This is a genomic window from Georgenia alba (assembly GCF_042665525.1).
Taxonomy (GTDB): Bacteria; Actinomycetota; Actinomycetes; order Actinomycetales; family Actinomycetaceae; genus Allobogoriella; species Allobogoriella alba.
Map to the genome: position 1 here is coordinate 368,092 of NZ_JBHTCQ010000001.1, position 55,266 is coordinate 423,357.

General features: G+C 70.3%; 55 protein-coding genes, 2 pseudogenes and 1 riboswitch. Of the genes and pseudogenes, 29 read left to right on the forward strand and 28 right to left on the reverse strand.

Features of this window, described 5'->3' with window-relative positions; translation table 11 throughout:
- A partial coding sequence (locus ACFQQL_RS01810; protein ID WP_382390661.1) for an LPXTG cell wall anchor domain-containing protein occupies window positions 1-720 on the forward strand: 720 nt, incomplete at its 5' end.
- A 100-nt stretch (window positions 721-820) separates the two neighbouring features.
- Here the strand turns inward: ACFQQL_RS01810 and ACFQQL_RS01815 are convergent.
- Window positions 821-1,501 (reverse strand): alpha/beta fold hydrolase, encoded by a 681-nt coding sequence (locus tag ACFQQL_RS01815; protein ID WP_382390663.1) that lies wholly within the window; start codon window positions 1,499-1,501, stop codon window positions 821-823.
- Window positions 1,502-1,636: 135 nt separating this feature from the next.
- Here ACFQQL_RS01815 and ACFQQL_RS01820 point away from each other — a divergent pair, with 135 nt between their 5' ends.
- Together ACFQQL_RS01820 and ACFQQL_RS01825 are read left to right on the forward strand one after the other, a co-directional pair.
- On the forward strand, window positions 1,637-2,869 hold the full coding sequence (locus tag ACFQQL_RS01820) for an MFS transporter (protein WP_382390665.1): 1,233 nt from the start codon (window positions 1,637-1,639) through the stop codon (window positions 2,867-2,869).
- 4 nt (window positions 2,870-2,873) lie between these two features.
- Entirely contained in the window at window positions 2,874-3,878 is a 1,005-nt protein-coding gene (locus tag ACFQQL_RS01825; protein ID WP_382390667.1) for a helix-turn-helix transcriptional regulator, read from the forward strand.
- On the opposite strand, the gene ACFQQL_RS01830 is transcribed toward ACFQQL_RS01825, so the two are convergent.
- The 5 genes from ACFQQL_RS01830 to ACFQQL_RS01850 form a co-directional block, all read right to left on the reverse strand.
- Window positions 3,847-4,839 carry an aldo/keto reductase gene (locus ACFQQL_RS01830; protein ID WP_382390669.1) on the reverse strand — a complete coding sequence of 331 codons (993 nt, stop codon included), beginning with the start codon at window positions 4,837-4,839 and terminating at the stop codon, window positions 3,847-3,849. The genes ACFQQL_RS01825 and ACFQQL_RS01830 overlap by 32 nt on opposite strands.
- Window positions 4,836-5,735 (reverse strand): 4-hydroxy-tetrahydrodipicolinate synthase, encoded by a 900-nt coding sequence (dapA, locus tag ACFQQL_RS01835; RefSeq protein ID WP_382390671.1) that lies wholly within the window; start codon window positions 5,733-5,735, stop codon window positions 4,836-4,838. The genes ACFQQL_RS01830 and dapA overlap by 4 nt, the downstream gene beginning before the upstream one ends.
- Window positions 5,736-5,785: 50 nt before the next feature.
- Window positions 5,786-6,544, reverse strand: coding sequence for a DeoR/GlpR family DNA-binding transcription regulator (locus ACFQQL_RS01840; RefSeq protein WP_382390673.1), 759 nt, complete (start codon window positions 6,542-6,544; stop codon window positions 5,786-5,788).
- A gap of 97 nt (window positions 6,545-6,641) precedes the next feature.
- A complete protein-coding gene (locus tag ACFQQL_RS01845; RefSeq protein WP_382390675.1) occupies window positions 6,642-8,060 on the reverse strand; it encodes an SLC13 family permease in 1,419 nt (472 codons plus the stop codon).
- A gap of 82 nt (window positions 8,061-8,142) precedes the next feature.
- A complete protein-coding gene (locus ACFQQL_RS01850) occupies window positions 8,143-9,354 on the reverse strand; it encodes a sialidase family protein (protein ID WP_382390677.1) in 1,212 nt (403 codons plus the stop codon).
- Between the two features lie 51 nt (window positions 9,355-9,405).
- Here ACFQQL_RS01850 and ACFQQL_RS01855 point away from each other — a divergent pair, with 51 nt between their 5' ends.
- Window positions 9,406-10,785: a four-carbon acid sugar kinase family protein gene (locus ACFQQL_RS01855; protein WP_382390679.1), complete on the forward strand. Its 1,380-nt coding sequence runs from the start codon at window positions 9,406-9,408 to the stop codon at window positions 10,783-10,785.
- A complete protein-coding gene (gene pdxA, locus ACFQQL_RS01860; RefSeq protein ID WP_382390681.1) occupies window positions 10,782-11,810 on the forward strand; it encodes a 4-hydroxythreonine-4-phosphate dehydrogenase PdxA in 1,029 nt (342 codons plus the stop codon). Before ACFQQL_RS01855 ends, pdxA begins: the two co-directional genes overlap by 4 nt.
- Before the next feature lie 29 nt (window positions 11,811-11,839).
- On the opposite strand, the gene ACFQQL_RS01865 is transcribed toward pdxA, so the two are convergent.
- Both ACFQQL_RS01865 and ACFQQL_RS01870 read right to left on the reverse strand, forming a co-directional pair.
- The gene (locus ACFQQL_RS01865) at window positions 11,840-12,490 is read right to left on the reverse strand and encodes a hypothetical protein (protein ID WP_382390683.1); all 651 of its coding nucleotides are present in this window, start codon (window positions 12,488-12,490) and stop codon (window positions 11,840-11,842) included.
- Complete coding sequence (locus ACFQQL_RS01870; RefSeq protein WP_382390685.1) at window positions 12,487-13,056, reverse strand: RNA polymerase sigma factor; 570 nt, start codon at window positions 13,054-13,056, stop codon at window positions 12,487-12,489. Before ACFQQL_RS01870 ends, ACFQQL_RS01865 begins: the two co-directional genes overlap by 4 nt.
- Window positions 13,057-13,438: 382 nt before the next feature.
- Between ACFQQL_RS01870 and ACFQQL_RS01875 the strand changes: the two genes are divergently transcribed.
- From ACFQQL_RS01875 to ACFQQL_RS01900, 6 genes are all read left to right on the forward strand, one after another.
- Window positions 13,439-14,785: a DEAD/DEAH box helicase gene (locus ACFQQL_RS01875; protein ID WP_382390687.1), complete on the forward strand. Its 1,347-nt coding sequence runs from the start codon at window positions 13,439-13,441 to the stop codon at window positions 14,783-14,785.
- 140 nt (window positions 14,786-14,925) lie between these two features.
- The gene (locus ACFQQL_RS01880) at window positions 14,926-15,840 is read left to right on the forward strand and encodes a phosphate/phosphite/phosphonate ABC transporter substrate-binding protein (protein ID WP_382390689.1); all 915 of its coding nucleotides are present in this window, start codon (window positions 14,926-14,928) and stop codon (window positions 15,838-15,840) included.
- An 86-nt stretch (window positions 15,841-15,926) separates the two neighbouring features.
- On the forward strand, window positions 15,927-16,742 hold the full coding sequence (locus ACFQQL_RS01885) for a phosphonate ABC transporter ATP-binding protein (protein WP_382390691.1): 816 nt from the start codon (window positions 15,927-15,929) through the stop codon (window positions 16,740-16,742).
- Window positions 16,726-17,580, forward strand: coding sequence for a phosphonate ABC transporter, permease protein PhnE (gene phnE, locus ACFQQL_RS01890; protein WP_382390693.1), 855 nt, complete (start codon window positions 16,726-16,728; stop codon window positions 17,578-17,580). The genes ACFQQL_RS01885 and phnE overlap by 17 nt, the downstream gene beginning before the upstream one ends.
- Complete coding sequence (locus ACFQQL_RS01895; RefSeq protein WP_382390695.1) at window positions 17,577-18,338, forward strand: tyrosine-protein phosphatase; 762 nt, start codon at window positions 17,577-17,579, stop codon at window positions 18,336-18,338. Before phnE ends, ACFQQL_RS01895 begins: the two co-directional genes overlap by 4 nt.
- Complete coding sequence (locus ACFQQL_RS01900; protein ID WP_382390697.1) at window positions 18,335-18,952, forward strand: TetR/AcrR family transcriptional regulator; 618 nt, start codon at window positions 18,335-18,337, stop codon at window positions 18,950-18,952. Before ACFQQL_RS01895 ends, ACFQQL_RS01900 begins: the two co-directional genes overlap by 4 nt.
- 1 nt (window position 18,953) lies before the next feature.
- Here ACFQQL_RS01900 and ACFQQL_RS01905 read toward each other — a convergent pair whose 3' ends face one another.
- Entirely contained in the window at window positions 18,954-19,901 is a 948-nt protein-coding gene (locus tag ACFQQL_RS01905; protein WP_382390699.1) for a mechanosensitive ion channel family protein, read from the reverse strand.
- 159 nt (window positions 19,902-20,060) lie between these two features.
- Complete coding sequence (locus ACFQQL_RS01910; RefSeq protein ID WP_382390701.1) at window positions 20,061-20,783, reverse strand: C40 family peptidase; 723 nt, start codon at window positions 20,781-20,783, stop codon at window positions 20,061-20,063.
- Between the two features lie 259 nt (window positions 20,784-21,042).
- Between ACFQQL_RS01910 and ACFQQL_RS01915 the strand changes: the two genes are divergently transcribed.
- Entirely contained in the window at window positions 21,043-22,248 is a 1,206-nt protein-coding gene (locus ACFQQL_RS01915) for an NAD(P)/FAD-dependent oxidoreductase (protein ID WP_382390703.1), read from the forward strand.
- Between the two features lie 8 nt (window positions 22,249-22,256).
- Here the strand turns inward: ACFQQL_RS01915 and ACFQQL_RS01920 are convergent, their stop codons facing one another.
- From ACFQQL_RS01920 to ACFQQL_RS01945, 6 genes are all read right to left on the reverse strand, one after another.
- Window positions 22,257-23,531, reverse strand: a complete 1,275-nt coding sequence (locus tag ACFQQL_RS01920; RefSeq protein WP_382390705.1) for an MFS transporter — start codon at window positions 23,529-23,531, stop codon at window positions 22,257-22,259.
- Between the two features lie 30 nt (window positions 23,532-23,561).
- Window positions 23,562-24,746 carry a glycerate kinase family protein gene (locus ACFQQL_RS01925; RefSeq protein ID WP_465253985.1) on the reverse strand — a complete coding sequence of 395 codons (1,185 nt, stop codon included), beginning with the start codon at window positions 24,744-24,746 and terminating at the stop codon, window positions 23,562-23,564.
- A 38-nt stretch (window positions 24,747-24,784) separates the two neighbouring features.
- On the reverse strand, window positions 24,785-26,341 hold the full coding sequence (locus tag ACFQQL_RS01930; RefSeq protein ID WP_382390709.1) for an SLC13 family permease: 1,557 nt from the start codon (window positions 26,339-26,341) through the stop codon (window positions 24,785-24,787).
- Entirely contained in the window at window positions 26,338-27,813 is a 1,476-nt protein-coding gene (locus tag ACFQQL_RS01935; RefSeq protein ID WP_382390711.1) for a sensor histidine kinase, read from the reverse strand. Before ACFQQL_RS01935 ends, ACFQQL_RS01930 begins: the two co-directional genes overlap by 4 nt.
- A gap of 1 nt (window position 27,814) precedes the next feature.
- The gene (locus ACFQQL_RS01940; RefSeq protein WP_382390713.1) at window positions 27,815-28,276 is read right to left on the reverse strand and encodes a hypothetical protein; all 462 of its coding nucleotides are present in this window, start codon (window positions 28,274-28,276) and stop codon (window positions 27,815-27,817) included.
- 89 nt (window positions 28,277-28,365) lie between these two features.
- Window positions 28,366-29,550, reverse strand: a complete 1,185-nt coding sequence (locus ACFQQL_RS01945; protein ID WP_382390715.1) for an MFS transporter — start codon at window positions 29,548-29,550, stop codon at window positions 28,366-28,368.
- An 88-nt stretch (window positions 29,551-29,638) separates the two neighbouring features.
- Here ACFQQL_RS01945 and ACFQQL_RS01950 point away from each other — a divergent pair, with 88 nt between their 5' ends.
- Together ACFQQL_RS01950 and ACFQQL_RS01955 are read left to right on the forward strand one after the other, a co-directional pair.
- Entirely contained in the window at window positions 29,639-30,532 is an 894-nt protein-coding gene (locus ACFQQL_RS01950) for a LysR family transcriptional regulator (RefSeq protein WP_382390717.1), read from the forward strand.
- A 419-nt stretch (window positions 30,533-30,951) separates the two neighbouring features.
- On the forward strand, window positions 30,952-32,754 hold the full coding sequence (locus ACFQQL_RS01955; RefSeq protein ID WP_382390719.1) for a hypothetical protein: 1,803 nt from the start codon (window positions 30,952-30,954) through the stop codon (window positions 32,752-32,754).
- 14 nt (window positions 32,755-32,768) lie between these two features.
- Here the strand turns inward: ACFQQL_RS01955 and ACFQQL_RS19155 are convergent.
- From ACFQQL_RS19155 to ACFQQL_RS01975, 3 genes and pseudogenes are all read right to left on the reverse strand, one after another.
- A pseudogene (locus tag ACFQQL_RS19155) lies at window positions 32,769-33,678 on the reverse strand (aminoglycoside phosphotransferase family protein).
- Window positions 33,679-33,699: 21 nt separating this feature from the next.
- Window positions 33,700-34,062, reverse strand: a complete 363-nt coding sequence (locus ACFQQL_RS01970) for a fluoride efflux transporter FluC (RefSeq protein WP_382390723.1) — start codon at window positions 34,060-34,062, stop codon at window positions 33,700-33,702.
- Window positions 34,059-34,538 (reverse strand): FluC/FEX family fluoride channel, encoded by a 480-nt coding sequence (locus tag ACFQQL_RS01975; protein WP_382390725.1) that lies wholly within the window; start codon window positions 34,536-34,538, stop codon window positions 34,059-34,061. Before ACFQQL_RS01975 ends, ACFQQL_RS01970 begins: the two co-directional genes overlap by 4 nt.
- Before the next feature lie 112 nt (window positions 34,539-34,650).
- Window positions 34,651-34,727: riboswitch (Fluoride riboswitch) on the reverse strand.
- Window positions 34,728-34,876: 149 nt separating this feature from the next.
- Here ACFQQL_RS01975 and ACFQQL_RS01980 point away from each other — a divergent pair.
- Window positions 34,877-35,809, forward strand: coding sequence for a hypothetical protein (locus tag ACFQQL_RS01980; RefSeq protein ID WP_382390727.1), 933 nt, complete (start codon window positions 34,877-34,879; stop codon window positions 35,807-35,809).
- A gap of 13 nt (window positions 35,810-35,822) precedes the next feature.
- Entirely contained in the window at window positions 35,823-36,464 is a 642-nt protein-coding gene (locus ACFQQL_RS01985) for a class I SAM-dependent methyltransferase (protein ID WP_382390729.1), read from the forward strand.
- 4 nt (window positions 36,465-36,468) lie between these two features.
- Here ACFQQL_RS01985 and ACFQQL_RS01990 read toward each other — a convergent pair whose 3' ends face one another.
- Both ACFQQL_RS01990 and ACFQQL_RS01995 read right to left on the reverse strand, forming a co-directional pair.
- Complete coding sequence (locus ACFQQL_RS01990; protein ID WP_382390731.1) at window positions 36,469-37,887, reverse strand: YfcC family protein; 1,419 nt, start codon at window positions 37,885-37,887, stop codon at window positions 36,469-36,471.
- Between the two features lie 109 nt (window positions 37,888-37,996).
- Complete coding sequence (locus ACFQQL_RS01995; RefSeq protein ID WP_382390733.1) at window positions 37,997-38,437, reverse strand: VOC family protein; 441 nt, start codon at window positions 38,435-38,437, stop codon at window positions 37,997-37,999.
- Between the two features lie 191 nt (window positions 38,438-38,628).
- Between ACFQQL_RS01995 and ACFQQL_RS02000 the strand changes: the two genes are divergently transcribed.
- Together ACFQQL_RS02000 and ACFQQL_RS02005 are read left to right on the forward strand one after the other, a co-directional pair.
- A complete protein-coding gene (locus tag ACFQQL_RS02000) occupies window positions 38,629-39,084 on the forward strand; it encodes a hypothetical protein (protein WP_382390735.1) in 456 nt (151 codons plus the stop codon).
- A 63-nt stretch (window positions 39,085-39,147) separates the two neighbouring features.
- Window positions 39,148-39,711: a DinB family protein gene (locus ACFQQL_RS02005; RefSeq protein ID WP_382390737.1), complete on the forward strand. Its 564-nt coding sequence runs from the start codon at window positions 39,148-39,150 to the stop codon at window positions 39,709-39,711.
- A 22-nt stretch (window positions 39,712-39,733) separates the two neighbouring features.
- Here ACFQQL_RS02005 and ACFQQL_RS02010 read toward each other — a convergent pair whose 3' ends face one another.
- Window positions 39,734-40,276, reverse strand: a complete 543-nt coding sequence (locus ACFQQL_RS02010; protein WP_382390739.1) for a nitroreductase family protein — start codon at window positions 40,274-40,276, stop codon at window positions 39,734-39,736.
- A gap of 210 nt (window positions 40,277-40,486) precedes the next feature.
- Between ACFQQL_RS02010 and ACFQQL_RS02015 the strand changes: the two genes are divergently transcribed.
- Complete coding sequence (locus ACFQQL_RS02015; RefSeq protein ID WP_382390741.1) at window positions 40,487-40,759, forward strand: antibiotic biosynthesis monooxygenase; 273 nt, start codon at window positions 40,487-40,489, stop codon at window positions 40,757-40,759.
- Between the two features lie 168 nt (window positions 40,760-40,927).
- On the opposite strand, the pseudogene ACFQQL_RS02020 reads toward ACFQQL_RS02015, so the two are convergent.
- Window positions 40,928-42,557 (reverse strand): annotated as a pseudogene (locus tag ACFQQL_RS02020) (GMC family oxidoreductase).
- Window positions 42,558-42,668: 111 nt separating this feature from the next.
- Between ACFQQL_RS02020 and ACFQQL_RS02030 the strand changes: the two are divergent.
- The 4 genes from ACFQQL_RS02030 to ACFQQL_RS02045 all read left to right on the forward strand — a co-directional run bounded on the left by ACFQQL_RS02030 (window position 42,669) and on the right by ACFQQL_RS02045 (window position 46,315).
- On the forward strand, window positions 42,669-43,334 hold the full coding sequence (locus ACFQQL_RS02030; RefSeq protein WP_382390745.1) for a TetR/AcrR family transcriptional regulator: 666 nt from the start codon (window positions 42,669-42,671) through the stop codon (window positions 43,332-43,334).
- 241 nt (window positions 43,335-43,575) lie between these two features.
- Window positions 43,576-45,069, forward strand: a complete 1,494-nt coding sequence (locus ACFQQL_RS02035) for an MDR family MFS transporter (protein ID WP_382390747.1) — start codon at window positions 43,576-43,578, stop codon at window positions 45,067-45,069.
- A 66-nt stretch (window positions 45,070-45,135) separates the two neighbouring features.
- Entirely contained in the window at window positions 45,136-45,645 is a 510-nt protein-coding gene (locus ACFQQL_RS02040; protein ID WP_382390749.1) for a hypothetical protein, read from the forward strand.
- 61 nt (window positions 45,646-45,706) lie between these two features.
- The gene (locus ACFQQL_RS02045; RefSeq protein WP_382390751.1) at window positions 45,707-46,315 is read left to right on the forward strand and encodes a hypothetical protein; all 609 of its coding nucleotides are present in this window, start codon (window positions 45,707-45,709) and stop codon (window positions 46,313-46,315) included.
- A 293-nt stretch (window positions 46,316-46,608) separates the two neighbouring features.
- Here ACFQQL_RS02045 and ACFQQL_RS02050 read toward each other — a convergent pair whose 3' ends face one another.
- Complete coding sequence (locus tag ACFQQL_RS02050; protein WP_382390753.1) at window positions 46,609-47,292, reverse strand: FMN-dependent NADH-azoreductase; 684 nt, start codon at window positions 47,290-47,292, stop codon at window positions 46,609-46,611.
- A 70-nt stretch (window positions 47,293-47,362) separates the two neighbouring features.
- On the opposite strand from ACFQQL_RS02050, the gene ACFQQL_RS02055 reads away from it, so the two are divergent.
- Window positions 47,363-47,782, forward strand: coding sequence for a winged helix-turn-helix transcriptional regulator (locus ACFQQL_RS02055; RefSeq protein ID WP_382390755.1), 420 nt, complete (start codon window positions 47,363-47,365; stop codon window positions 47,780-47,782).
- 170 nt (window positions 47,783-47,952) lie between these two features.
- Here the strand turns inward: ACFQQL_RS02055 and ACFQQL_RS02060 are convergent, their stop codons facing one another.
- The 3 genes from ACFQQL_RS02060 to ACFQQL_RS02070 all read right to left on the reverse strand — a co-directional run bounded on the left by ACFQQL_RS02060 (window position 47,953) and on the right by ACFQQL_RS02070 (window position 49,958).
- Entirely contained in the window at window positions 47,953-48,639 is a 687-nt protein-coding gene (locus tag ACFQQL_RS02060) for a DsbA family oxidoreductase (RefSeq protein WP_382390756.1), read from the reverse strand.
- 126 nt (window positions 48,640-48,765) lie between these two features.
- Window positions 48,766-49,389, reverse strand: a complete 624-nt coding sequence (locus ACFQQL_RS02065) for a mycothiol-dependent nitroreductase Rv2466c family protein (RefSeq protein WP_382390758.1) — start codon at window positions 49,387-49,389, stop codon at window positions 48,766-48,768.
- A complete protein-coding gene (locus ACFQQL_RS02070) occupies window positions 49,386-49,958 on the reverse strand; it encodes a TetR/AcrR family transcriptional regulator (RefSeq protein ID WP_382390760.1) in 573 nt (190 codons plus the stop codon). Before ACFQQL_RS02070 ends, ACFQQL_RS02065 begins: the two co-directional genes overlap by 4 nt.
- Window positions 49,959-50,091: 133 nt before the next feature.
- Between ACFQQL_RS02070 and ACFQQL_RS02075 the strand changes: the two genes are divergently transcribed.
- Together ACFQQL_RS02075 and ACFQQL_RS02080 are read left to right on the forward strand one after the other, a co-directional pair.
- Complete coding sequence (locus ACFQQL_RS02075) at window positions 50,092-50,817, forward strand: MerR family transcriptional regulator (RefSeq protein ID WP_382390762.1); 726 nt, start codon at window positions 50,092-50,094, stop codon at window positions 50,815-50,817.
- The gene (locus tag ACFQQL_RS02080; RefSeq protein WP_382390764.1) at window positions 50,814-51,149 is read left to right on the forward strand and encodes a YnfA family protein; all 336 of its coding nucleotides are present in this window, start codon (window positions 50,814-50,816) and stop codon (window positions 51,147-51,149) included. Before ACFQQL_RS02075 ends, ACFQQL_RS02080 begins: the two co-directional genes overlap by 4 nt.
- A 27-nt stretch (window positions 51,150-51,176) precedes the next feature.
- Here the strand turns inward: ACFQQL_RS02080 and ACFQQL_RS02085 are convergent, their stop codons facing one another.
- Window positions 51,177-52,247 carry a DUF4037 domain-containing protein gene (locus tag ACFQQL_RS02085; protein WP_382390766.1) on the reverse strand — a complete coding sequence of 357 codons (1,071 nt, stop codon included), beginning with the start codon at window positions 52,245-52,247 and terminating at the stop codon, window positions 51,177-51,179.
- 323 nt (window positions 52,248-52,570) lie between these two features.
- On the opposite strand from ACFQQL_RS02085, the gene ACFQQL_RS02090 reads away from it, so the two are divergent.
- From ACFQQL_RS02090 to ACFQQL_RS02100, 3 genes are all read left to right on the forward strand, one after another.
- Window positions 52,571-53,191 carry a MarR family winged helix-turn-helix transcriptional regulator gene (locus ACFQQL_RS02090; protein WP_382390768.1) on the forward strand — a complete coding sequence of 207 codons (621 nt, stop codon included), beginning with the start codon at window positions 52,571-52,573 and terminating at the stop codon, window positions 53,189-53,191.
- A gap of 53 nt (window positions 53,192-53,244) precedes the next feature.
- Complete coding sequence (locus ACFQQL_RS02095; protein ID WP_382393754.1) at window positions 53,245-54,411, forward strand: YbfB/YjiJ family MFS transporter; 1,167 nt, start codon at window positions 53,245-53,247, stop codon at window positions 54,409-54,411.
- Between the two features lie 581 nt (window positions 54,412-54,992).
- Window positions 54,993-55,232, forward strand: a complete 240-nt coding sequence (locus ACFQQL_RS02100; protein WP_382393756.1) for a hypothetical protein — start codon at window positions 54,993-54,995, stop codon at window positions 55,230-55,232.
- Window positions 55,233-55,266 lie beyond the last annotated feature (34 nt).

Here is a 55,266-nt window from a genome sequence, read left to right on the forward strand (position 1 = left end):
GACCCCTTCGTCCTGTCCGGAGACGGCTACACCCCCGACTCCACCATCCAGGGCCAGACCCTCGCCGAGGACGGCACCGTCCTGAACGAGTTCACCGCCGACGCCGACGACAACGGCGCCTTCTCCCAAGACCTCGAGGTCCCCGCCGACCTCGAACCCGGCACCTACGGCGTCCGCATGACCGACACCACCGGCGCCACCGCCGAGACCACCGCCACCGTCATCGACACCACCGTCGACCCGACCGTGACCATCGAGCCGAACCAGCTCGCCCCCGGCGACCCCTTCGTCCTGTCCGGAGACGGCTACACCCCCGACTCCACCATCCAGGGCCAGACCCTCGCCGAGGACGGCACCGTCCTGAACGAGTTCACCGCCGACGCCGACCAGAACGGCGCCTTCTCCCAGGACCTCGAGGTCCCCGCCGACCTCGAACCCGGCACCTACGGCGTCCGCATGACCGACACCACCGGCGCCACCGCCGAGACCACCGCCACCGTCATCGAGACGGGTGGGGACGACGGCGGGCAGAACCCGGGCGAGGGCAACGAGGGCGGCTCGGGTGACGACGGCACTGGCGAGGACGGCACCGGCGAGAGCGGTTCGCTCCCCGAGACGGGCACCGAGACCGCCGTGCTCGGGGCCGTGGCGCTGGCACTCATCGTCGCCGGCGGACTCATGGTCCGCGCGCACCGGCGCAGCCGCATCGAGCAGGCCTGATCCCGGCACCCTCCGCCGGCAGGCCTGTGCGGGCCAGCCCCGCACGACGACGCAGGGCCGCTCTCGTGGAACCACGAGGGCGGCCCTGCCTCATGCTCGGCTACTGCGTGAGACCGGCGAGGATCCGCGCCAGCTCCGCCGGAGCGGTGAGCATCGGCCAGTGCCCCGAGTCGATGTCGGCGTAGGTGAGCTGCTTGGCCCCGGACAGTTCCGGGATGTGGCCCGCCTCGAGCCACTCCTGGGCCTGGGCCGGCGTGTACTCGGGGCACACCATGACCACCGGGACGTCGTAGCGGCGCTCGTCCGTCAGGCTGACGGTGCCGCGCGCGACGCCCTCCGGCACCGGGATCGCCCGCTCCGCGAACGCCTCCCGCGCCGCGGTGTCCAGGTCTGCGATGTCGGAGTCGTCGAACGGCTCCCAGCCCGGGAACGGCATCAGGCCGTCGGCGATCGGGAAGAAGTCGGCGTACCGCTCGCCGTCCGGTGTCGGCATCCCACCCACGAGCGCGACCGCGGCGACCTTCTCCGGTCGTGCGTCGGCCGCCAACCAGGCCAGTGACGACGCGGCCGAGTGCCCGACGACGAGCGGCTTGCCCTCGGCTGCGTCGACCGCGGCGACGACGGTCGCCACCTGGTCCGCAAGGGTCGCCGTCGTGTCGCCGTCACCCTGTCCCGGCAGGGTGATCGGTACGGCACGGTGACCGTGTTCCTCGAGGTGCCGTGCGACGTCGTCCCACACCGTCGCGTCCAGCCAGAGCCCGCCGATCAGCAGAATGTCCATGGTTCATGCTCCTTCGTCTTGATGTTCGTCTGCACCTGCTCACGCACGGTAGGGCTCATTCAGGACGATCGGCTGCCGGTTCGCGTCGTCACGGTGTGACGATCGCACCTGACGTGCGGCCCGTACGATCGATGGGTGGCTCCCCTGCGACGCCGTCGCCTCTCGCTGTTCGCGCTGACGCTGCTCGTCGGGCTCGGCCTCTCCTCCTGGGTGACGCGCACCCCCGCGGTACGGGACGCGCTCGAGGCCTCCACCGCGCAGATGGGGCTGATCCTCTTCGGTCTGTCCATCGGTTCGATGACCGGCGTGATCTCCGCCGGTTCCCTGGTACGTCGATGGGGCGCCCGGCCGGTGGTGGTCGCCGGGACGGTCGCGATCCTCGCAGGGACCGCGCTCGTCGGGGCGTCGGCGGCGTGGACCACCGCGCTGGGCGTGTTCGCGGGGCTCGTCGCCTTCGGGCTCGGCGGTGGCCTCGGTGAGATCGGCCTGAACATCGAGGGCGCCGCGCTCGAACGCGAGACCGGCCGGCCGGTTCTGCCGATGCTGCACGGCAGCTTCAGCCTGGGCACCGTGGTCGGCGCGCTGGTCGGCATCTGGCTGACCCGCATCCAGTTCCCGCCGTCCTGGCACCTGCTGATCGGGGCGCTGGTCATGACCGGTCTGGCCGCGTGGGCGCTGCCCGGGCTCCCGGCGGAGACCGGCCGCACCGGACTCGCCGAAGGCTCGAGGCGCCGCATGCGGGCACCGGGCCCGTCAGTCTGGCGTGACCGGAGGCTCATCCTCATCGGCGCAGTGGTGCTCGCCATGGCGTTCGCGGAGGGCGCCGCCAACGACTGGTTGCCGTTGCTCATGGTCGACGGCCACGGCGTCTCCGCGACCACTGGCTCCCTGGTCTATGCCGGCTTCGCCGCCGCCATGACGATCGGGCGATTCGCCGGTGGCCCCGTCTTGCTGAGGTTCGGCCGAGCCGGTGTCCTGCGGACGAGCGCGGTGCTCGCGATCGTGGGCGTCGCCACGGTGATCTTCTCCCCGAACGCCGTCGTCGCGGGTGTGGCCGTGGCGTTGTGGGGTCTGGGTGCGGCGCTGGGTTTCCCGGTCGCGATCTCGGCCGCGGGTGATGATCCCGAGCGTGCCTCGGAGCGCGTCAGCGCGGTCGCCACCAGCGGCTACCTCGCGTTCCTCGTCGGGCCGCCCCTCCTCGGCTTCATCGGCGAGGAGGTCGGCCTGCGCGAAGCGATGCTCGTCGTGGTCGTCCTCCTCGTCGTCGCAGCGTTCGCCGCCGGAGCCGCCCGGCCCCGGCACGACGTCGGAGCACTCCTGGCGTCCGAACCGTCCGAACCGTCCCAGCCGTCCGATCGCCCGCGGTGAGATCGTGGGATCGGACCTGAGCCCGACCGCACGGGCGCTGCGGACCCTCGAGCTGCTCCAGGAACGGCCCGGGATCACCGCCGACCGGCTGGCCGAACGGCTCGGCGTCACCGAGCGTGCGGCCCGCCGCTACGTCGCGATCCTTCGCGAGGCGGACGTGCCCGTGACCTCGACCCGCGGACGGTACGGGGGCTACCGGCTGGGCCGGGGCGTCCGGCTTCCACCGCTGGTCTTCAGCCCGACCGAGGCGCTCGGACTCGTCATGGCCGTGCTGGACGGCAGCCATGCCGCATCCGATGACGGCGAACCGGTCGGGGCCGCGCTCGGCAAGCTGATCCGCGCCCTCCCGGACGGCATCGGCCGCCCGGCCGCCACCATGCGGCGGCACGCGTCCGCCGCCCCCGACCGGCGTTCCGCAAGGCCGGACCCGGAGACCACGAGCGTGCTCGTCACGTCCGTCGCGGCCGCGCGCCGCGTGCAGGTCGGGTACCGAGGTGCGTCCGGGAAGCCGTGGGAGGAGACGGTGGACCCGTGGGCCGTCGTCGTGCGGCACGGCCTGTGGTACCTGCTGTGCTACTCCCACCGGGCCGGGGCGGTTCGGACCTACCGGGTCGACCGGGTCCGGTCGGTCACGCTCACCGACGAGTCGTTCGACCCACCGGAGGACTTCGATCCGGTGGCGCGGCTCGAGCAGCACCTCGGCACCGGGTGGCCGTACGAGACGCGGGTCGTCTTCGAGGCGCCGCTCGCCGACGTCGCCCGGTACGTCACCCCGGCGATGGGTGCGCTCGAGCCGCTCGACGGCGGAGCGCGCTGCGTGCTCGTCGGCACCACCAACAACCCGGCCATGTACGCCGGCGAGTGGCTCGCCGGATTCCCGTTCACGTTCCACGTCGACGGCGGACCCGAGCTACGGGACGCCGTCGCCGAGCTCGCGGAGCGGTTGGCTGCGGCGGTGTCGCGAATAATCACCGCCCCTAGCGGTTGTAAGGCGGCATCACGCCCTTGAGCGGTTCGCTGATCTCCTGGCAGGCGGCGAGCACGTCCTGGGGAAGCGGGCCCTTCAGCAACGACTCGAGGTTGGCGGCGAGATGCTCGGTGCGGCCACCACCCACCAGCACCGCACCGGCTCCGGGCTGGCTGACGAGCCACCGCAACGCCAGCTCCGGCATGGAGAGCCCGGCGTCCGCGGCCACCGTGGCAAGCTCGGAGACCGCTGCGAGGAGCTCGGGCGTCCAATAGCGCTTCTTGTACATCTCGGCGAGGCTGGAGGCCGAGAAGCGGCTGGGCGTACTGCCGTCGCGGGGCACCTGGGCGAGAAGACCGCCTGCCAGCGGGTTGTAGCACAGCGTGAGCAGCCCGTACGTCTCCGCGAACTCGACCCACTCGTCCTCGACCCGGCGGGCCAGGAGGTTGTAGACGTTCTGACTGACGACGGGAGCGGGACCGCCGAGCTCGTTGGCGGTCCGGATGATCTCGAGGGTCTGCCAGGAGGAATAGTTGGAGACCCCGAGTGCCCGGATCTTGCCCGCTTCATGGAGACCGGCGATCGTCTCGACGGTCTCGGCGACCGGCGTGCTGCGGTCCGGCTGATGCAGGTAGAACAGGTCGATGCGCTCCACGCCGAGGCGCCGCAGCGACCCCTCGACGCTGGCGGTGAGGCCGGCTCTGGACAGTGGCGCGTGGTCGCCCGCGTCCGGGTGCGGCATGCCCGCCTTCGTCGCCAGCACGATCTCCTCACGGTGCCGCTGCACGAACGGAGCGATCAGGGACTCGGTCGTACCGCGGCCGTAGCCGTTCGCGCAGTCGATCCCGGTGATGCCCGCTTCGATAGCCGCCTCGAACATCGCTTCGGACGCGGCGGCGTCCACGGTGTCGCCCATGGACATCGTGCCCAGCACGATCCGCGTGAGCGGCGTCGCGACGCCGGCGAGGGTCACGGACGGGATCTTGGCCCGAGTCGTACTCATCGCAACCCCCGGGCGTGGTCCGCGGCAACGGTGGCGTCGATGTCGGCGAGCGCCTGCTCACCGAGGTGGTTGAACGGGGCGCGGCACGGGCCCACCGGTTCGCCGGCAGCGTTGGTGGCGGCTTTGACGACGGTGTTGGGGTTGCCGTGGCGAAAGAGGTCGCGCACGGCGCGGATGCTGGCCTGCGCGGACCGCGCAGCATCCAGGTCCCCCGCCCGCCACTGCTCGTAGATCTCCACCATGGTGTGCGGGTAGATGTTCGCGATGGCGGTGATGCCGCCGGCTCCGCCGGCCTGCAAGGTCGACAGGATCAACGAGTCGGTGCCCGAGAGGACGGCGAATGCGTCACGGTCGGTGACGTCGAGGTACTGCAGGATGGTGTCGAAGTTCCCCGAGGAGTCCTTGATGCCGACGATGTTCTCGATCGTGGCGAGCCTGGCCACGGTCGACGGGTTCAGGTTCGCGTTCGTTCGTGCGGGGATGTTGTAGAGCAGGATCGGCACGTCGACGCTGTCCGCGACCGCGGCGAAGTGCCGGTAGAGCTCCTCCTGTGACGCGGCGGCGAAGTACGGCGTGATCACGGACAGCACGTCCGCGCCAGCGGTGACGAGCCGACGCGCGAGGGTGATGGTGTCCCGCGTGCCGACAGTCCCCGCGCCCGCGTAGACGGGGACGCGTCCGTCCGCCGCCTCCCGGACGGCTTCGAGGACGGCCACCCGCTCGTCCGCGGTCAGCTGGAAGAACTCTCCGTTCGTCCCCAGGCAGAAGACCCCGTGAGCGCCGGCGTCGATCGCGCGCCCGGTGTGGCGCTTCATCTGCTCGAGGTTCAGCGACTCGTCGTCGTGGAACGGCGTTACCAGTGCGGGAATGATGCCTCGGATCGGAGTGCTCTCCATGGGTCCCTTTCGGTTCTCGAGCTCGTGGGCGACGAAGGCCCGGGAAGGTGCTACTCAGCCACGACGGTGGCGATGCCGCGGCGGTGGAAAGGCTCGAGCTGCTCCGCGGTCGCTCCCGCGTCCGTGACGAGAGTCCACTCCCCCGGCAGGTGCACCCAGGCGTTGAACGGCGTCGCGCCGAGCTTGGCCGCGTGGGCCAGGACGAAGACCCGGGCGCCGGCACGGGCCATCAGCTCCTTGAGCCTCGTCTGGGCGGGCGCGGCCTCGCAGATGCCGCGCTCCGCCGTCACCGCGTCGGCGCCGAGGAAGGCGCGATCGAACGACCAGCGGTCGAGCGCCGCCTCGGTGAGCGGGCCGACGAAGCTCTGGGAGACCTCGCGGTACTCGCCGCCCAGCAGGATGCGGTCCACCCGGGGATCGAGCTCGAAGAACGGCGTCAGGCCGCTGGTCACCACGGTGAGGGGGGACACGCCATGGAGGTGCGCCGCGACCCGCGCGGTCGTCGTCCCGGCGTCCAGGAGGACGGTCTGTCCCGGTTCGACCTGTCCGGCAGCCCATCGGCCGATCGCGTCCTTGGCATCGTGGCTCTCGGCCGCCCGCTCCTGGAGGCTCGCCTCGTGGTGCGGTGAACGGACGGCGATCACGCCGCCGTAGGTTCGAGCGAGCTGGTTCGACTTGTCGAGCGTGGCCAGGTCCCGCCGGATCGTCGACTGGGTGACTCCGAACACCTCGGCGAGGTGTTCGACGCTGGCCAGTCCGTTGGCCCGGGCCATCCGTACGATCTCCTCGCGCCGTTGGGGTGCCCTCATGCGGCTCTCCTCCGAGGCGGTATCTCTGGTGGGCTCTCTCGGCAGCGTAACGCGCGAAACGCGCAACTCGATGCGCGGGAGCTGAGGGCACCGGCCGTCACACCGGGAAGAGCACGAGGGCGCCCGCGCATAGGACCACGATCCGAACGAGGTACATGGGGATGGTGAACTTCCAGAACTCCGTCAGCTTGTACTTGCCCATCCCGAAGATCATCGCGGGCATGCCGTCGATGGGCATGTAGTGCCCGTTCCAACCGGCTACGGCAACAGCACATGCGGCGGCCACGGGGTTGAGTCCGAGGCTCATGAACGTGGCGATGGCGATCGGGGCGAAGATCGCCACCGAGCCCAGGTTGGAGCCCGTGAAGGCGGCAGCGGTGCTGGTGAGCAGGGCGAACACCAAAATGAGCACGAACGGTGAGACGGACGTGCCCACCAGGTCTGCCACGGAGTTGCCGACCAGCGGGGTGAGGCCGGAGTTGGCGAGGGCATCGGCCACGCCGATCACGCCGGCCATCATGAGGATGACGGGCGCGAACAGATTCTCGCGGAACTCCTTGAAGTCGACCATGCGGATGAAGAGCAGGAGGAATGCCCCCAGTCCAGGAACGACATAAGCCAGTTCGCCCAGCACGTTCAGCAGCATCATGGCGACGACGCTCACGACGAACACGCCGCCGGTGATGTACTCCTTCCAGGTGGGCAGCTCCGCCTCATCGGCCTCGCGCACCGCGACCATCGTGCTCGTCCCGCTCGTCGAGGGAGCGTCCGACCTGGGCTCGTCGGCATCAGGCGGGTTCACGGGCCGGGTGCCACCTGCGGACGCCCCTGACCCACCAGCCGGTCCCGCTGACTCGACCGCCGAATCAGCCCCCGACTCGGCCCCCGACTCGGCGATGGGGTGGTCCGGCAGGAGTCGGTACGCCACGAGCGACCAGGCCAGGAAGCCGGCGCTGACGACCAGGTTGACCAGGGCGAAGGTGACCATCGAGACACCTTGCGTGTAGCCGGCGGTCTCGAGCGCCGTGACCATGACGCCGTAGATCAGCGCCACGTTGACGGGAGCGAGCGGATGGTTGGTCGCGAACCCCAGCGGCATCATGAGCTTCGATGTCGGGAGCTTCTTGGTGTAGGGGATGGTGGACACCAGGGCGATGATCAGCACGTAGTAGCCCGTCGCGCCGGTGCCCGCGAGGCTGGCCCCGAGCATGACGACCACGATCAGCAGGGCGTAGCTCTTGTAGCCGCCCTTCTCCACGAGCTCGCCCATGGCTTTCCTCACCCGGCTGATGAGTCGTGTCTTCTGCATGGCCGCGAGCGGGACCATGAAGAACGCGATCATGAGGACGTTCGCGTTGACGAAGCCCGCGAAAGCCTCGGGAACGGTCGCAACGCCGACCACCACAAGGAGCAGGCAGGCCAGCAGCGGCGGCGCTCCGAACGGAAGCGCGTCCGTCATGATCAGGACGATCATGACGACCAGCACCCCGAGCGCCAGAACCATCTCCAACGTCATCTGAAGGTCACACACCTTTCACGTCGTGCTGCTGACATCTGCGTCGATGCAGCTTCAGCGGAGGGCTCGATCGCCCGCGGTGCTACAGGTCTTCGCCCCGATCGGGACCGGCGGAGATGGGCCGTTCGGCCCTGATGCGCGCCATCGTGTCGGCGTCCAGGTGCACGTGCTTGATCGTCTTGCGATGCCACGTGTAGGCCACGTGGACGCCACCGTCGGGCTCGTGGATGATCGAGGGGTACGACAGCTCGCGGTTGAGCCCGTCGCGACTGTTGTTCGACATGCAGTAGCCGTCGCCGTTCTCGATGTCGTATGAGATCGGCCAGGTGCGCCCGTCGTTCTCCGAGAGCGACAGTGTCATCGGTGCGCGCGGGGAACCCCAGAAGGCGGTGCGTGTCCCGCCGTCGATCGTCGGTTCGGCGAGCACCGGGCCGCCGGTGTCCTTGACGCCTTCGTCGTCGATCTCGTCGTACAGGGAAACCCTCCGGGCGGTCGCGTCGGCCTGGCTGGCATAGTTCATGACCATCGCCATCCGGGCGTCGCCGAGCGCGCGGGCCTGGATGGAGGAGTTGTTGTTCGGCAGCGCCGTCGGCCGGCACGGCGTCCAGGTCAGTCCACCGTCGGTGGACTCCGACTCGTAGACGTGGTCGGCCCACCGCGAGCGGAAGCAGGCCCACAGCGTGCCGTCAGAACGCGGAACGATGTTCATGTGGACGCAACCTTCCGAGCTGGGGACCGGGCTCTCTGTCCACGTCTCGCCCTTGTCGTCGGAGTACCAGACCGACGCGGTGTCGTGGTTGCCGACCCACTTCTCGCCGGGCACGGCTACGCAGTTGAAGGTCGGCAGCAGGATGCGGCCGGTGCTCAGCGCCAACGGCACCTGGCGGACGAACACGCCGGTCGGGGCGTCGGCGCCGAGGAGTGCGGTCGGCTCCTCCCACGTTCGGCCGCCGTCGTGCGAGACGCGGCGGCGCACCTCCGCGGTGTCCTGGTTGCCGGCGATCTGGGCGGTATAGAGCAGCCAGACGTCGCCCTCGGGAGTGACGAAGAGGATGGGGTTCTGCTCGGAACGGCCCGAGTCGAAGCTGAGCTGGACCGGTTCGAGCCAGCGGTCCGCACCGGCGGGAAGCCGGGACAGGTGCACGGAGATGTCGGAGACACCCTCCTGGGTCCCGCCGAACCAGACGCAGGCAAGGTCGCCGTCGGGCAGGTAGGCGAGGTTGGCGGCGTGACACTGCGCGGTGGGCGTGGGGAGGAATGCCTCGGTCCCGCCTTCGGCGCGGGGTCGAAGCAAGCCGTCGAACGTCGTCAAGATTGCTCCCAGCTTCGTTGCAAGGGTGTCCAGGTGTGGCGCAACCCTGGCAGATGCTGCGCGCTTCGCGCAAGTCTCTGCGCACAACATGCATTAGGCTGGACGCCCAGACGAACCCGACAATCGAAGGAGGGGCACGGGAGAACGATGGAGGTGCGGGTGGACGGGCAGCTCTCCGGCGCGGCCTCGAGGACTCCCGTCGTGCTCGCCGACGATCTTTCGGGGGCCGCGGAGGTGGCTGGGGTCGCGCTGCGCACGGGCTGGACCGCCGCGCAGGTGCGACTCGGCTCCGAGATCCACGCACCTGGTGGCGGGACCTTGACCGTCGCTGATCTCGATTCGCGTTACCTCGGCGCGGCCTCCGCACGGGCACGCGTGGAGACCGCGGTGCGCGGGCTACCCGGGCGCGGCGCCCGAGTGGCGAAGAAGATCGACTCGTTGCTCCGCGGCAATCTCGAGGCCGAACTCGCGCCATTCCTCCGGCACGGAACCACGGTCGTGCTCTGTCCGGCACTTCCCGGGCTCGGTCGCACCGTTGTGAACGGCGAGCTCCTGCTCGACGGTGTCGCGCTGCACGAGACCCCGGCCTGGTCCGCCGAGCGCCGTCGAGCGCCGCGTAGCGTGCGGGAAGCTCTCGGTGCACTCCCGTCCCGCGGCGCACCTCTTACGGATGTGCGTTCTGGCGCGCTGCCGACTCTCCTGCGATCGGGCGACCCCTGCGTGGCCGTCTGCGATGCCGTCGATGACGCGGACCTCAGGCTCATCGCTGACGCGGCACACCAGCACGACGTGGTGCTCGCAGGTTCCGCCGACCTGATCGGCCATCTGCTGTCTCGGTCTCGGCCGGCATTCGCACCGGCGACCCCCGTCGCGGTGCAACCTCGTCCCGAACCCGCGCATCGTGTGCTCGGCGTCGTCGGTACCGCCGCTCCGATCGCGGATCGGCAGCTCGCTCACACAGCCGCGACGCCCGGTGTCCTCATCAGGCGCCTGGACCTGAAGGATCTCGTCGCGGGCGACCGGCAATTCCTGGCCCGCACGTCCTGCGACCTGGCGGCGGCGCTGGTCGAACGCAGCGTCTGCATAGCGGTCGACGCCGGGTTCCGTCCCGGGAGGACCGAGCAGCGCCGCGTCAAGGAGTCGCTCGCCCAGATCGTCGCGGATGCAGTCGCGCACGACGTCCGCATCGCCCTCTTCCTCACCGGTGGCGAGACCGCGCGTGCGGTCCTCGACCGGCTGTCGGTGACCACCCTGCCGGTTTACGACGAGGTCCACCACGGCGCCGTGATCGCCGGCACGAGCGCCGGGCGGCTCGTGGCGATCCGCCCGGGCAGCTTCGGGAACGAAGCATCCATCACCCAGGTCTTCCGAGCGCTCGGGCCAGAGCGCACGATCACGAGAGGAACCGGATGACGACGAAGAGCGAGACCGAGGTGGGAGCGGAGACCCGGCCCATCATCGCGGTGACGATGGGTGATGCGGCAGGCGTGGGCCCCGAGGTGACGGTCGGCGCGCTCGCCGACCCCGCGGTCCTTCGCCTGTGCCGGCCGCTCGCGGTCGGCGACCGCGCCCGCCTCGAAGAGGCGGCCCGGATACTCGGGCTCGCAGTCGACATCGTCGCCGTGGAAGGTGTCTCCGACGCGACCTTCGAGGCCGGCCGCATCAATGTCATCGACCTCGGCCTGATCCCGCCGGACCTGCCCTGGGGCGAGCTGTCCGCGCTGGCGGGCGACGCCGCGTACCAGTACATCAAGGTCGCGTCCGAGCTCTCGATCGCCGGTGCGGTGCAGGGCATCTGCACCGCACCTTTGAACAAGGAGGCGCTCCACCTGGGTGGTCACGAGTTCCCCGGCCACACCGAACTTCTCGCACACCTCACCGGAACGCCCGAGGTCTCGATGATGCTCAGCTCACCGCAGCTCAAGGTCATCCACGTCACGACGCACATCGGACTCATCGACGCCATCGCCAAGATCGACCCGGGCCTTGTCGAACGGACCGTACGCCGCGGGAACGAGGCGCTCGTCCGGGCGGGAATCCCCGCACCGCGCATCGGGGTCTGCGCCATCAACCCGCACGCCGGCGAGCACGGCCTGTTCGGGCACGGCGAGGAGGAGGAGAAGATCGTGCCGGCGATCGAAGTCCTCCAGGCCGACGGCCTGGACGTCACCGGCCCGCTTCCCGCGGACACGGCGTTCTTCCTCGCCGGTCGCGGCGACTACGACCTCATCGTTGCCATGTACCACGACCAGGGGCACGGTCCCATCAAGGTCCTCGGTATCGAGGACGGCGTGAACATCACGGTCGGGCTGCCCGTGATCCGCACCTCCGTGGACCACGGCACGGCCTTCGACATCGCGGGCACCGGCAAGGTGCGGACGGGGAGCATGTCCGAAGCCGTTCGGCAGGCGGCCGCACTCGCGTCCGTCAAAGTTTGAGCATGTCCGAAACGCTCCACACAGTGGCGTTACCTACCGGATCCCGGCGCAGGTGTGGCAGGAGCGGGCACGATGGGGTCGTTCGGCACGAACTCGATCGTGAAGGCCTGGCCGAGAGTTGATTCGAGAATCTCTCGCGCCCGCTGCTGGACCTGGGGGTCGACGGACACCTCCGGTCCCCAGATCCGGATCACGTCGTTCTGACCGGTGATACCGAACCCCAGCGTCTCGATCCCCGCATCCTCGAGCGCCATGACGTACTGGAGGAGGGCCCGCTGTGCTTCCTCGTTCGATCGGGGCATATGGGTGACCTCGACGGAGATCCCGTCGGCCTCGGCCCGCTGAACGATGGCGCGCGCTTCCTCGCCCAGCGGGCCGCGCCAGAACACCTCCAGGTCATGTCGACCGTCGGAACCTCGTCCGCCATCCATGAATCCGGGCTGTTCAGCCATTTCGAGGAAGTAGTCCGCCGCATTCCACCGGCTTCCAGACTCGTCCGGCGTCAGGCCTCCACCGGCGGCCACGGCGGCCGCGGACAAGCCGACCCCGGCGATCGCTCCGCAGACGACCAGTGAGCCGGAACGCACGAGTCGGCGGCGTCGGGCACCCCCCTCGGCGGTCCGAATCAGCGCGACCCGAATAGCGTCGGAGCGCCCGGGGGAGAACTCTGTCGGGGTCATCGGTCCGTCTCCAACTCTGGCGCCTCCTGTGCCGCGATGCGTTGGCGAAGCCTGGATCGCAGCCGAGTCAGGCGCGTCTTGGCGGCGGCTTCGGTGAGCCCTAGCGTGCCGGCGGCCTCGGCGATGGTCATTCCCTCGAGGGTCAGGCCGAGCAGCTCGCGGTCGAGCGGGTTCGTCTCGGTCGCCAGAGCCTGCCGCACCTGCACGAGGTCGCTCGTAGCGTCGATGGCGCGGTCGGCAGGTGCGGTCGGCTCGGGTGGCGGCAGACGGTCCAGGAAGGCTCGAAAGCGTCGCCTCGACCGTGCCGCGTTCCGGTGCACGTTCCTCGCCGTCGCCAGCAGCCACGGAAGCAGCGACCCGTCGTCGTTGAAGCGCACCGTGCGGCGCCGGCGCCAGAGCTCCCGGAACACGACAGCAGTGAGGTCTTCCGCATCCGCGCGGTCAGTCCCGACGGTGATGAGATAGCGATGGACGTGGTCGCGGTGCCGGTCCCAGACGATGCCGAAGTCGGCGGAAGCTCCGGCGCACACCCGCGCCCAGACCGCCTCGTCGTCGCCGTCGCCCATACCTGCAAGTGTCCGCACACCACGCGGGGTAACAAGCTGGCGCGGACTCCCCGTCACGTGATCGGGTGATGACGCCGAAGCGGGTAGCGCGCCACGCCGGGGCAGCGATCCGGGTGTCATCTCTTCGAGGGTGAGGGCGGGGGCCTCGTCCGACCGCGACGTGGCCGCCGTGAGGTCGTCCCGCAGGGGCCACACAGGTGTGGCGCTCGACTCGTCGGGCCCCACCGAGCGTCACAGCAGGTAGGGTGGCCGTACTGGCCCGGGTGGTCTTGCCCCGGTCCTCGCGCAGCACTCCGATGCTGCGCCCTCGACATCGAGGCATGCTTCATCGATCCCGTCGCCGACGGGGCGGCACGGCGAGACGCCGACCGAGAGATCTTCTGTGACTTCTGCTGCTTCATCCAGCCGCTCTTCCCCTTCCTTCGCCGACCTCGGCGTTCCCTCCGACCTGCGCGCCGCCCTGACGGCGGCCGGCATCACCGACCCGACGCCGATCCAGGCCGCGACCTTGCCGGACTCCCTGGCCGGTCGTGACGTCCTCGGCCGCGGCCGGACCGGCTCCGGAAAGACCCTGGCCTTCGGCATTCCCCTCATCGAGCGCCTGCGCCGCTCCGGCCGCCGGGCTCAGGCCCGCCGGCCCCGCGGCCTGGTGCTCGCCCCGACCCGTGAGCTCGCGGCCCAGATCGAGGCCGCACTAAAGCCGCTCGCCGACGCCGCCGGCCTGCGGACCTGCACCGTCTTCGGTGGCGTGGGCCAGCAGCCGCAGGTCGACGCGCTGCGCCGCGGCGTGGACCTGCTCATCGCCTGCCCGGGCCGGCTCGAGGACCTCATCGGTCAGGGCCACTGCTCGCTGGCCGACGTCGAGGTGACGGTGCTGGACGAGGCCGACCACATGGCCGACCTCGGGTTCCTGCCCGCCGTGCGCCGGTTGCTCGACGCCACCCCTCGCGGCGGCCAGCGCATGCTGTTCTCCGCCACCCTCGACGGCGCGATCGACGTCCTGGTCAAGCGGTTCCTGTCCCGGCCACGGGTCCACCAGGCGGACTCCGCCCAGTCCCCGGTGGTGGCGATGGACCACCACGTGCTCACGATCTCCCGCGACCTGCGGCTGCCGGTGCTGATCGACCTGACCAGCGCCCCCGGCCGCACGGTGGTGTTCACCCGGACCAAGCACGGCGCCAAGGCCCTCGCCCGAAAGCTCAACGGCAACGGTGTGCCGGCCGTCGAGCTGCACGGCAACCTGAGCCAGGGCGCGCGGACCCGGAACCTCGACGCGTTCCACAGCGGCGCCGCGACCACGCTGGTGGCCACCGACATCGCCGCCCGCGGCATCCACGTCGACGACATCTCGCTCGTCGTCCACGCCGACCCGCCCGCCGAGCACAAGGCGTACCTGCACCGCTCGGGCCGCACGGCCCGCGCCGGCGCGGCCGGCACGGTGGTCACCCTCGCCACCCCGGACCAGTCCCGGGAGGTGCGCAGCCTGACCCGGGCGGCCGGCATCAAGCCGACCACCACCGCCGTGGACACCGCCGAGCACCCCGTGCTGCACCGGCTCGCCCCGGGTGAGCGGTCGCGGCCCGGTGGCTGGGTGGCCCCGACGGCTCACCAGCCGAGCCAGTCCGGCCAGGCCGGTCCGGCGTCCGGTACGTCCCGCCCGTCGGGACGCCGCCGGGGCCGGCCCCGTCGTCGCGGCCGTGCGCCGGCGGCGCGCGTCCGGCACGCCTGATCGGCCTCGGGGGATACGGGGCTAAGCCGGCACCGCCGGTGTTCACCGACTGTTCCATTCGCAGTACGCCAGTCTCGTAATTCGTCGTCACCTTCGGGCGATTCACTTCCGGTGTTCCCGCACCCCCGGAAGGAACTCCCATGCGACGACCCGCCCTCCTCGCCGCCGGCACCCTCGGCCTGATCAGCGTTCTCGCCGTCAGCGCGTGCCAACCCGCCACGTCCGACGCCGCCGACCAGCCCGATGCCGACGCCCCGATCACCTTCGCCACCACACCCCTCGGCGACGACCCGACCGCCGCCAACCCGATCGACGCCTTCGCCGAGGTCCTCTCCGAGGAGACCGGCCGCGAGGTCGAGATCCGCGATGTTCCCGACTACCTGAGCGTGGTCGAGGCGATCCGCTCGGACCACGTGGACATCGGCATCATGAGCGGCTTTCCCTCGGCGCTGGCCGTGAACACCGGCGAGGTCGACGCGCTGGCCGCCTGGCCGGGCAACGACGATCCGGTCTCTACCTGCCTGGTACTCGCGGACTCCCCCGTCCAGAGCCTGGAGGACCTCCGCGGCGGGACGATCGCGTTCGCGGACCAGGCCTCCAGCTCCGGCTACTTCATGCCGGTGCACATGCTCCACGAGGCCGGCCTGGAGCAGGGCACGGACTACGAGCCCCTGTTCGCCGGTGGCCACGACGGCAGCTTCGTGGCGCTCGAGCAGGGCCAGGTCGACGCCGCGTGCACCTCGACGCTCTTCCCGAGCATGACCGGGACGGACATGTTCCCGTTCGAGGAGGGCGAGACCCGCTCGGTCGGTGAGAGCGAGCCGATGGCGATCCAGATGTCGATCCTGTCCCGCCAGTCGCTCGACGAGGAGACCAGGACGCTGATCCAGGACGCGCTGCCGCAGGTCTTCTCCGAGGAGAACGCCGAGGAGCTCGGTGTCCTCGCCGAGGGAACGCTGGGTGTGGAGCTCATGCTCGACCCCGAGCCGGCCGTGTACCAGCCGTTCGTCGACATCGCGGCGATCGCTGACGTCGACCTCTCGGACCTGGGCTGATGACGAGCGCGAGGCGGAGCGCAGGGGCGAGGAACGAGCCCCTGCCGCAGCCGGAGCGCGAGGAATCAGCCCCTCGAACCCAGCTGATGACGAGCGCGCGCACAGCCTCCGCTCGCTCGGCCACGACGGCGGACGGCTCGCCGGTGGTCCTGGTCCGGGATCTGAAGGTCGCCTACGGCGACACCCCCGTGCTCGACGGCGTCGACCTGGACCTGGCAGCCGGCGAGACCGTCGCGCTGCTCGGCGCCTCGGGGTCCGGCAAGTCCACCCTCATGAAGGCCCTCACCGGCTTCGCCCCGATCACCGGCGGCACGGCGCACGTGGCCGGGCACGACGTCCCGAACCTCGCCCGCGGCGAGCTGCGGCACCTGCGCGCCGACGTCGGGCAGGTCTTCCAGCAGTTCAACCTGGTCCCGCGGCTGAGCGTGCTCACCAACGTGCTCACCGGCGCGCTGCACGCGGCGGGGCCCATCAACCTGGTGGGTGGGTTCCGCAGCGAGCACCGCCGCCTCGCCATGCACTACCTGGACCGAGTCGGGATCGCGCACAAGGCCACCGACCAGGCCCGCACCCTCAGCGGCGGGCAGCAGCAGCGGGTAGCGATCGCCCGGGCCCTCATGCAGCAGCCGCGCGTGATCCTCGCGGACGAGCCGGTCGCCTCGCTCGACCCGCGGCTGGCCGACGAGGTCCTCGAGCTGCTGCGCGGCATCGCGCGGGACGACGGCATCCCGGTGCTGGTGAGCCTGCACGTGCTGCCGCTCGCCCTGACGCACAGCGACCGCATCGTCGGACTCCGGAACGGCCAGGTGCTCGTCACCGGCCGCACGACGGCGCTGCGACGAGAGGACCTGTCGGTGCTGTACGACGACGCGGAGGAGGCCGGCGATGACAGCGACGACTGACCGCCCACCCACCCGCCGGCCCGCGGCGGAGCAGAAGCCCCACCTCGACCCGCGTGAGCGCGACCGGCTCGAGCGAGCCTTCTCCGTGCCGCGGGCCCGGTTCCTGCTCGGCATCCCCGTGGCGGTGGTGGTGCTCCTGTGGTCCTTCCAGGGGGCGGAGTTCAACTTCGCCAAGCTGGGTGAGGGCTCGACGAACATGGTGGAGTTCCTCGGCAGGCTCTTCCCGCCGAACTTCGCGAAGCTCGGCACCATCGTCGCCCTGCTGATCGAGACGCTGCAGATGGCGATCGTCGGGACCGTGCTCGGCGCGGTCCTCTCCCTGGTCGTCGCCTTCGGCGCCGCGTCGAACATCGCGCCGCGGTGGCTGTACTACCCGTCGCGGTGGGTCATGAACGTCATCCGTTCGGTGCCGGACCTGGTCTTCGCCCTCATGTTCGTCTCCGCCGTGGGGCTCGGGCCGTTCGCCGGCATCCTCGCCATGACGCTCGGCTCGATCGGGTCGATCGGCAAGGTGTACGCCGAGGCGATGGAGGCTGTGGATCGCGGGACCGTCGTCGCCATCGAGGCGGTCGGCGCCTCGAAGCGCCAGGTCATCCACTACGGCGTGCTCCCGCAGGCGGCGCCGCTGCTCGTCTCCTACACCCTGCTCCTCTTCGAGGGGAACGTCCGCGGCGCGACCATCCTCGGCCTCGTGGGAGCCGGCGGCATCGGCCTCGAGCTGACCACCGCCATGCGCATGTACGACTACGGACACCTGAGCGCGATCATCATCTGCATCGTCGTGCTCGTGACGCTCATCGACCAGGGCAGCGCGCTCATCCGTCGGAGGATCACATGACCACGACCACCACCGTCCAGCTGTCCGCACCGGTCAACCTGCGCGACCTCGGCGGCATCCCGATCGCCGGCGGGGTCCTGCGGGAGGGGTTCGCGATCCGGGTGGACGACCTCTCGACCGTCACGGAGGAGGTGGCTGCCACCCTCGTGGCGGGCGGCCTGCGCAGCGTGATCGACCTGCGCTCCCGCGAGGAGGTCGCCCTCACCGGGCGCGGCCCGCTCGCCCAGCACCCCGTGGCCTACCACCACATCCCGCTCATGGTGAGCCTCGACGTCGCCCTGACCGAGGACGACGGCCTGGGCACCGACCACACCACGTTCGGCGAGGGCTACGCGCGGCTCGTCGAGCGCGCCGCGCCGCAGCTGGTCACGGCGCTGGCCGTCATCGCGCTCTCCCCCGGTGCGACCGCGTTCCACTGTGCGGCGGGCAAGGACCGGACGGGCGTGCTGGCCGCGTCGCTGCTCCTGGCGCTGGGGGCGAGCGACGAGGATGTGGTCGCGGACTACGCGCTGACGGGCCGCAACATCGACGCCATCATGACCCGGCTCCGGCCGACCATGGGCGTGCTGATGGCGCGCGCCGGCCTCGACCTCGACGCGATGGCCGCCGCCGCGACCGGCGCCGACTTCTCCGACGAGGCGATGCGCACGATGATCACGAGCCTGCGCATCCGCCACGGCGATCCGCTGGCTCCGCTGCGGGCCGCTGGCCTGGGTGACGAGCTCACGGCGATGTTGCGGGGGAGGGCGCTCGCATGATCGCCGCGGCCCCGGACCACGAGGACCGTGCTGGAAGGGGCCCGGGACGGCCGCGGGTCGAAGGGCTCGACGACCGGATCCTCGCGGCGACGCTCGAGCTCCTCGACGCCGGGGAGCAGGTGACCGTCACACGGATCGTCCAGCTCAGCCGGGTGAGTCGTGCCGCGCTCTACCGGCGCTGGCCCTCGGTCACGGACCTGGTCGCGGCCGCACTCGACCAGGGCCGGACGTCCATGGTCGTCCCGACGGACGGGAACCTGCGCGAGGCGGTGCTCACCTCCTTCCTCGGCGGCGCCGACACCGTGCGCACCACCTACCGCGAGGAACGGATCCGGCAGCGGCTGCGCCTCGCCCTGTCCGACCGCGCACTCCAGCAGGCCTACTGGTCCTCGCACGTCTCACGCCGACGGGTGCCCGTCGAGAACGCGCTGCGGGTCGGCATCGAGCGGGGCGAGCTCCGCGACGACGTCGACATCGCGGCCTGCTTCGACCTCATGGCCGGCGTCTTCTACTACCAGCTGGTCGTGCGCGGTGCCGGCCTCGACGAGCCCGGCACGGTGGCTCGCTGCCGCGCGGCCCTCGACGTCGTCTGGCGAGGCATGGCCGTGCGATAGCTCAGCCCTGCTTCGCGGCTCCTCCGTCGATCGTGGGCAGCACCGGGATCGCGATGCGGATGCCCTCCTTGTCGAAGCGGTCCTTCAGGTGGGCCCGGACGGCCCGCTCGACCGCGAACTGCGCCCCCGGCTTCGTCTTGATCATGACCCGCATCGTCACCGCACCGTTCCCGATGCCGACGACGCCGGCGAGGACCGGCTTCTCCAGCAGGTCCGTCCCGTGCTCCGACTCGGTGGCGAACTCCTCGAGGCTGTTCTCCATGACCTCGGTGGCCTGCGGGACGTTGACCGAGTAGTCGAGCGGGATCTCGATCAGGGCGCGCGACCAGTCCTGGCTCATGTTGCACACGCGCAGGATCTCGCCGTTGCGCACGTACCAGAGGTTGCCGTTGAGGTCGCGGATCTTGGTGATCCGCATCGTCATCGCCTCGACGGTGCCGATCGCGTCACCGACGTCGACGGAGTCGCCGACGCCGAACTGGTCCTCGCTCATGAGGAAGAGTCCGGAGAGGAAGTCCTGCACGAGGCTCTGCGCACCGAACCCGATGGCCAGGCCCAGCACGCCCGCGCTTGCCAGCACGGGGCCGAGGTTGATCCCGAACTCGCTGAGGACCATCAGGAACGCCACGCCGAAGATGACGAACGAGGCGATGCTGCGCAGCACGGACCCGATCGTCTGCGCGCGCTGCTCCTGCCGCTTCTGGCGCGCGGCCTCGTCCCCCGAGGCCCTCATGACCAGGCGGCTGGCATTGAACCTCGCCCGGTCGAGCTTCCGGTGGGAGCGGACGATGTTGTCGACCATCCGCACGATGACCCGGCCGAGGACGCCGCGGGCCAGCAGCGCCACCAGGATGATGACGACGACGTTGATGAGTGCGGAGAACATGTCGCCGGTTCGCGAGGTGAACCACTCGACGACGGGTCCGGCCTGCGTGAAGATGCCCGACACAGATGATCCTTCCGTTGTCTCTGCGTGCCAGCGTCTCAACCCCGGAGCCCGCCGTGCCAACCATGAGCGGCATGTCGTTCGTCACGCCGACCGGCACGGTGCACCGACGTACGGCGGCGGCCCGCGACATCACCGGTCACGGGCCGCCGCCGACGTGAGTCAGCCCACCCGGACGAAGACCGAGTTCTCGTCGTAGATGGGGCGCTCGGACAGCGGCTCGCCCGGGGCGTACGCCGCGATGTAGTTGCCGTCACCCGAGTAGATGCCGACGTGGCCGGGCGACCACACGAGGTCACCGGGCTGGGCCTCGCTCTCGGAGACCTGGGTGCCCGCGTAGAGCTGGTCGTCCGTGGTGCGCGGCAGCTCGATGCCGACCTGCGAGTAGACGTACTGCGTGAAGCCGGAGCAGTCGAAGCCGCCCGGCGTGCTGCCGCCGTAGACGTACGGCGTGCCGATGTACTGGCGGGCGATGTCGACGACCTCGCCGGTGGAGCTCTCGACGGTCCCGGTCTCCTCGACCGGCTCGCTGGTGCTCTCCGCGGAGGAGCCCGTCGACCCGCTGAGGGTCGCGCCGCCGGAGCCGTCCGGGATCGTCAGCTCGTCCCCGACGTAGATGGTCGCCGAGGAGTCCAGGCCGTTCGCCTCGACGATCGCGTCGACGCTCGAGCCGTGCTCCGAGGCGATCTCGGACACGGTGTCCCCGGACTCGACCGTGTGGGTCGTGGTGGCCGAGGCGGTCGGCGCCCCGAGCGTGATGGCCAGGCCGGCGGTGGCTGCCGCCACCGTCCCCCGGCGCGCGAGGGTGCCGCCGGGCAGCGTGGACAGGAAGGTCTTCGGTCGGCCCGCCGCCCGGTGGCGTGCGTGCGTGGTGCGAAGGGTCATGTGTTCTCTCCTGGCTGCCTGCGAGGTGGCGCGTCCCCGCCCCTGCCACGTGCTCCGTCGGGATCCGCGGGCGGCGGCAGGGTTCGGCAACCACCCGCGCACTTCCCTGGAGGGATCGGGAAGCCCGTCGACGGTAACCATCACGTCGACTGGATGTCACATTTCGATAACAACGCAACGGTCGGGCGGTCGGCGTTGTGTGTCACAAGGCCCGATGCGCGCTCGTCATGGTGGTGAGACCCTGTGCAAGGAGGACCCCATGACCGTGCGCACCGACGTCGTCGTCATCGGTGGCGGCTATGCCGGCGTGCTGGCGGCCAACCGGCTGACCCAGCGCGACGACGTGACCGTCACCCTCATCAACCCCAGACCCCGCTTCGTCGAACGGATCCGGCTGCACCAGCTCGTCGGTGGGACCGACGACGCCGTGGTCGAGTACCGCGACGTGCTCGCCGACGCCGTCCGGCTGGTGGTGGGCACCGTCACGCTGGTCGACACCGCCGACCGGACCGTGAGGCTCTCGGACGGGACCAGCCTCGGGTACGACTACCTGATCTACGCGGTGGGCAGCGGCCAGGCCGACCGTCGCGTGCCCGGAGCCGCCGAGCACACCTACCCGATCGCGACCCTCGAGGACGCCCAGCGGCTGGACCGCGCCCTGTCCGCCACACCGGCGACTGCGCAGGTGACGGTGGTCGGCGGCGGCCCGCTGGGGATCGAGACGGCCGCCGAGCTGGCCGAGGCAGGCCGACGGGTCACGCTCGTGTGCGGCGGACCGCTCGGGCCGTACCTGCACCCCCGCGGAAGACGGTCGGTCGCGCGGGACCTCGCGCGGCTCGGCGTCACGGTGCTCGACGGCGCGGGCAGCCGCGTGACGTCGGTGACCGGCCGCTCGGTGATCCTCCAGGACGGCCGCGAGCTGGGCGGCGACGTCATCGTCTGGGCGGCCGGGTTCACCGTGCCGGACCTCGCCGCGCGCAGCGGCCTCAGCACCGACGCCATGGGTCGTCTGCTCACGGACGAGACGCTCACCAGCGTGGACGACGTGCGGGTCGTCGCGGCGGGTGACGCCGCGGCGCCGTCGGACGTGCCCTACCGGATGAGCTGCCAGGCGGCCGTCCAGCTCGGTCCCGTCGCGGCCGACACGGTGCTGAGCCGGATCGCCGGTGAGCAGCCCGCGCCGCTCGCCGTCGCGAACGCAGCCCAGTGCATCAGCGTGGGCCGCCGTGCCGGCATCTACCAGTTCGGGCACCGGGACGACACGGCGACCCGGTTCCACATCGGCGGGCGTGCCGGCGCCTGGGTCAAGGAGCTCGTCTGCTCCGGCATCCTCAAGATGGTCGCCCGCGAGGCCCGCAGGCCCGGCTCGCTCACGTTCACCTCGTTCGCCACGGACAAGAGCAGGCGGCGCCGGGTCGAGGCGGCGGACGCCGGAGACGCCCGGGCGACCGAGCACGCCGCGTAGAAGTCCGATCAGCCGGACCCCGGACGGCGCCCCTCGTCGTCGACGCTCGTGCCCTCGGCCCTTGCCGTCGAGGCCGCGTCGTCGTGGCGTGCCGGCGGACCACCGGGCATGCGCAGCGCGAGCACGGATCCGAGCACCATGATGAGCGCGCCGACGCCGAAGGCCATCGGGTAGGAGCCGGACTCCGCGATCCAGCCGGCGACCAGCGGCCCCGCGATCGCACCGAGGTCGGTGATCATCGAGAACACCGCGACGGGTGTCCCGGACCGTCCGCCGGCCGCGTCACCGACCGCTGCGGCCGGTGCGGTGGACAGGAACGCCGCACCGGCTCCGTACACGGAAAGGGCGGCGGTCAGCACCCAGATGTCGGTGGCGAACGAGGCGCCGACCACGGCGCCCGCGCTGACCAGTCCGGCGACGACCAGTGCCGGGCGGCGGCCGACGACGTCGACGAACCTGCCCGCAGGGCCGAGCATCAACGCCTGGACCACCGAGGACACGGTGAACGCGACCGCCGTCCAGGACGGCTCCCGGTGGAGCACCTCGACCACCATGATCGGGATGAGCGAGGACCGGACACCGAAGGAGGTCCACCCCTGGCCCAGGCCGGCGATCGCCGCCGCCTGGAACCGGGCGTCTCGGACCACCACCCGGAACGGCCGGACGTCGCCGGTCGCGGCCGTCCCCCTCCGATCCGACGACCGCAGCAGCAGCGCGCCGATCGCACCTGCGACGAGCAGCACCGCGGCGTAGAAGTAGAACGGCGCCGTCAGCGAGATCGCGGCCAGCACGCCACCCACCGCCGGACCGGCCATGCCCCCGAGCAGGAACCCGCCCATGTACAGGCTCGAGGCGCGGCCGCGCGTCTCGGGCGGGACGGAGTTGAGCAGCAGGGTCATGCCCGAGACGGTGAACATCGCTGACCCGATGCCGCCGAGTCCGCGGAAGACCAGGAACTGCCCGTAGGTCGTCGCGAGCGCGCAGGCGGCGCTCGACGCCGCGACGATGAGAACGCCGGCCACCAGGACGGGCCGCTCCCCGACCCGGTTGACGAACGGCCCGACCCCCGGCGCCGTGACGAGCCGGGCGAAGGCGAAGGCCGAGACCACCGCCGAGGCGGCGAAGGTGTCGACGCCGAAGCTCTTCGCGAACACCGGCAGCACCGGCAGCATCACGCCGAACCCGACGGCGACGGTGAAGGAGATCGCCGCGAGGACGAAGACGCTGCGGGGAAGGATGGTGCGGTCACGCCCGAACCGTCGGAACGGTGCCGCCAAGCTCACGCACTCATCTTGCCACCGGCGCGGCGGAGGTCACCCGGCGGCGAGCGCGCTCCCGACCAGGACGCTGCGCATCATCCGCTCCGCCGCGTCCGTCACCAGCTCCGGGCCGCGTGCGATCGCGTCCTCCAGGGCCATCGGCGAGGACAGGATCGAGGCGATGGCGTCGATCCCGATGTCGTAGACCTCCGAGGCCTGCTTGCCCAGCGTGCCCGCGATGCCCAGCACCGGCTTGCCCTGCAGCTTGGCACGCCGGGCGACCTCGGCCGGGATCTTGCCGCGGGCGGTCTGGAAGTCGAACGCTCCCTCGCCGGTGATGACGAGGTCCGCGCGGGCGATGCGCTCGTCGAGGCCCACATGGTCGAGCATGACCTCGAAGCGTTGGCGGAGTCTCGCGCCGAGCCCACCGGCGAGCCCGGCCCCCAGTCCGCCGGACGCGCCCGTGCCCGGTCCGGCGAAGAGGTCGGCGTCCTCGGGAGCCTGGCCGTCGCGGGTCAGCACACCCGCCCAGGCGTGCAGGGCCTTGTCGAGCGTCTCGACCTGCTCGGGCGTGGCACCCTTCTGCGGCCCGAACACGCGCGCGACACCGCGCTCCCCGGTCAGCACGTTGTGGATGTTGCAGGCGACGTCGATCTCGACCTTCGCGAGGCGCGGGTCGAGCCCGGACAGGTCGAGGCTCGCGACGTCGACGAGCGCCTCGCCGCCACGGGGGAGCTCGTTGCCGTCGTGGTCGCGGATCTCGGCACCCAGTGCCTGCAACGCGCCGGCACCGCCGTCGGAGGTCCCGGAGTCACCGCAGCCGATGAGAATGCGACGCGGCTCGTGGTCCAGGGCCGCGCGGATCAGCTCGCCGACGCCGTACGTCGTCGTCGCGGCGGGGTTGCGGTGGTCACGCGGCACCAGCCGGAGCCCGGCGACGGCCGCCATCTCGACGACGACGGTGCCCTCCGCGTCGCCACCGAGCACGCCGATGTGGCTGTCGACGGGTTCGCCGATGGGCCCGACCGCCCGCACCGGGACCAGGCGGCCCCCGGTCGCGGTGGCCAGCGTGCTCGCGGAGCCCTCGCCGCCGTCGACGAGCGGTGCCTCGTCGACGGACGCGGCGGGAAGCACCCGTCGCACGCCGGCGGCGATGCAGGCGGCGACCTCCTCGGCAGCCAGGCTCTCCTTGAACCCACTCGGTGCGATCAGGACGTGGCGGGGTACTGACATCGGCATGGGTCGTTCCTCTCGTCGGGCGTGGGTCGCGAGCGGGGTCAGGGAGACAGGGGCAGGCCGAGGTGGGGCCAGACCAGCAGGGAGAACGCCAGCACGGTGACGATGTGCACGGGCGCGAGGAAGGCGGAGAGCCGGATCAGGTCGCGCGGCTCGTAGGTCGGGGTCTCCTCGATCTTCGAGAACATCGCCACCGGCTTCGCCGAGGACGTCAGGGTGTGGCAGAAGCCGGCGGCGGCGGTCGAGGCGAAGGCGACCGCCGCGGCCGAGAGCCCTGCCGCCGGGGCGAGGGCCACCACGATGGGCACCAGCACCGAGGACCGTGCCGAACGGGACTGCACGAGCAGGTGCATGAGGGTGGACAGGACGATCACGACCACCAGGTACAGCAGCGAGTTACCGCCGGAGCTGAACGGTCCGAGCAGGCTGCTCGCGACCCAGTCGGCGGCGCCGGAGGACACGAGGGCCGAACCGAGGGCGAGGGTCGCGGCGAGGAAGAGGAGCAACGACCACGGCGCGCTCTTGAGCACGGTGGAGAGCTGGACCGACCCGAACTGGGGCGAGGTGGCCACCAGTGAGCCGACCAGCGCCACGATGGCGGGGTCCACGCCGTGGAGGGACTGGGTGCACCACAGCAGCACCACGGCGCCCAGCAGGAGCGCCGCCCGGGACTGGGCGACCGAAAGGGGGCCGCTCACCGGCTGCTCTCCGCCCTCGAAGTCGCTGACCTCGAGCCCGATCGTGCCGCCTCGCTCCTCGCGGGTCGTGAAGAGCATCAGCACGAGCTCGGCAGCGACGTGCGAGGAGACGACCGCCAGCGGGAGACCGAGCAGGAGCCACTCGGCGAAGCTGATGCCGTCGCCGGTCGCGGTCTGCAGCACCTGGCTGGTGACCAGGTGTGCCCCGGCGCCCAGCAGGGAGCCGACCGCGGAGAGCAGGATGACGGTTGGGAAGAGCAGCGCGACGGCGCGCACGAGCCGTGGCCGGTCGCGCAGGGCCGTGGCCAGTGCGATGAACACCGGGACGGCGAGCGCCGCACGCCCCGACGTGGAGGGCACCGCGAAGGTCGTCACGACGAGACTGGCCGTCAGCAGGTGGAAGAGCTGCCGGGGTGAGCGGGCGGCGACGATCACGAACACGGCGGCGCGCGTCGCCAGGCCGGTCTGCGTGACGCCGGCCGCGATGACGAACGCGCCCAGCAGCAGCCAGACGGTGTCGTCACCCAGCGTGGCGAAGAAGTCCTCCGCCGGCAGGGACCCGGTCAGGACCAGCGCGACGGCGGCCCCGAGGGAGACGTAGGTGTCGTCGAGATCGGTGAAGATCCACGCCCAGACCGCCGCGACGAAGATGCCGACAGTCACCTGGCCTTCGGGGCTGAGCGGCTCGGGACTGCGTTCACTGATGAGCTGCACGAGGAAGCCCAGGGCGACGGCCCCCAGGATCACCAGCACGATGCGGCGGGTCGTCGGTCCGCGGAGCAGGGCCGGGATCGTCACGACGGCCGGCGCCGACTCCCGCGCCACCGCGCTGGGTGGTGTGGTCGAGTACGTCGGGCGCTCGCCCGGGGGTCGCTCGCCCGGGGGCCGGGTCTCGGTCATACCCTCACCTCGCCGGTGCCCTCGAGGGCCCCGGTGTCAGCCTCCGGGCCGGCCAGCGGCACGTTGAGCCCCACGCTGCACCGGCCGGGCTCCGACGTGTCCACCCACGCCGTGCCCTGGTGCGCATCGGCTACGGCACGGACCACGGCCAACCCGAAGCCCGGCACCGCCGTGCGGCGGTTCTCGTCGGGTTCGGAGTCGTCCGGCTGGTCCAACGACCTGCCGGTGTCGCTGAACCGGTTGAAGATGCGCTCCGCCTGCTCCGGGTCCAGGCCCGGACCGTCGTCCGTCACCCAGATGGCAAGCTCGCCGTCGCGGGTCCGGGCGCCGAACCGCAGCGCCGTACGATTCCGGGTCGCCTGGAGGGCGTTCCGGGCGAGCCGGACCACCGCCTCCTCGAGGAGATCGGGATCGACGGTGCCGGTCCCCTCCGCGCGAGACTCGACCGCCCATTCCGTCCCGGTCTCCTCCTCGATGCGGCCGGCCAGCCGCGTGGTCAGCTCACCCAGGTCGACCGGTCGACGTTCCGCGTAGCCCGGCCTGCCGGCGTCGGCCAGGGTCGTCAGGTCTCGCAGCACCGTCCGCATGCGGGCGATCTCGGCATCACGGTCGGGCGACGACGGCGTCTGGCGCTCGAGCCGTTCCAGCGACGCGTACATGTGCCCCGCCGCCACCCGGGCGAACCGGCGTTTCGCCGTGAAGCTGCTGCTGATCCGGTCGAGCATCGCGTTGAACGTGGTCGCCAGCGCGGCGACGTCGTCCCGTCCGGAGGTGTCGATCCGGCGGTCCAGGTCGTGCTGGGTGATCTCGGCGGCGGCACGGCGCACGGCTCGCACGGGTCCCAGGATCTGGCCGGCGACGGCCCACGCCACGAGGGCGGTCAGCAGCAGACCTCCGATGCAGACGCCGGCGACGACCTGGACCTCTCGGTCCACCTGGTTCAGGCCTTCCTCGGTGGTCACGGCGACCACGAACCAGGCGCGCTGGCCGGAGGGATCCTCGATGGCGACGGCTCCCCATCTGAACGGGCTTCCGTCGAGCTCGGACGTCCCGGAACGGGCCCCGGACTGGACCATGTCGCCCACGTGTCCCGGAGCGGCGGTCAGGCCCACCGGGTCCGGTGCCGTGTGGGTGATGAGGGGGGCTCCCGCCCGGTAGGGCACGTAGCCGAGCATCACCTGGTCGTCCTCGGGGAACTGCTGCTGCAGGTGTGCTGCGATGAGCTGGACCGGACCGCTCGTCGAGAGGTCGTACTCCTCGGCGAACGTCATGAACTGGTCGATCTCCTGCGTGACGTCCTCGTTGGCGCGCCGCTCGACCGCGGCGACGCTGGTGTTGCGGATGGTGATGACCACCGCGACGAGGCCGATCGCCACCGTGAGGAGGATCCAGGCGACGATGCGGAGCCGCGCCGGTAGGTGACTCCCGACCGGCGTGCGCTGTTTTGCCGGCGAGGTGAGGACGGCCGTCACGTCAGTCGTCCTGGTCGTCCTCGTCGTCGTCGACTTCGACGTCGTCATCGTCGTCGTCGTCGTCGTCGACCTGACCGTCGGTCACGGGGGCGCGGGGCTCGACCCGGACCGGGTCCGACTGCTGGCCGCCACCCTGCCGGCCGTCATCCTGCTGGTCGTCGCCCTGCTGGTCGTCGCGCTGCTGGTCGTCGCCCTGCTGGTCGTCGCCCTGCTGGTCGTCGCCCTGCTGGTCGTCCTGCTGCGGCGACCGCTGGTCGGCGTCGCCGGGCCCTGGGTCGGGCTCCACGCGGGAGCCTCCAGGTGCCGGGTCGCTCGCCTCGCCGTCGGCCTGCCCGACGGCGATCACCTCCGCCTCGATCGTGGGCGCCCCCGGCCGGGCCGCAAGGGCCTGGCTCGCCACGCCGAGCGCGAGCGGCACGCCCAGCACAAGCACCAGCACGAGCACGCGGCTGACGATCTTCATCGTGGTCCTCCCCAGATCCCGGTCCCGCTAGGGGGCACACCCTAGGCGCAATCGATGAAAATCAGATGAAGGACTTCCGTTAGTCCTAGTCAGCGCGGTTGCAGGCGCACGGCGGCGCGGAACGTGAGTGCCCCGGCGACGATCGTCACAGCCATTCCGAGGAACGCGCCCGGGTAGCCGAGAAGACCGGTGACCCATCCGATCACGACGGCGCCCAGGCCGATCCCGCCGTCGTAGGCGGCGTTCCACACGGTGCTGGCGACAGCTGTTCGGGTAGCGCCCAGCCGGTCGACGGCGGTGACGAAGGAAGCATTCTGGCAGGCGCCGAAGCCCGCACCGAGGACGGCTGCGCCCACGATGAGGACACCGGTGCTCTCGTACCTCAGGGCAAGGCCGATCGTGCCCATCCCAGCGCCGGCCATCACCACGGTCGGGAGCAGGAGGCGGTCCGAGCGGAGGCGGTCCCCCAGGAAGCCGGCTGCCAACCTGCCCACCAGGAGAGCGACCGAGGCCCCCAGCAGAGCCAAGGACGCAGCACCCGCTCCGGGGCTTGCCACCGGAAGGAACGTGCTCGCGGCACCGAACGCCGCGGCTGTCGTCAGGAACAGCCCGATCGGTGTGAGTGCGCTTCCCGCGTCGCGAAGTGCCGCCACCGTGAAGGTCCCGCGGAGGGCGGCCGGCAGGGCGGCGGCCAGCACACCGGCGAGCAGGGCCGAGCATGCCGAGACCCAGAAGACAACGGCGAAGCCCCAGCCCTCGGCGGCCCACACACCGCCGGCGAGCGCGGCGAGGTTCGGCAGTGCCGCGGCCGCGCCGTACAACGACGCCGACGAGGAGAGCCTCCCTTCCCCGGCGAGGCTCGCGACGAGGGTGGCACCGGCCATCACGACCAGCGCGAAGCCGATGCCTCGCGGCACCGTGACCCCGAGGACCCAGCCGACGTCCGGCGAGAGGAGGTACAGCGGGGCCGGCGCGCCGAGCAGGATCGTGCCGGCGATCATCATCGACCGCAGGCTGAGGAGACGGAACAGCCACGGTGCGCTCACCTGGGTGAGGACGGTGGCCGTCATCATCACGGCCGTCGTCAGGCCCACGAAGAGGCTGCCGGCGCCGCCAGCCGAGACCCACATCGGCACGACGCCCAGGAGTGCCGCGTAGTTGACGAAGGCCAGGAACGTCACCGCCAGCAGAACCCTCAGCGCCCCGAGGTCTCGGCGAGCAGGCGATACCACGCTCTGCTGGTGGCGCTGCTGCGTCCGGCACGAGCGGCTCACGCTCCCACTCTCCGGCCCGACGGCGTATCGTGTCCAACGATGATTCTGGATGTGATCGATCGCGAAACACAATAGGGCTGGTCGGTCGATGGAGACTCGACTGCTTCGGAGCTTCCTTGCCGTGGCACGGCTGGCCAGCTTCACCGAGGCTGCCGACGAGCTCGGGTACACCCAGTCGACGGTCACGAGCCACGTCCAGAAGCTCGAGCACCAGCTGGGGACGCGCCTCCTGGACCGCCTCCCCACCGGTGCGCGGCTCACCGACGCCGGCACGCGGCTGATCGGACCGGCCGAGGACCTGCTCGTCGCCGAGGAACGTCTACGTGCCACCGTCGCAGACGGCGCGCGCCCCGCCGGCACGGTGCTCGTCATGGCGCCCGAGTCGTTGTGCACGTACCGGCTGCCCGGCGTCGTCACGGCCGTGCACGATGCGGAGCCCGCGGTCCAAGTGTGGATCACCCCGGGCGGCATGGCGGCGTGCCTGGACGCCGTCCGCCGCGGCACGGCCGACGTCGGCCTCTGTATGGAACCTCGGCTAACGCCGGGTGAGCTCACCGCCGAGCGACTCGGTGCGGAACCGTTGGCCCTCCTGGACCGGCCCGGGTCCGCCCTGGACTCCGACGCGACCACCTGGGCCGATCTGGCACGAAGTGACGCGCTCCTGATCGAGGAAGGCTGCGGCTACAGCGACGACGTCGCACGGCGCCTCGCCACGACCGGCGAGACTCCCGGGAGACGGTCCCGCTTCGGGAGCGTCGAGGCCATCAAGCGCTGCGTCGCAGCCGGCCTGGGGTGGGCCGCGCTCCCGGTGATGGCGGCCGACGACGAGATCCGCGCGGGAGTGCTGCGGGCGCTGAAAGGCCCGGCGCTGCCGGCCTGCGACGTGCACGTCGTCACCCACCCGCGGCGCCATCGCAGCCCTGCCGTCGAGGTCGTGCTCAAGGCGCTGCAGGCCACATGGTCAAGCAGCGCTCGGAGCTGACGGAGACTGACCTGTCGCCAGCCTGCCGGCCGTACGAAACGTACGGTGCAACACGATGAGCGACGACGCCAGCTCCGAAGTGACGCAACACCGGTCGCAGAGGATCCACTCCGCCTCGGCCACGGAGATCTCCTCGTGACGTCCGAATCCAAACCAGCACGGCGCACGATCCGGTCCGGTTAGAGTTCCGCCGATCACCACGGACGACGGCAGGGACAACGTTGACGACTACAGGTACGCCAGCCCTTCACACGCGCCGCCGTCCGCGTCTCGGGGCGTCCCTGCGCCGCGTCCTCACGGGGCTCCTTGCTGCCGGTGCCATCAGCGTCCCCGCCCTCCTCGCACCGAGCGCCGCGGCGGACGTGGGGCTGGCCGAGACCTCCCACAACCGCTTCGTGGTCGAACCAGGCGACACCGCCGTGAGCGCGACGGTCACGACGACGGTCCGGAATCTCCTCACCGACGGCCGCTACTACTACTCCTACGGCATCGTCGTCCCGACGACGGCCTCGGGCGTGCGCGCGGTCAGCAACGGGCAGGAGCTCACGGTCACCCGATCTGCGTCGGACTCCGCCGACTTCGAGTACGCGACGGTGGATTTCGCCCCGTTGCATCACGGCAACAGCCGCACCATCGAATGGAGCTACACGATCGAGGGCTCCCCGGTGCGGTCCGCTGACATCACCCGCGTCGGTGACGGCTACGCGACCTTTCCCGTCTCCGGGTTCGGCGACGCGGGCCAGGTGACGATCGAGGTCCTCGTGCCGCTCTCGATGCGGCTCGCCTACACCGACGCCGACATCACGTTCACGCAGTCCCGGAGCGGCCAGACCGCGACCTACACGGCTGACCTGGACACGGTCGGGGACGGCATCTCCGCATTCGTCTCCGCCCGTGACCCGCAGAGGGCGGACGCCCGGACTGTCGAGGTGGATGACATCTCCCTGTCCCTGCTCTCGTTCCCGGGTGACGACGCCTGGGCCACCTTCGTCGAGGAGCACATCACTGCGGGTCTGCCGGTCCAGGAGGAGATCATCGGCACGCCGTGGCCCGGTGGTCTCCAGACGATCCGTGAGGACGTCTCCCCCACCGTGCTCGGCTACGCCTGGTTCGATCCCCGGGCGGAGGAGATCGTCGTGCCGGAGACCCTGGACGCCTCGACGCTCTTCCACGAGCTCGGACACGCGTGGTTCAACGGCGAATCGTTCTACGAACGCTGGCTCTACGAAGGGCTGACCGAGAGCGTCGCGCACCGCGTGCTGGAGGCGACCGGGACGGACGGCACACCCCGGCCCCGGCCTGACCGCAACGATGCGGCAGCACTGCCACTGAACTCATGGAACGAGCGTGACGAGCAGTCTCCCGGGTACGACCCTGCGCAGGAGGACTACGCGTACGCCGCCTCGGCCGCGGCCGTGGACGACCTGCTCGCTGACCTCGCCGCGAAGACAGTCGCCACGGTGCTCTCGGCTGCAGTGGCCGGTGAGAGCGGATACGAGCGACCGGGGTCCGACGGCGCCGTGCTCACGGACTGGCGCCGGTTCCTCGATCTCGTCGAGATCCGGGGCGGCAACGAGGAGGCCGCCTCGGTCATGCGGACCTGGGTGGCCGACCCCGAGGACGCAGCCCTCCTCGACGAGCGCGCCGAGGCCAGAGACGTCTACGTCCAGGTCGACCAGGCCGACGCCGGATGGCAACCACCGGCGGGAATCCGAGGAGCGATGACGGCATGGCGATTCGATGACGCCACCTCGGCGCTCAGCGAGCTCGGCTCGGCACCCGCGGCGGCAGCGTCGGTGCAGGAGGCGGCGGCACGAGCCGAGGTCCCGGTACCCGAGGCGGTGCGGGACATCTACGAGGACGCCGAGGAGCCGGGCGAGTACGCGGCCGCCGAGGCGACACTTGCACGAGCGGCCGAGACGATCGAGCTGGTCGGAGAGGTGACCGCCGCAGCGCGCGTCGACCGCGATCCGGTCACCGAGCTGGGTGAGGCCCTTCTCGGCGTTCCCCGGGTGGCCGCGTCCGCCCGTCATGATCTCGCCGCGGGTGACCTCGACGGAGCTGCCGTGCAGTCCGACACGGCGCAGGACCGGGCGGGGTACGCGCTGGTGGCCGGCTCCGCCGTCGTCGTCGCGTTGCTGGTCTGCCTGGCTGTCGTCGTGGCGAACGGCTACCGCCTCGCACGCGCCCGTCGAGTCACCCGACACCCGGGGCGCCGCTAGGTCGCGCTCGCGTCTCAGGGAAGGGTGGCGACCAGACGCTCCAACGAGGCACGGGCCGGCGGGCCCCAGGTGGCCTTGCCGCCGCGACGACCGTGCACACCGGCGTCCCCGATCACGAGACCGGCGAGGGCCCTGCCGAGAGCGCAGCCGCGAGCGCGGCGCACGGTCGCCGCGTCCGCTCCTGGGCCGTAGGCGTCGTGGAAGCGGTCGAGCTCGCCGTCAGGAAGCAGGATCCAGGCGGCCGCGAGGTCCCAGGCAGGGTCGCCGGCGCAGAGGTCCCGAAGTCGATCACGCCGCAGAGCGTGCCGTCCTCCGTCAGGACGTTGGCCGGGTGCAGGTCGCCGTGGATCCACACCGGCGGGCCCGTCCACGCCGGTGCGGCGACGGCGTCCGCCCAGATCGCACGCACGGCGTCGGGCTCGGGGACCAGTCCTAGCGCGGTGGCCTCGGCGAGCTGTGCGGCGAAGCCCTCGTCGACGTCGGTCAGGGGGCCGCCGCGTCCGCGACCCCACGGTGCGTCGTCGGGGGGCGGTGCAGCGCGGTCAGGAACGCGGCCAGCGCGTCCGCGGCCTCCGGACGCGTGGCGGGCGCGAGGTCTCCCGGCGTGCCCGGCACCCACGTGGTGACGATCCAGGGGCGCGGGAACTGCGGCGACGGTTCCCCGAGGCGCTGCGGGAGGGGCACCGGCAACGGCAGGTGCGGGGCGAGGGACGGCACCCAGGTGTGCTCCTTGCGGATCAGCACGTCCGCGGACTCCGTGGCCCACGGCAGCCGGACGGCGAGGTCATCACCGAGACGCCACAGCTGGTTGTCCCAGCCGCGTGCGCCGAGGCTCAGGGGGCGACCCGCCAGGTCGGAGTGCTGGTCGCGCAGCAGGTCACGCACCAGGTCCGCGGTGATCTCAACCTGCTCGGTGGCGGTCACGCGGCCAATCTAGCGGCCGGCTCACATGGTGAGGGCGAGCCCCAGCACCGAGGCCACGAGGCTCCCGGCGAGCATGCCGCCGGCGTGGACGAGCGCCGACCACGGCCTCCCCTCGCGGATCAGCCGCACGCCCTCGACGCTGGCCGTGCTGAAGGTCGAGTAGCCGCCCAGGAGGCCCACGCCGAGGATTGCCACGAGCGGCGAGCCGGGCGTGTGGCCGACGAGCCATCCGGTCACCAGGCCCAGCAGGAAGCACGAGCTGACGTTGACGACGAGCGTGCCGAGGGGGACGGACAGCCGGCTGTGCCGCGCGACGAGGGTGTCCACCAGGAAGCGGGCGGCCGCGCCGAACCCGCCCGCGAGCGCGGTGAGCACGGTGATCATCGGGCGCCCCCCGCTGCGTGGCGGCGGCGTCGACGGGTGACGAGCTGTACCGTCGCGAGGCCGAGCCCGGCTGCCGCCAGGCCGAGGAGCACGCTCCCGACAGCGTACCCGGCGGCGCTCGCGACCTGACCGTCGCGGGCCAGCTGGTCGATCTCGAGGACGAAGGCGCTGTACGTGGTGAACCCGCCGAGGAGGCCGGTCCCGCACCCCAGCCGGAGGGCTCGGCGCCATCCGGTGTCCAGGCCCGCATGCAGCATGAGCTCGAGGAACAGCCCCAGGGCGAACGACCCGGCCACGTTGATGATCAGGGTCGTCCACGCGATCTCGCCCGGTCCGGCAGCGAAGGCCGATTCGAGCTGGGCGCGCGCGGTGGTGCCGATCGCGCCGCCTGCGGCGACGAATCCGCACATGCCCGCGAGCCGGGCCCACACGGATGCCCGAGCGTCTCCGGCCCGCCCCGCCCTCAGTGCCCCCATGGCGCCGCGATCTCCTTCCAGTCCACGAGGCTGAGCGGCACGGTCAGGACCGGGCGGCGCTGGGCCATGGTGGACTCCTCACGCGGGCACGACGCGCCTGCCCGCCGGTCTCGACAGGACAGGAACCATCAGCCGTGACGGCGGTTCGGATGCGCGGGCATCCAGGCGGGATCCATCGCCGGTGCTCCACTCTAGCGGGGAGCCGCCGGGCGAGCGGTGCGCCGGTGAGCACACGTCCACCACCGGACGAGACGGACGGGCGCCTCCCGTGTGCTCGCGGTGCCGCGCCGTGTGGCACCGTTGCGAGACGACATGTGCACATACCTCACCCCCGCTCCATGCCCTCGATGCTTCGCCGGGCGTCGATGAAGCGCTCCTCGCTGGGCGTGCTCGTCGTCGTCGTGGCGGTGATCTGGCAAGGCGTGGGCACCGCCGTCGTCGGGACGTCGGTGGATCCGACCGCCTCGCTGTACGTGACGTTCACGGCATTCGGCTCGGCGGCGTTGATCTCGGTCGCTGCGCGGTTTCTGGTGCGCGGTCCCGGGACCGCGGCCCGTCCCCCGCGGATGTCTCGGGGCGACTTCTGGATGCTCAACCTCGTCACGGCAGGCGCGTTCGGGACGTTCTACATCGCCGCCACGCTCGTCCCACCCACCGCGGCCAGCGTGACGGAGTTCAGCATCGCGCCGCTCGTCGTCGCGCTCGCCTCGAGGATGCGCCGGCGGCTGGTCCAGCCGGGTGTGGTGCTGCTCATCGCGGCCACGATGGTCGTCCTCATCCTGACCGGGACCGCCAGGACGCCTGCGGCGATCGTCTCGGGTCTCGGGCTAGCCACCGTCGCCGGTGCCTGCGCCGCCGGCGTCCTGCTCACATCGAGCCATCTGACCCGGCACGGCTTCCGCGCGCGACACATCGCGGCGAACCGGTTCCACCTCGTCTGGCTGGTCACGGGCGCGATGGCCCTGCCGGCCGTGCTTCGTGGGAATCTCCAGGAGCCCGGGCACCTGGCACTCGTCGGGGTCCTGTGCATCGGGCTGCCCATCCTCCTGCTGCAGTGGGGCATCACGCTGTGCCCACCGCTGCCGGCAGCTCTCCTCCTGACCATGGTGCCCGCCGTCGTCTGGTTCACCGAGTCGGCGATGACCGGCCGGTGGAGCTCGTGGCTCGCACTCACGATGGCCGCGCTCGTGCTCGCTGCCATCACCGGCACGGTCAGCACTTCCGTCAGCAAGGGCATCCGCCGCGGGCGCCGCAGGCAGCCGGCGCACTGACTACCGTGTCGCCATGCCCGACAGGTGGCTGTCCGACACCCGCTCCTCCTACGACGCCGACGCGCCCGGATACGCCGAGAAGGTCAGCGGGCTGCTGGACGGCAGACCGTACTTGCGCGCGAGCCTGACGTTGTTCGCCGAGCTGGTGCGAGCGGCCGGCGGCGGACCGGTCGCCGACGTCGGCTGCGGGCCCGGGTACGTCACCCGGTACCTCAACGACGCCGGGGTGGACGCCTTCGGCATCGACCTCTCACCCGAGATGGTCACGCTCGCGCGAGAGAGCTACCCCGGGCTGCGGTTCGAGATCGGGACGATGACAGACCTCGACCTCGAGGACGGCTCCGTGGTCGGGGTGCTCGCCTTCTGGTCGGTGATCCACGTGCCCGACGACGCGGTCCCCGGCGTCTTCGAGGAGTTCCGCCGGGTGCTGCGCCCCGGCGGTCCGCTGCTGGTCGGCTTCCACGTCGGCGACGAGATCCAGCACACCTCGGAGGGTTACACGGGCCGCCCGATCAACGTCGACAGCTACCACCGTCCGCCGGGCCGGATCGCGGGGTGGCTCCGTGACGCGGGGTTCATGATCGAGGCCGAACTCGTCCTCCAGCCGGACGAGGAGGTCCCGGGAGCCGTCGTCTTCGCGCGCGGCCCGGGCTGACCGGCTACGCCGGCCAGATCCAGAGGTGGGCGACGGTGAGGAAGACGGCACCGACCGCGAACTGGATGAGGATCAGCGGCCAGATGAACCGGAACCAGGTCCCGTACCCGATCCGCGCCATCGCCAACGCCGCCAGCAGAAGACCGGAGGTGGGCGCGAAGATGTTGGTGATGCCGTCGCCGAACTGGAAGGCGAGCACCGCGGTCTGCTGGCTGACGCCGACCAGGTCGGCCAGCGGGCTCATCAGCGGCATGCTCAGTGCGGCCTGACCGGAGCCTGAGGTGATGATGAAGTTCAGCAGGCCCTGGACACCCAGCATGCCGAGGGCGGCACCCGCACTGCTGAGGCCGGAGACTGCGGAGGTGATGCCGTACAGGATGGTGTCGATGACAGCGGCGTCGGTCAGCACGACCACGGTGGCGTACGCGAACCCGATGCACAGCGCGCCGACCACGAGGTCCCGGCAGCCGTCGGCGAAGGCCTCGAAGCTGCCGCGGATGCCCATGCGGGTGACGAGGCCCATGATCAGCGCCATCGCGAGGAACAGCGCGGAGATCTCGGTCATGAACCAGCCCAGCTGGGTCACGCCCCAGATGAGGACGGCCATGGTGAGGAGCAGGACGCCGAGCACCACCTTCTGCCGGACGTCGAGCGGTTCGTGCACGGTCTCGCCGTCGACCTCCTCGCGCCGCGCCGCGTCCTGCTCGCGGGTGAGGCTGCGAGAGGGGTCGCGGCGGACCCGCAGCGCGTACCAGTAGACGTAGGCGATGCCCACAACCAGGTACACCACGAACATGCCGATCCGCGGCCCCATCCCGGAGAAGAGCGGCACCTGGGCGATGCTCTGGGCGACCCCGATGGTGAACGGGTTGGTGATGGCTGCGGTGAACCCGCAGGACAGGCCGACGAGCACCATCGCGGCGCCGGTGATCGAGTCGAACCCCAGCTTCAGGGCGACCGGGGTCAGCAGCAGCACGAACGGCAGGCCTTCCTCGAACATGCCGAAGGTGGCGGCTGCGAGCGCGAACGCGGTCATGACCACGGGAATCAGGAGCAGCCGGGAGCGCTGCATCCGCATGGCCAGGCCGGTGATCCCGTTCTCGACGGCGCGGGTGCGGGACAGGACGCCGAAGGCGCCGCCGACGACGAACACGAAGAAGATGATCTCGGCGGCCTCGACCATGCCGCGGTGGACTGCGCTGAAGAGGTCGAGCACCCCCGCGGGCTCGGCGGCGACCTCCTGGTAGGTGCCCTCCACGACGACCTCTCGGCCGTCCATCTCGGTCCGGTCGTACTCGCCCGGCGAGAGCAGCCACGTGCTGAGCACCGCGACGGCGAGGACGCCGAAGAGGATCACGAACGGGTGGATGCCGCGGCGGGGCGCCGCCTCGCCGGTCAGGGGTGCACGGAGGGTCGACGACATGGCCGACGACGGTACGACGCCGCCCGCACCGTGCCGGCGACGGCCTCAGATTGTGAGACAGGTCACGCTCTTGGGTCGCGGACAGGTGCGGGTGCGCGTGCGGGTGCGCTCAACGGAGGTTCTCCGACAGCGCGACGATGATTCCCGCAGGACCGCGGACGTAGCACAGCCGGTGGACGTCCTCGTACTGCACGACCTCGCCGATGAGCTCGGCGCCGCGGTCCTGCAGGCCCGCGAGGGTGGTGTCCAGGTCGTCGACGACGAACATGATGCTCCGCAGGCCCAGCGTGTTCCCGAGCGCGTTCAGCGGCTCAGGGCTGATCACCTGCGGGTGGTGGAACGTCGTCAGCTCGAGCCTCCCGACGCCGTCCGGGGTCCGCATCATCGCGATGTCGATCATGACGCCCTCGAGCGCGTTGATGCGGTCGGCCCACGGGCCCTCGATGGGTGCCTCTCCCTCGAGCTCCAGGCCGAGCTCGGTGAAGAACGCCTTCGCGGCCTCGAGGTCCTCGACGACGATGCTCACGTGGTGCAGCTGCTGAACCGCCATGGGAGCTCCTGATCCTCGTCGCAGCCGGGCTGGCTGCTGGTGCACCGGGGACGGCGCACGCACCGCATTCTCGACACTGCGCGCCGCCGCGACGACCCGTTCGCAACGGACTAGGGAAGAATGCGGGGTCGAGCCAGAGCCAGGCGCGAGAACGGTCAGGGGGAACCGTGGGACGACGGACGGCGCGGTGCATGGCACTGGCGCTGAGCACCGTCCTGCTCGCCGGGTGCTGGGGCGAGGACATCGTCGTCGGAACCACGGACGAGGGTGTCGAGAAGCGCGGCGAGGCCGAGGTGCGTAGCGACCTCGAGCCGCTCACGGACCGGTTCCCGGCCCTGGGGTCGCCCGTCGGGGCCGAGTGGATGTCGGGGACGCTGGGCGGCGGCCGTGCGCCGGGACCGTCGACCTACTGGATCGACGGCGTCGTCCACCTCGAGGACGACGTCGCCGACGACCTGCGCACGCTGGCGACCGAGCAGGCGACCGCGGCGCCGACCGTCGCGGACGACCTGCGCGACCGGCTCCCCGACGGTCCGCTGCTGCGCGGCGACGCGCTGGACGAGACCATCTCCGCCGGCGGGTTCGCCGTCGAGGCGTATCTCGATGAGGACGAGCCGCTGCTGGTGATCGTCGCCGTCGGGGAGTGAGCCGGCGCTGCTCACCGGTGCACGACCCTTTCGCAGCGCGTGCGCGCACGGGAGGGTAGGAGCATGGACAACCCCACCTGGAACGACCTCCTGCGGGACCAGCTCACCTGGCACTGGGACCACCAGGTGCGTGAGCGTCTCGACGGACTGACCGACGCGGAGTACTTCTGGGAGCCGACGCCGGGGTGCTGGAACGTCCGCCCGCGTGGCGAATCCACCGCGCCGGTCAAGGCGGGGTCCGGCGCGATGACCATCGACTTCGCGTTCCCCGAGCCGTACCCGCCGCCGTTGACCACCATCGCCTGGCGGCTCGGGCACGTGATCGTCGGTGTCCTCGCCATGCGGAACGCCTCCCACTTCGGCCGGGAGCCCACCGACTACAACTCCTTCGAGTACGCACCGACGGCGGACGCCGCCCTCGCCCAGCTCGATGCGGAGTACGCCACCTGGCTCTCCGGCGTCGAGGCCCTCGGCGACGAGGGACTGTTCCGGCCGTGCGGTGAGGCCGAGGGACCGTTCGCCGCGGACCCGATGGCCAGGCTGGTCCTCCACATCCACCGGGAGCTCATCCACCACCTGTCCGAGGTGAGCCTGCTCCGCGACCTGTACCGGCACACCCAGGGTTGACTCGGTACGTGACGACCTGCCGTCAGGCCTGGTAGTGCCCCCAGCTGACGATCTCCGCGAGCGGCTTGCGCCCGCTCGACGGTGCCGCCTGAGACCTGGTGGTGTCGGTGTACCCGAGCCCGACCGCCGACCACGGGTGACGGTCCCCCGGGATGCCCAGGAGGTCACGGACCCGCTGGCGCGCCTCAGTCGAGCTGAACCACGCGGTGCCGCTCCCGATCCCCAGCTCGGCGGCCGCGAGCATGATCCGCTCCGAGATCCGACCCTCGTCGTAGGCCTGCGAACGGCCGTCGTGGTCGAGCGTGATGACGATGGACGCGGCGACGCCGTCGAGGAAGCCGGTGAAGGCTCCGTAGCCGGCGAGCTCAGCGTTGACGGCACGGTCCTCGACCACCACGAGGTGCCAGGGCTGGGTGTTCTTCGAGCTGCCGGTCCAGCGCGCTACCTCGAGGATCTCGTGCAGGTCCTCGCGCGGGATGGCGCGATCGTGGAATCGTCGTGACTGGCGCAAGGTGCGCAGGGCGGTGAGGAAGGACTGGGACGACGGCGATGGCTGGTCAGTCATCTCTTCATCCTGCAGCACGATGCGCGCCGACACAGGCCCCAACGATCGACGTCGCCAAGATGTCCGTCGCACACCGTTTCACGTTCCGGCGAGACCACCCTGCTGACGGTGTGACCTCTGGTCCACGACCTCCTGGATCCCAACCCCGGTTGAGGTCCTACGGTGGTGTTCGATCTTCGGAAGTCGACGCCCGCGCAAAGGAGACAGGCAGTGATCGTCACCGTCGCCAAGGTCACCGACCCCGCCCAGTTCCTGGCGGTCTTCGAGACCATCGGTGCCGCGAAACGGCGGGAGCACGGCTGCCGCGCCGCCCGCGTCTACGTCGATCCCGACGACTCGCACCGGATGTGGTCCGTCTTCGACTGGGATGCCGAGGACTACGACGCGTTCCTCGCGGATCCGGAGATCCCGGAGATCGCGCGACGGCTCGCGCTCCAGGCCCCACCCGCACACGCTGTCGCCGCGACGGAGCTCGATGCCTGACTGCACTCCTGAGAGACCAGACCGCTCAGCCCTGCTACGGCGATCGCCGACATCTCACCCCACCCGGCTCCCACGGCTCCGCCACCTCCGGATGCAGGACCGGCGCCACTACCGACCCCGTGTCAAGGAGATCCAGTCCACATTGCCCTGACAGGTCGCGGTTGCTGGTCATGCACCGCGACGGCCCGTGCTGGACGTGTCGTCGAGGATGAGGTCTGCTGCGCGCCAGGCCAGTGCCGAGACCGGGCCGGTGAGGTTGCCGGAGATCATGGCCGGGAAGACGGACGCGTCAACGACCCGCAGGTCCTTCACGCCGCGGACGCGCAGGTCTGGGTCGACCACGTCGTCGTCGTTCGGTCCCATCGCGGCGGTCCCGACGGAGTGGTATCCGCAGCCGCCGTCGGTCAGTCCGTGGTCGAGGATCTCCTGGTCGGTCCGCACGTCCGGCCCCGGCGTCGTCTCATGATCGACCCATCTCGCGAGCGGGTCGGTGGCGAACAGCCGGCGGACACGTCGGAAGGCATCGACGGAGGTCACCTGATCGTGCTCGGTGGCGAGGTACGCCGGATCGATGTCGAGCGGCGCGTCCGGGTCGTCGGACGTGATGTGGACGGTGCCCTCGCTGTCCGGGCGCAAGGGGTAGACGATGGCGAGGAGTCCCGGCTCCCGCTCGAGCTGGACGCCCTCGGCGGAATTCATCGGCAGGCTCATCGAATACGGCGCGACCAGCAGCTGTGCGTCGGGGCGGTGAAGGCTCGTCCGGGTCTTGAAGAATCCGACGACGTCGAACGACGGCGCGGCCATCGGCCCGCCGCCGGTTGCTCGGTACTCCGCCAGCGCTTGCTGCTGGCCTTCCGGGGTGCTGAGCAGGCGGTTGCGCCCGGCATCCGCGGTGAGTCGGAACTGCAGGCTGAACACGCGGTGCTCGCGCAGCCGGGCGCCGACGTGCGGGCTGTCGACCACCGCGGTGACTCCGGCGGTGCGCAGCGACTCGCGGTTGCCGATGCCGGACAGCTGCAGGAGCTTCGGGGTGGCGAGCGCGCCCGCGGAGAGGATCACCTCCCGCGCCGCGCGGTACTCGACCGTTCGTCCGTCCCGACGTCCCTCGACACCGACCGCCCGTCCGCCGTCGAGGACGATCCGGTCGGCGTGCGTGCGCAGCGCGGTCCTCAGGTTCGGCCGGTCCAGGACCGGGTGGAGGAAAGCGGTCGCCGCACTGCTGCGCCGGCCGTCGTGGATGGTCGCCGTCGTGTAGCCGATGCGTTCCTCGTCCGTCTCGTTGAGATCTTGTGTGTGCTGCCAGCCGAGCTCGCCGCCGGCCTGGATCACGTCATCGAGCAACGGCTCGGTGCCGGCGACGGTGGTGAGACGGAGCGGGCCGTCCGCGCCACGCGTATGGGAGGCTCCGAGCGGGTGGTCCTCGATCCTCCTGAGGACGGGCAGCATGTCGTCCCATCCCCACCCCGGGTTACCGCGGGCGCTCAGGGCGTCGTAGTCACCCTGATTGCCTCGGTTGTACACCATGCCGTTGACGGCGGTGGATCCACCGAGCGTCTTGCCCCCGGACCCAGTACTCGCGCCGGTGGTCCGGTCCGAACGGACGGGTCGGATAGTGCCATGCCGTGCCAGGGTCCCCTATCAGCTGTCCGAACCCCTGCGGCATGGCGATCAGCGGATTTCTATCGTCGTCCCCCGCCTCGACCAGCATGACTGTGACATCAGGATCTGCGGAGAGACGATGAGCAAGCACGCACCCGGCTGCACCGGCTCCAACGATGACGTAGTCGTACGTCGTCACGCGACTTCCCCCTCGGTCGTCGGTCCCGGCGGGACCTCGTGCCAGGTTCGCGTACGCTTTACGCGTTTGGCAAGCCCGTTTCCATGCACGGCCGTCGGAAGGAGTGCAAGCGTGGCCCGACCCGGCCGCAAGCCGTCACTGACCCCCGAGGAGGTCGTCGGCACCGCCGTCGCGATGGCCGACACCGAAGGCCTGGAGGGCGTCTCGATGCCCCGGCTAGCCGCACGACTGGGCAAGGCGACGATGTCGCTGTACCGGTACGTGTCCAGCAAGGAGGAGCTGGTAGCCCTGATGCTCGACCGGGCGATCGGCGCTCCCGACGTCGCCCCCTACCGTGACCTGGACTGGCGTGCGTCGCTGTGGCGGTGGGCGACGGACGCACGGCAGGTCTACCTCGCACATCCGTGGACGCTGCCGCTAGTGACGAGGCGCCGGACGATGGGGCCCAACGAGACGGCCTGGCTGGAGCTGGCCGTGGCGTCGCTCGCCGAGTGCGACCTGACCCCCGCCGAGACCATCGACACCGTGCTGCTGGTCAATGGCTACGTCCGCGGCGCCACCGAACCTCTGGTCGATGACAGCCCCGCGACCGACGACAGCGTGCGGCCGTACCAGGGGGTCGGGGCCGAGGAGGCCTACCCCTCCCTGGCAAGTCTCGGCGCCATCGGCCCCGATCCGGACGAACGGCGCCGGCAGGGCACCGCTGGGTTCGAGTTCGGACTGGCGCGAATCCTGGACGGCGTCGAGGTCTACCTCTCCGGCCGGTCGCGAGGGTGAAGCCTGGGCGGAAGCCGCATCCCCCAGGGTGAAGGTGCGCGCCGCGGCCCTTCGACGGCGGAGGCACGGCTGAGGTTCGGAGTCGCGGCGTGCCCAGGGCGGGGCTCGAGTGGCCCGAGCGTGCCCGAACCCGGTTCCGGCGTTGCTCCTTCCTGATCGATCGCGGGAATTCACATGACACGGCCAGCCTTATACGTAAGGCTTACGCATACGCCCACCCGGTCCGGCCGAAGGAGGACCTGTGAGTATCGACGAGCGACCGTCCGCACCGACCGAACACCTCCAGGACGAGGCTCCCTCCACCCGCGTGGTGCAGTGGGTCATCGGCCTGATGTTGGCTGCCACCTTCGTCATGGTGCTCAACGAGACCATCATGAGCGTCGCCATCCCGCGGCTCATGGTCGACCTCGGCATCAGCGCGAGCACGGCACAGTGGCTCACCACGGCGTTTATGCTCACCATGGCCGTCGTGATCCCGACCACCGGGTTCCTCCTGCGACGATTCTCCACCCGGTCGGTCTTCATCGCAGCGATGTCACTGTTCACCGGCGGCACCTTGCTCGCCTCCCTCGCCCCCGGATTCGGCGTCCTCCTCGCGGGCCGTGTGCTGCAGGCATCCGGCACCGCGGTGATGGCGCCGCTGCTCCTCACCACGGTCCTCACCTTCGTCCCTGCCCACCGCCGCGGCAGCGTGATGGGCCTCATCACCATCGTGATGTCGGTCGCCCCGGCGATCGGCCCGACGCTCTCCGGAGCCATCCTGGAGCACCTCGCGTGGCGCTGGATGTTCCTGTTCATGCTGCCGATCGCCGCGCTGGCCCTCGTCGTCGGGATCGCGCTGGTCCGCAACGTCACCACGCCAGCCAAGGCACCGTTCGACCTGCCCTCCGTGGTGCTGTCGGCCGTAGCGTTCGCCGGGCTGATCTATGGGCTCAACGCAATCGGTGAAGCGGCGTCGCACGAGACCTCGGTCCCGCCCTGGCTCCCGATCGGCGCCGGCGCGATGGCGCTGTTCCTCTTCGTACGGCGACAGCTGGCGCTCCAGGAGACCGAGTCCGCGCTGCTGGACCTGCGACCGTTCCGCACCCCGGCCTTCACCATCGGTATCAGCATCCTGCTGGTCGCGATGTGCGCGATGTTCGGAACCATCGTTCTGCTCCCGCTGTTCCTGCAGAACGTGTGGGGCCTGAGCACACTCGAGACCGGCCTGGTGATGCTCCCCGGCGGTCTGGTCATGGGGTCGGCAGCACCGCTGATTGGTGCGCTCTCCGACCGCGTGGGGCCGCGGCCGCTGGCTGCACCCGGCGCGGTCGCGGCCACCGTGGCACTTCTACTGCTCACCACCCTCGATACCACGCCGGCTGGTGGCGAGTGGCTCCTGTACACCGACCGCGAGTGGAAGGTCGTGGGCATCTACACCCTGCTGACCGTGGGCCTCAGCTGCATGATCACGCCGTTGATGACCTCGGCCCTGGGCTCGGTGCCGGTCCACCTGTACTCGCACGCCAGCGCGATCCAGAACACCCTTCAACAGGTGGCCGGCGCTGCGGGCACGGCCCTCTTCGTCACCGTGATGACCCGCACCATGACGGCCGAGATCAGCAGCGGGCAGGACCAGGCTCTGGCCCTGTCCACCGGGATCCAGGGCGCCTTCTGGTGGGGCACGGGCTTCGCCGTGCTTGCGACGGCACTCTCGCTGTTCGTACGCCGCCGAGAGGAATCGGACCAGGGATGACGACACCTGTACGACGTCCGAACGCCCCTACTCGCCAGTACACAGACACCAACAAGGAGGCTCCCCATGCCATCGCTCAGCCGCTTCCGAGACGACGTCCCGAACGAGACGATCACCGGCTACCGCCCCACGGCGGAGGAACAAGACTCCCTCGCCGCATGGTGGGAGACCTACGACGGCCTCGCCGAGCGGTCCGCAGTCGCCAGGATGGCCGAGCTCGCGACCTTCCCGGTGAACGTCGTCTCCGACGACGCCGAGCATCGACCCCACTGCGGACAGTGGGACCGTGACCACTACGTCAGCACCATGTCACGAGTCATGGGCGCCCCGGACGGAGCGGCCGCGAGCGACCCCGACGCCGCCGGCCCGACTCCGGAAGGAACGTTCGAGTCGATCCGCACTCCTCTCTTCCTGGGCCCCTCGATCGTGGTCGTGTTCTCCCGCTCGACCATGACCGCCGGAGGCGAGACCTACCACCTCGACTACGCCGACGTTCTCGTCCGGGAGAACGACGGTTGGCGCTTCCAGACCATGATCCAGCCGGGCTGGGGAGAGGCCATGCGCTCAGAGCAGTGAGCCGGCGCAGCTCGCGCTCACTGAGCACGCCTGGTGCACACCGAACCCATGAGGAGGATTCATGTCACAGCGCACCGAGGATCTCGACGAGCTCGCCGCTCAGCGCGGCTGGGTCTACACGGACGGGGAACAAGACTTGGCCGACCGATACGCCGGCTCGCCGTTCGGACAAGGCTGGGGTCCGAAGATCGGAGAGTCTGTGGTCGGCGAGTTCCGCGGTCGCCCGTTCGTGACCTACGAGTACGCCTACCACACAACCTCCTCGTTCGGCACAGGGTCAAGCACGTCGACGCATCGCCTGACCGTCACCGCGATGACGGCTCCCGGGGCCGGGGCGGAGCTCCAGATCGCGCGCCGAGGCATCAAGCAGAGGGTCTTAAGCCTTTTCGGGAAACGCGATCTCCCCGTCGGCGACGCGTCGTTCGATCGTGCTTTCGTCGTCCGTACGGGCGCCTCCACCGGAGCCGAGGAGTTCGCAAGGACGGTCCTCGATCCCGGTGTCCGCTCCTGGCCGGCCGAGAGCTACCGCCGTCCGCTCCGGTTCACCGGGAACGAGATTCTCGCCTGGCAGTCGGGCAAGCCGAAGGCGGCCGACGTCGTCGCGACGCTCGACCACCTCGCTGGACTCGTCGAGAGAATCCCCGGGCACGCCTGGCGATCACCTGGTTAGGTAGCCAACGTCACGTGCTGCTCGACGGTTTCGTCGTCACGGTGCAGCGCGTTGTGGACGGCGGCGCGGCCGAGCTCTTCGTGCCGCACGTGGATCGTGGTCAGCCCGGGGTAACAGCTGCGGCTTCGACGCCCCCGGGGGGCGCGGACATCCCGCGCCTCGACGACATGGCGCTAGCGGCACTCAACGTGCTCGACCAGGCCTCCGACGACGGGTTCTTCACGATGATCGAGGCGGCCACAATCGACAGTTGCGCGTTAGACGTCCCGGCACTCGCGAAGGACGCGAGCACCTCAGCAGCCTGCCGTCGCAGGTTTCGGGGCCGGTGTTCGGTGGGAGGTGCCGACGGTGGTCGCGGTGGTGATCGACGCGGCGAGGTCACGGGCACGCCGGTGAGCGTCAGCCATGGATGCCTCATGCTTCGGGAGCAGATCGGCCAGTGCCGGATTGTGCGTGACCATGACGAGTTCGGGGATCACCGTGTGGACCTCGAGTCCGAGTAGCTCTTCTCGCCCGAGAACCGCTTCGGTGGTGGGCACGACGTAGACCAGGCCATGGTTGGGCGTGCCGGGCCCGTAGCCGCCGCCTCGAGCGGAGATCAGCACCGCGGGGCGTCCGGCAGCTGGGGAGGGGCGGACGGTGCGCCCGAAGACGATGATCTGGTCGAGCCATGCCTTGAAGGCGGACGGCATCGAGAGGTTGTACATCGGCACCGTGAACAAGTAGGCGTTGGCGGCGAGGAACTCCTCGATGAGCTCGTGCTGGAGCGCGGCCGCGGCGGCCTGCTCCTCGGTGTGGTCCGCGGGATCGGTCTCGCGGGCGGTCACACCTGCGACGCTGAGGTGCGGGACCGGCGCGGCGGCCAGGTCTCGGTGGACGACGTCCCCGTCCCAGCCTTCGAGGAAGGTCCGGGCGACGTGCCGAGACACCGAGGCCTCGCCGAGCGAGGAGGAGTCGACGTGAAGCAGGTACGACATGCGGGGTCCTTATCTGGATGGGAGCAGCCATACTGAGAGTGCGGTTGCACACCGATTGGGAGGTAGCGGGATGGCAGAACGACGGATCAGTGGTCCGTGTCAGTCGTGGCCGGAGGACAGCGCCTTCATCCGGGAGGTGCTCGATCGCATCGGTGACAAGTGGACGGTGCTGGTCATCAGCACCCTGAGCGCGGGCCCGCTGCGTTACTCCGACCTGCAGGCGAGCATCCCGGGGATCTCGCAGCGGATGCTGACCCAGACGCTGAAGCTCCTCGAGCGCGACGGGCTGGTCACCCGGACCGCATACGCGGAGGTTCCTCCGCGGGTGGAGTACGACCTGACCGATCTCGGCCGCTCGCTCCTGGACGCGGTTACAGCGATGGCGGCGTGGGCAGCCACCCACCACGAGGAGGTCGCCGGCAACCGAGCCTCCAGCGAGGCCACTGGGGTGGGCCGCGCGAAGGCCTCGGTCAGCACACCGGCTCGCTGACCGACCGGCGGTCCGGGCCCCGCCAGCCGGTCAGGTGCCGCTCTCGCCAGCCGGCCCGCTGGCCGTGTCGTCGACCTCCTCAGCGGTGTCGACGACGCATTCCCCGGTGTCGGGATCGCACCACCCGCTGGCGGGTGTGGCCACGAACCGAAGGAGGTGCTCGGGGTCGCTCACGACGCGCGCTCGCTCGACGCGGGCCCGGCGACCTGCTCCAGCAGCTGGCTGTAGACGGTGACCTTCTGGGCACCCGGCGCACCGACACGTCGGTCGAACACCATGAACGGCACGCCGGTCGAGCCCAGCTCCACGGCCTCCTCCCGATCGGCACGGACGCGGTCGGCGTACTCATCGGCGGCGAGAATCTCGCGGACCCGCTGACCGTCCAGCCCGACCGACTCGGCCACACCGACGAGGGCCTCGGGATCGAACGGGTTGAGAACACCTCCGAAGAAGCCGTCCTGGACCGCCGAGAAGAACGCGTATCCACGCCCCTGGTCACCTGCGTACTGCACCACCCGGTGCAGGTCGAAGGTGTTGGCGTTCCAGCGGTCGATCGTGTACGTCAACCCCTCCTTGTTGGCAATGGCCCGCATCTGACCCTCGGCCCGCCGGAGGTCATCAGACGTGCTGCCGGGGTGGCTACGCACGAAGCTGATCTCGTTCTTCTCCAGCTCCTGCGGCGCCGTCGGGTCCAGCTGGAAGGAGCGCATCACGATCTCGAATCGATCCGCGTCCGATCGTTGCGAGATCGCCGCCTCGAGCCGGTGTTTCCCGACGTAGCACCACGGGCAGCCCAGATCGGCCCAGACCTCGACGACGACCCGCGATTGGTCGATCTGCCTTTCCTGTTCAACCATGTCTGCCTCACCTCACCAATAGTGCGTAACACCATCATGAGTGTGTAGAGGGAGGCGTACAAAAGGCACCTTGACGTGCGTCAGCCTCGCGGACAGCCGACTACACCACCCAGCTCCGGGGAGCCGTCAGGCCTTGATCTCACGGAGGCCCGGGACGCCGACCAAGAGGAGCACGGCGTCCCATAGACGTGCCCGTTCCTTCTTCGCCGGGAGCGCGTCGAGGACGGGTCCGAAGAAGGCTCGCTGCGTGCCATCAGTGCCCGTGATGGCCAGGATCGGCGTACCGATCTCGGCGTCGATACGGTCGACGCCGTCGTGATGGGAGGCACGCAGCTCGGCGTCGTAGTCCGTGGACGTGCCCGCCGCGGCAAGTTCGACCGGCAGAGCCGCGCGACGCAGCGCCTCGCCGATGTCATTGATCCATTGCCGCTCGGTGCCGTCGGGGTCGGTCCACAGCGCGTCATAGAAGGAGCCGAGCGCGTGGTGGCCGTGCTCGGTCTGGACGGCGACGGCGACGCGGGCGGGAATCCAGAGGTAGCCGTCGGGGTCGTCCTCGGGGTCGTCGTCACGGTGCTCGTTGAGCACCGACAGGCTCATCACCCTCCACCGCACGTCAAGCGGTATCTCGTCGGCGATCTGGGCGATCCATCGCGCGGTGTGGCGCGTGAGCGGGCAGGCAGGGTCGAGCCAGAAGTCCACAGACCATGCGATACCGACACCCTCGGGAGCCGCGACCACTGCGCCGCTCATGTCGGGTCGATCGTCTTGGCGGTGATGCCCTGTTCCAAGGTGCGGGTCACGGTGGCGGCGACGTCGAACTTGGCCAGCGCGCCTTGGGCGACCTGCTCGAACGCGGTGTAGGCCACGCCCCACAGGACCTGTTGCATCCATTCGGCCGTGAGCTGGTCATCGAAGACACCCTCGGCCTGTCCGCGACGGATGAGGTCGATCACTGGGTCGTGGGGCGTCGGCAGCTCGGGCTCGGCTGTCGGCACGACGTCGCGCATCAGCGACTGGTCCCCGAAGACGAACATGATCGCCTCACTGACCGACGCAAGGGCCGCGACCACGCGGCGCATCGCCTCCAGCGGGTGGCCGCTGTCGGGTTGGGCTTCGGCGATCGCGGCGCCGATGACTTCCAGGGCGTGCTCGACGGCAGCATGGACCAGCCGATCGCGCTCGGGGAAGTAGCGATGCAGCGTCGTGCGACCAACCTCTGCTGCCTCGGCGACGTCGGGCAGGGTCGCGCCCCGCTCCCTCGCCCAGGTGTGCACCGCAGCAGCGACGATGGCGCGTTCGGTCCGGTTCCTCGCACTCACGCCCCTGACGGTACCAGCAGCACTCATTTAGGATTTCCTGACGTCGAAAATGGATGTTCACCGTTCCGCTCTTGGTCGCTCGTTTTCGAGGGGCTTGACCTTCGAGTCCAGTTGAAGGCTTACCGTCGGGGACATGAGGATCTCCGAGCTCTCTGCGCGTACCGGCGTGCCGCCCTCGACGCTGCGTTTCTACGAGTCCGAGGGGCTCCTGCCGGCGGAGCGTGCCGAGAACGGGTATCGCGTCTACGGCGAGGACGCCGTCGACAGGCTCGCGTTCATCGCCCAGGCAAAGCACCTCGACCTCCCGTTGCCCGCGGTGCGCGAGCTCGTGACGGCCTGGGAGTCCGAGCCATGCCACAGCGTGCGCGCGAAGTACCGGCCGATGCTCATCGAGCACGCCGCTCGGGTCGACGAGCGGATCGTCTCGCTCCAAGCGCTGCGCTCGACCCTGGCGACGGCCGTCCAGAGGCTGGATACCCTGCCCGACCGCGACGAGCCGTGCGACGCCGCGTGCACGTTCCTCGATCGCGCCGAGCCGGCCCTTCCGGTCGTGTCCGAGCCTCGAACTGCGATCGCGTGCTCGCTCGACGGCGACGACTACGGCGCCCGGGTCGCCGACTGGCACGAATTGCTGGCGGGCGCTCCGCGTGCCGACGTCGACGGCGGAGTTCGCGTGCGGCTGCCGACCAGCTCGCTGGCGCGTGCCACCGAGCTCGCGCAAGCTGAGCAAAGCTGCTGCGCGTTCTACACGTTCCGGATCGACCTGCACGGCCCGACCTTCGACCTGACGATCACCGCGCCTCCTGAGGCGCGCACGATGCTCGAGGACTTGCTCCCAGCCCAGGAGGCCGCCCGATGAACCTTGCCCGCTCGATCCTGCTGTTCGGCGCCGCCGCCCTCTTCGAGATCGGCGGCGCGTGGCTGATCTGGCAAGGCATCCGCGAGCACAAGGGCTGGGTCTGGATCGGTGCCGGCGTCATCGCTCTCGGCCTGTACGGCCTGTTCGCCACGCTCCAGCCGGACGCGAACTTCGGGCGGGTCCTCGCGGCGTACGGCGGCGTCTTCGTCGCCGGCTCCCTCGCCTGGGGCATGGTCGTAGACGGCTTCGAGCCCGACCGATGGGACGTGACCGGCGCCCTCATCTGCCTCGCGGGGGTCGCCGTCATCATGTACACCCCGCGACCTACCTGATCCGTTCTCCGTCTGCTTCGCCGGCCGTCAGCCGGCTGGCTTTGCGAGTGCTTCGCGGTACTGGGCGGTCAGGCGGGCGGGCCAGTCGGTGTGGGTGACGATGGCGTCGTCGGCGTGGGTCAGTTGGTCGATGCCTCCGACCTGGACGAGGCTCCGGAGCTGCGGATCGGTGATGGTCGCGCGCAGGGCGTCGATGTAGTCGGCTGCGTTGATGACGTCGTAGGGACGCACCGCGTCATTGATGCCGACGTCGAACGGGCCACGGCGCGGCGTGACGGCCGGGCCGAGGCCGATGTCGTTGTGGCGGTGTCCGAGCCAGGTCAAGACCTCGCCGATGGCGCGTGTCGCGACCGCTCCGTCGGAGGCGAGTGCCGTGGTCAGGGACGGAGTGAGAGGTCCCGCCGCGTCGAGTTGGTTGAAGGCTGCTCCGAACCACTTGTCGTAGGGCCAGTAGCGGCGCTCCTGGAGGAACGCGAGTTCCATCGCGAGCCGGCACAGCCGTGCGGTCAGGAGGCGCTCGCCGAGCGTGTCCTCCGTCTCGATGCAGCGAGCGCGGAGGGGCTCGGTGTTGCCGATCAGGTGCCAGGAGCTGAGCATCATCCAGGCCCAGACCTCGGCGGGGTACCACCGCACCGACTTCCGGACTCGGCTGAGCTCGCCGGTGTCGTCACGGAACACCCGTCCGGCCGTGACGTTCAGGAGGCGCTGCTGCGGCAGGCCGAGCCAATCCGCATGGTCCATCCCGACCCGTGGGTCGAGACCCAGCGTGGCAACGATCCAGTCGTCGAACGTGGTGACCTCGACATGATGAGCTTCGGTGCCGGACGCGAGCGCGAACCACCTGGTGGCGAAACCGTGGAAGAGCGACGGGAGGCCGTCGTCGACCCTTGCCCGCACGGCGTCGACGTGCTGTTCGGAGACGAATATCTGTGCCCGCGGACCCCACTCGTGGTCCATGGAGCGGGCGGTGTCGAAGCCGAGCACCTCGGAACCCTCACCGAGGAGGCACGCAGCGTGCGGCACGTCGACCAGCGGTGCAACGGCCTTCGCGTAGAAGGCTTCAGCCAGGTCAAGCCCGGGCACGAATCGGCGGACCATGCTCCGGGACGCTACACAGCGAGCGGGCAAGCCACGCGATACGCCAGCACACTCGTCGGCGTCAGTCGTGCACGAGGGCGATCGTGTCATTCGCCCCGAGGTCCGGCATCGTGCCGTTTCGGGCAAACTCGCGTTCCGAGTCGCGCCCCGTCGCCGTGGAATTGAACGGACGGCTCCTGCGGCGACGGATGAGCATCGCTACGGGCCGCTGACCTGCGGTTGTACCGGGTCTTCGCGCTCCCGAACTTTGAGTCCCGGTTCACTCTTCGTAGACCAAGCCGTAGCGGGTGGACAGCATGAGGGGGCACTGATATGCATGAGTTATGCATGTCGATCGGGCGCGAGTTGGGAACCTGTTGGGCGCCGTCTCTCTGGCGGTCTCGGACTTGACGCTTACGGGAGCCGCGCGCACAGCAGGCGTCAGTTCGACTGCGGCGTCCGCACTGGTCACGTTGTCGGTGCGACCGGGATTGAGTGTCACCGACCTCGGACGGCGTGTGGGACTGAGCCAGCCGGCGGCGGCGCGCATGGTCGAAGGTCTTGAGTCGGCCGGTCTGGCGGAGCGTCGTCGGGGGCGACGACGTGGCGTCGCTGTTCATCTGACGAGTGCGGGTCTCGAGGTCGCCGGCCGAGTGCTCGGCACTCGAGAGGAGTCCCTTGGGGAGCTTGTCGACGCCCTGGATCCCTCTCAACAGGGTCAACTCTCCGAACTGTTGACGGTCCTGCTGGGTGGGCTGTACGGCCGGATCGGCAACGCGCAGTACATATGCCGGCTCTGTGACCGCGACTCGTGTCAGAGCGATGCTACGTGCCCGATCGGCGATGCTGAGGAGGCCGATGGAGGTGACACGTCCACCGCCAACCGTGGCAGGCTGATAGCAGGACTGGTCCGTGAGTCCGGCGTACGTCGCGATCGTCAGCCTCCTTCCCATAGCCACGAGTGATGGCACCCCCGGGCGGTGCGACCCGAGCGGCTGATCGGCGCGAACGCTTGGCGATGCTCGCGATTGCGACCGGGCTTGCTCTGATCCCGGCCGTAGCTTCCGGCTTCTCGAGGTTTGCGTACGCCCTCGTACTTCCAGCGATGCGGTCGGCCCTGGGCTGGTCCTATACGACCGCGGGAGCCGTCAACACGGCCAGCGCCATCGGGTTCCTTCTCGGCTCGCTGGGCGCCGCCGCAGTGACCATCCGCTGGGGCGAGCGCCGCGTACTCGTGACCAGCTTGGTCTTGACCGCGGCCATCGTCCTCGCCTCTGGGGTCACTGGTGCTATCGCTGTCGTGGTCCTTATGCGCTTGCTGGCAGGTGTCACGGCGGCCGTTGCCTTTGTCGTCGGGAGTGTCTTGGCTGCGCGGTTGGCGCGAGCCGCGCCACCACGTACGGGCGCAGTGGTGCTGGGCATCTACTTCGGCGGCGGCGGCGGGTTAGGAGTGGTCATTCCGGGGCTCGTCGTGCCTGCGGCTATCCAAGGGACGAACTGGCAGACAGCGTGGCTCGCGCTCGGACTCATGTCGGTCGTGGGTGCGGCCGTTGCCGTTTGGTCTGCCCGCCTAGTCCCTGGGCCCGTCAGCGACGCACCGGACTCGCGCGCTGGGCTCCTCCGCTGGCCGATACGCACGCTGTGGCCATTGCTGTGGGGCTACGGGTTGTTCGGCGCCGGCTACATCCCCTACATGACCTTCATTGTCGCCCACCTCGAAGAGGAAGGGGCGAACGATCTCCAGGTGTCCGCCTTCTGGGCAGTGCTCGGCCTCGCCGCGGTCGCTGGCTCCTGGCTATGGAGCCCCGTCCTCGGCCGGAACGAAGGCGGACAAGCCCCGGTATGGACCTTGGTCGCCGTCTTGGTCGGATCGGTGTTGCCGCTGATATCTGGTTCACTTCTCCTTTCGTTCGTCTCGGCGACCATCTTCGGCGGGTCATTCCTCGCAACGCCCTCCGCAGTCACCAACTACGCTCGCAATGCCCTGCCACAACATTGGTGGAGCAGCACGATGGCCGCGCTCACCGCCACCTTCGCGCTCGGGCAGTGCCTCGGACCCTTGCTCGCCGGCGCATTCTCAAATGGGCGCAACGGCGTTGGCACCGGCCTGCTCATTGGCGCCGGGCTGCTCGTAGCCAGCATCGCCCTCACCCTGCGTCAGCCGCGACGGGGCGATGCCTCATGAGCAGCGCGCGGACGAGCTGCAATGCACCTGACTTGGGTCACGTGTCCTTGTTCGGCGTGACCGTGTCGCGTTGACCTGCGAGCCAACTTGAAGCGCGGAGTACCCCTCGAGGCATCCATCATGTGGACACCTACATAAAGTACAAGGGCTCAGTTCTGAAAGTTCGCTGCAAATCGACAACACCTGTCGACTTGCAACGGAGATTGCACGGACACGCCGGTCTACTTTGCGCGATCTCGGGCGCGGCGGCCGGTTTGTGCAATCTGCGTCCACAGGGCCGGCACGGCCGGCCACTCGGTCGCATGGTGCGGTATCTCGGAGACGCTCAGTCGATTCGGTCACCTTCCACGGCCGGGTGAATGCGGTAGTGACACGCTGGTCTCGCGTACGGCGTTCGGCAACCCGGCAGCTGGATGCGAGAACCAGACGATCGCATCGAGGATTCGCACTAGCGGTCGATCGATCCCTTCACGGCGCTGGAGGAAGCGATTCATGCCGCCGACCTCGGCGCGTATTTGTCGGACGCCACGGCGTACGTTGACGCGCTCATCGCGCACTCGACGGACCAGCCCGAAGTCGAGGTGTTCCAGTTCGAAATGATCGTCGAGGCCACGCGTCGGCACGAACTGCGTGAGCCGATCCGCGCGCTCTACCGGCGATACACCGTTGCGCTCGGCACGGATTCCAATCGCGATCCGGCACTCTCTCGAGCGCTGTTCGCGTCCCTCGATGGCCTCATGCTGCAGTTCTTCAGCCATGCGATCACGGCGGACGAGCTCCGCGACGCAGTGCGGGCCCTCGCCGCCGCTGTCCGGAGCTGAGCCCCGCAGACGACGCGGCGCCGCCAGCGGTCGC

Coding starts and splice junctions, on each gene's coding strand:
- ACFQQL_RS01815 (WP_382390663.1), bottom strand. CDS start 1,501: ATGGACATTCTGCTGATCGGCGGGCTCTGGCTGGACGCGACGGTGTGG.
- ACFQQL_RS01830 (WP_382390669.1), bottom strand. CDS start 4,839: ATGAGTACGACTCGGGCCAAGATCCCGTCCGTGACCCTCGCCGGCGTC.
- dapA (WP_382390671.1), bottom strand. CDS start 5,735: ATGGAGAGCACTCCGATCCGAGGCATCATTCCCGCACTGGTAACGCCG.
- ACFQQL_RS01840 (WP_382390673.1), bottom strand. CDS start 6,544: ATGAGGGCACCCCAACGGCGCGAGGAGATCGTACGGATGGCCCGGGCC.
- ACFQQL_RS01845 (WP_382390675.1), bottom strand. CDS start 8,060: ATGACGTTGGAGATGGTTCTGGCGCTCGGGGTGCTGGTCGTCATGATC.
- pdxA (WP_382390681.1), top strand. CDS start 10,782: ATGACGACGAAGAGCGAGACCGAGGTGGGAGCGGAGACCCGGCCCATC.
- ACFQQL_RS01865 (WP_382390683.1), bottom strand. CDS start 12,490: ATGACCCCGACAGAGTTCTCCCCCGGGCGCTCCGACGCTATTCGGGTC.
- ACFQQL_RS01870 (WP_382390685.1), bottom strand. CDS start 13,056: ATGGGCGACGGCGACGACGAGGCGGTCTGGGCGCGGGTGTGCGCCGGA.
- ACFQQL_RS01880 (WP_382390689.1), top strand. CDS start 14,926: ATGCGACGACCCGCCCTCCTCGCCGCCGGCACCCTCGGCCTGATCAGC.
- ACFQQL_RS01885 (WP_382390691.1), top strand. CDS start 15,927: ATGACGAGCGCGCGCACAGCCTCCGCTCGCTCGGCCACGACGGCGGAC.
- phnE (WP_382390693.1), top strand. CDS start 16,726: ATGACAGCGACGACTGACCGCCCACCCACCCGCCGGCCCGCGGCGGAG.
- ACFQQL_RS01895 (WP_382390695.1), top strand. CDS start 17,577: ATGACCACGACCACCACCGTCCAGCTGTCCGCACCGGTCAACCTGCGC.
- ACFQQL_RS01900 (WP_382390697.1), top strand. CDS start 18,335: ATGATCGCCGCGGCCCCGGACCACGAGGACCGTGCTGGAAGGGGCCCG.
- ACFQQL_RS01910 (WP_382390701.1), bottom strand. CDS start 20,783: ATGACCCTTCGCACCACGCACGCACGCCACCGGGCGGCGGGCCGACCG.
- ACFQQL_RS01915 (WP_382390703.1), top strand. CDS start 21,043: ATGACCGTGCGCACCGACGTCGTCGTCATCGGTGGCGGCTATGCCGGC.
- ACFQQL_RS01925 (WP_465253985.1), bottom strand. CDS start 24,746: ATGCCGATGTCAGTACCCCGCCACGTCCTGATCGCACCGAGTGGGTTC.
- ACFQQL_RS01930 (WP_382390709.1), bottom strand. CDS start 26,341: ATGACCGAGACCCGGCCCCCGGGCGAGCGACCCCCGGGCGAGCGCCCG.
- ACFQQL_RS01940 (WP_382390713.1), bottom strand. CDS start 28,276: ATGAAGATCGTCAGCCGCGTGCTCGTGCTGGTGCTTGTGCTGGGCGTG.
- ACFQQL_RS01950 (WP_382390717.1), top strand. CDS start 29,639: ATGGAGACTCGACTGCTTCGGAGCTTCCTTGCCGTGGCACGGCTGGCC.
- ACFQQL_RS01970 (WP_382390723.1), bottom strand. CDS start 34,062: ATGATCACCGTGCTCACCGCGCTCGCGGGCGGGTTCGGCGCGGCCGCC.
- ACFQQL_RS01975 (WP_382390725.1), bottom strand. CDS start 34,538: ATGGGGGCACTGAGGGCGGGGCGGGCCGGAGACGCTCGGGCATCCGTG.
- ACFQQL_RS01980 (WP_382390727.1), top strand. CDS start 34,877: ATGCCCTCGATGCTTCGCCGGGCGTCGATGAAGCGCTCCTCGCTGGGC.
- ACFQQL_RS01985 (WP_382390729.1), top strand. CDS start 35,823: ATGCCCGACAGGTGGCTGTCCGACACCCGCTCCTCCTACGACGCCGAC.
- ACFQQL_RS01990 (WP_382390731.1), bottom strand. CDS start 37,887: ATGTCGTCGACCCTCCGTGCACCCCTGACCGGCGAGGCGGCGCCCCGC.
- ACFQQL_RS01995 (WP_382390733.1), bottom strand. CDS start 38,437: ATGGCGGTTCAGCAGCTGCACCACGTGAGCATCGTCGTCGAGGACCTC.
- ACFQQL_RS02000 (WP_382390735.1), top strand. CDS start 38,629: ATGGCACTGGCGCTGAGCACCGTCCTGCTCGCCGGGTGCTGGGGCGAG.
- ACFQQL_RS02005 (WP_382390737.1), top strand. CDS start 39,148: ATGGACAACCCCACCTGGAACGACCTCCTGCGGGACCAGCTCACCTGG.
- ACFQQL_RS02010 (WP_382390739.1), bottom strand. CDS start 40,276: ATGACTGACCAGCCATCGCCGTCGTCCCAGTCCTTCCTCACCGCCCTG.
- ACFQQL_RS02040 (WP_382390749.1), top strand. CDS start 45,136: ATGCCATCGCTCAGCCGCTTCCGAGACGACGTCCCGAACGAGACGATC.
- ACFQQL_RS02045 (WP_382390751.1), top strand. CDS start 45,707: ATGTCACAGCGCACCGAGGATCTCGACGAGCTCGCCGCTCAGCGCGGC.
- ACFQQL_RS02050 (WP_382390753.1), bottom strand. CDS start 47,292: ATGTCGTACCTGCTTCACGTCGACTCCTCCTCGCTCGGCGAGGCCTCG.
- ACFQQL_RS02055 (WP_382390755.1), top strand. CDS start 47,363: ATGGCAGAACGACGGATCAGTGGTCCGTGTCAGTCGTGGCCGGAGGAC.
- ACFQQL_RS02060 (WP_382390756.1), bottom strand. CDS start 48,639: ATGGTTGAACAGGAAAGGCAGATCGACCAATCGCGGGTCGTCGTCGAG.
- ACFQQL_RS02065 (WP_382390758.1), bottom strand. CDS start 49,389: ATGAGCGGCGCAGTGGTCGCGGCTCCCGAGGGTGTCGGTATCGCATGG.
- ACFQQL_RS02075 (WP_382390762.1), top strand. CDS start 50,092: ATGAGGATCTCCGAGCTCTCTGCGCGTACCGGCGTGCCGCCCTCGACG.
- ACFQQL_RS02080 (WP_382390764.1), top strand. CDS start 50,814: ATGAACCTTGCCCGCTCGATCCTGCTGTTCGGCGCCGCCGCCCTCTTC.
- ACFQQL_RS02085 (WP_382390766.1), bottom strand. CDS start 52,247: ATGGTCCGCCGATTCGTGCCCGGGCTTGACCTGGCTGAAGCCTTCTAC.
- ACFQQL_RS02090 (WP_382390768.1), top strand. CDS start 52,571: ATGCATGTCGATCGGGCGCGAGTTGGGAACCTGTTGGGCGCCGTCTCT.
- ACFQQL_RS02095 (WP_382393754.1), top strand. CDS start 53,245: ATGCTCGCGATTGCGACCGGGCTTGCTCTGATCCCGGCCGTAGCTTCC.